Origin of the sequence: Xenophilus arseniciresistens, from assembly GCF_028023875.1 — a bacterium.
Lineage (GTDB): Bacteria > Pseudomonadota > Gammaproteobacteria > Burkholderiales > Burkholderiaceae_C > Xenophilus > Xenophilus arseniciresistens.
Window position 1 is genome coordinate 56,094 of the sequence record NZ_JAQIPB010000009.1, and the last position, 55,460, is coordinate 111,553.

The 55,460-nt window shown below is 68.7% G+C and carries 51 protein-coding genes (2 of these 51 cut by a window edge); 18 read left to right on the forward strand and 33 right to left on the reverse strand.

Features of this window, described 5'->3' with window-relative positions:
• The 3 genes in view from PGB34_RS18040 to PGB34_RS18050 are tightly spaced (at most 38 nt apart) and all read right to left on the reverse strand, a layout consistent with a single transcriptional unit that may run on beyond the window.
• Positions 1-698: the 5' portion of an SDR family NAD(P)-dependent oxidoreductase gene (locus PGB34_RS18040; RefSeq protein ID WP_271429490.1), read on the reverse strand. Its footprint begins 70 nt before the window's first position; 698 of the gene's 768 nt are visible here — the first part of the coding sequence; its start codon is at positions 696-698; its stop codon lies off the left edge, out of view.
• Between the two features lie 38 nt (positions 699-736).
• Positions 737-1,528, reverse strand: coding sequence for an enoyl-CoA hydratase (locus PGB34_RS18045; protein WP_271429491.1), 792 nt, complete (start codon positions 1,526-1,528; stop codon positions 737-739).
• A gap of 36 nt (positions 1,529-1,564) precedes the next feature.
• The gene (locus PGB34_RS18050) at positions 1,565-2,749 is read right to left on the reverse strand and encodes a CaiB/BaiF CoA transferase family protein (RefSeq protein WP_271429492.1); all 1,185 of its coding nucleotides are present in this window, start codon (positions 2,747-2,749) and stop codon (positions 1,565-1,567) included.
• A 95-nt stretch (positions 2,750-2,844) separates the two neighbouring features.
• Here PGB34_RS18050 and PGB34_RS18055 point away from each other — a divergent pair, with 95 nt between their 5' ends.
• Positions 2,845-3,672, forward strand: a complete 828-nt coding sequence (locus PGB34_RS18055) for a VOC family protein (RefSeq protein ID WP_271429493.1) — start codon at positions 2,845-2,847, stop codon at positions 3,670-3,672.
• 44 nt (positions 3,673-3,716) lie between these two features.
• A complete protein-coding gene (locus PGB34_RS18060; RefSeq protein ID WP_271429494.1) occupies positions 3,717-4,913 on the forward strand; it encodes an acyl-CoA dehydrogenase family protein in 1,197 nt (398 codons plus the stop codon).
• Positions 4,914-4,964: 51 nt separating this feature from the next.
• Here PGB34_RS18060 and PGB34_RS18065 read toward each other — a convergent pair whose 3' ends face one another.
• From PGB34_RS18065 to PGB34_RS18085, 5 genes are all read right to left on the reverse strand, one after another.
• Positions 4,965-6,125, reverse strand: a complete 1,161-nt coding sequence (locus PGB34_RS18065) for an ABC transporter substrate-binding protein (protein ID WP_271429495.1) — start codon at positions 6,123-6,125, stop codon at positions 4,965-4,967.
• 115 nt (positions 6,126-6,240) lie between these two features.
• Complete coding sequence (mrdA, locus tag PGB34_RS18070) at positions 6,241-8,211, reverse strand: penicillin-binding protein 2 (RefSeq protein ID WP_271429496.1); 1,971 nt, start codon at positions 8,209-8,211, stop codon at positions 6,241-6,243.
• A 7-nt stretch (positions 8,212-8,218) separates the two neighbouring features.
• Entirely contained in the window at positions 8,219-8,740 is a 522-nt protein-coding gene (gene mreD / locus PGB34_RS18075) for a rod shape-determining protein MreD (protein ID WP_271429497.1), read from the reverse strand.
• On the reverse strand, positions 8,737-9,699 hold the full coding sequence (gene mreC / locus PGB34_RS18080) for a rod shape-determining protein MreC (RefSeq protein WP_271429498.1): 963 nt from the start codon (positions 9,697-9,699) through the stop codon (positions 8,737-8,739). Before mreC ends, mreD begins: the two co-directional genes overlap by 4 nt.
• 77 nt (positions 9,700-9,776) lie before the next feature.
• On the reverse strand, positions 9,777-10,820 hold the full coding sequence (locus PGB34_RS18085) for a rod shape-determining protein (RefSeq protein WP_225785346.1): 1,044 nt from the start codon (positions 10,818-10,820) through the stop codon (positions 9,777-9,779).
• 262 nt (positions 10,821-11,082) lie between these two features.
• Between PGB34_RS18085 and gatC the strand changes: the two genes are divergently transcribed.
• Genes gatC through gatB form a run of 3 tightly spaced genes read left to right on the forward strand, consistent with a single transcriptional unit; the run spans position 11,083 to position 14,368 of the window.
• Complete coding sequence (gene gatC / locus PGB34_RS18090; protein WP_271429499.1) at positions 11,083-11,382, forward strand: Asp-tRNA(Asn)/Glu-tRNA(Gln) amidotransferase subunit GatC; 300 nt, start codon at positions 11,083-11,085, stop codon at positions 11,380-11,382.
• Positions 11,379-12,872 (forward strand): Asp-tRNA(Asn)/Glu-tRNA(Gln) amidotransferase subunit GatA, encoded by a 1,494-nt coding sequence (gene gatA / locus PGB34_RS18095; RefSeq protein ID WP_271429500.1) that lies wholly within the window; start codon positions 11,379-11,381, stop codon positions 12,870-12,872. The genes gatC and gatA overlap by 4 nt, the downstream gene beginning before the upstream one ends.
• Positions 12,873-12,874: 2 nt before the next feature.
• On the forward strand, positions 12,875-14,368 hold the full coding sequence (gatB, locus tag PGB34_RS18100) for an Asp-tRNA(Asn)/Glu-tRNA(Gln) amidotransferase subunit GatB (protein WP_271429501.1): 1,494 nt from the start codon (positions 12,875-12,877) through the stop codon (positions 14,366-14,368).
• Positions 14,369-14,421: 53 nt separating this feature from the next.
• On the opposite strand, the gene PGB34_RS18105 is transcribed toward gatB, so the two are convergent.
• The 4 genes from PGB34_RS18105 to PGB34_RS18120 all read right to left on the reverse strand — a co-directional run bounded on the left by PGB34_RS18105 (position 14,422) and on the right by PGB34_RS18120 (position 17,007).
• Positions 14,422-15,075, reverse strand: coding sequence for a DUF4124 domain-containing protein (locus PGB34_RS18105; protein WP_271429502.1), 654 nt, complete (start codon positions 15,073-15,075; stop codon positions 14,422-14,424).
• 36 nt (positions 15,076-15,111) lie between these two features.
• Positions 15,112-15,810 (reverse strand): orotate phosphoribosyltransferase, encoded by a 699-nt coding sequence (pyrE, locus tag PGB34_RS18110; protein ID WP_271429503.1) that lies wholly within the window; start codon positions 15,808-15,810, stop codon positions 15,112-15,114.
• A 79-nt stretch (positions 15,811-15,889) separates the two neighbouring features.
• A complete protein-coding gene (locus PGB34_RS18115; RefSeq protein ID WP_271429504.1) occupies positions 15,890-16,615 on the reverse strand; it encodes an LrgB family protein in 726 nt (241 codons plus the stop codon).
• Positions 16,615-17,007 (reverse strand): CidA/LrgA family protein, encoded by a 393-nt coding sequence (locus PGB34_RS18120; RefSeq protein ID WP_271429505.1) that lies wholly within the window; start codon positions 17,005-17,007, stop codon positions 16,615-16,617. Before PGB34_RS18120 ends, PGB34_RS18115 begins: the two co-directional genes overlap by 1 nt.
• A gap of 152 nt (positions 17,008-17,159) precedes the next feature.
• On the opposite strand from PGB34_RS18120, the gene PGB34_RS18125 reads away from it, so the two are divergent.
• Positions 17,160-17,978: an exodeoxyribonuclease III gene (locus tag PGB34_RS18125; protein WP_271429506.1), complete on the forward strand. Its 819-nt coding sequence runs from the start codon at positions 17,160-17,162 to the stop codon at positions 17,976-17,978.
• Positions 17,979-18,002: 24 nt separating this feature from the next.
• Positions 18,003-18,719, forward strand: coding sequence for a YebC/PmpR family DNA-binding transcriptional regulator (locus PGB34_RS18130; RefSeq protein WP_271429507.1), 717 nt, complete (start codon positions 18,003-18,005; stop codon positions 18,717-18,719).
• On the opposite strand, the gene PGB34_RS18135 is transcribed toward PGB34_RS18130, so the two are convergent.
• Genes PGB34_RS18135 through PGB34_RS18180 form a run of 10 tightly spaced genes read right to left on the reverse strand, consistent with a single transcriptional unit; the run spans position 18,720 to position 28,863 of the window.
• The gene (locus PGB34_RS18135) at positions 18,720-19,145 is read right to left on the reverse strand and encodes a DUF3830 family protein (RefSeq protein WP_271429508.1); all 426 of its coding nucleotides are present in this window, start codon (positions 19,143-19,145) and stop codon (positions 18,720-18,722) included. It abuts the gene before it with no gap.
• A 27-nt stretch (positions 19,146-19,172) separates the two neighbouring features.
• Complete coding sequence (locus PGB34_RS18140) at positions 19,173-20,639, reverse strand: amidohydrolase family protein (RefSeq protein ID WP_271429509.1); 1,467 nt, start codon at positions 20,637-20,639, stop codon at positions 19,173-19,175.
• The gene (locus PGB34_RS18145) at positions 20,636-21,676 is read right to left on the reverse strand and encodes an ABC transporter substrate-binding protein (RefSeq protein WP_271429510.1); all 1,041 of its coding nucleotides are present in this window, start codon (positions 21,674-21,676) and stop codon (positions 20,636-20,638) included. Before PGB34_RS18145 ends, PGB34_RS18140 begins: the two co-directional genes overlap by 4 nt.
• A 49-nt stretch (positions 21,677-21,725) precedes the next feature.
• Positions 21,726-22,517, reverse strand: coding sequence for an ABC transporter permease (locus PGB34_RS18150; protein ID WP_271429511.1), 792 nt, complete (start codon positions 22,515-22,517; stop codon positions 21,726-21,728).
• The gene (locus tag PGB34_RS18155; RefSeq protein WP_271429512.1) at positions 22,514-23,398 is read right to left on the reverse strand and encodes an ABC transporter ATP-binding protein; all 885 of its coding nucleotides are present in this window, start codon (positions 23,396-23,398) and stop codon (positions 22,514-22,516) included. Before PGB34_RS18155 ends, PGB34_RS18150 begins: the two co-directional genes overlap by 4 nt.
• A 38-nt stretch (positions 23,399-23,436) precedes the next feature.
• Positions 23,437-24,555 carry a cyanuric acid amidohydrolase gene (gene atzD / locus PGB34_RS18160; RefSeq protein WP_271429513.1) on the reverse strand — a complete coding sequence of 373 codons (1,119 nt, stop codon included), beginning with the start codon at positions 24,553-24,555 and terminating at the stop codon, positions 23,437-23,439.
• The gene (locus tag PGB34_RS18165) at positions 24,552-26,021 is read right to left on the reverse strand and encodes a dihydroorotase (protein ID WP_271429514.1); all 1,470 of its coding nucleotides are present in this window, start codon (positions 26,019-26,021) and stop codon (positions 24,552-24,554) included. Before PGB34_RS18165 ends, atzD begins: the two co-directional genes overlap by 4 nt.
• A 37-nt stretch (positions 26,022-26,058) precedes the next feature.
• Positions 26,059-26,850: an SDR family NAD(P)-dependent oxidoreductase gene (locus PGB34_RS18170; protein ID WP_271429515.1), complete on the reverse strand. Its 792-nt coding sequence runs from the start codon at positions 26,848-26,850 to the stop codon at positions 26,059-26,061.
• A gap of 29 nt (positions 26,851-26,879) precedes the next feature.
• Positions 26,880-27,959, reverse strand: a complete 1,080-nt coding sequence (locus PGB34_RS18175) for an ABC transporter substrate-binding protein (protein ID WP_271429516.1) — start codon at positions 27,957-27,959, stop codon at positions 26,880-26,882.
• A gap of 46 nt (positions 27,960-28,005) precedes the next feature.
• Entirely contained in the window at positions 28,006-28,863 is an 858-nt protein-coding gene (locus PGB34_RS18180) for a cysteine hydrolase family protein (protein ID WP_271429517.1), read from the reverse strand.
• Positions 28,864-29,003: 140 nt separating this feature from the next.
• On the opposite strand from PGB34_RS18180, the gene PGB34_RS18185 reads away from it, so the two are divergent.
• Positions 29,004-29,900 carry a LysR family transcriptional regulator gene (locus PGB34_RS18185; RefSeq protein WP_271429518.1) on the forward strand — a complete coding sequence of 299 codons (897 nt, stop codon included), beginning with the start codon at positions 29,004-29,006 and terminating at the stop codon, positions 29,898-29,900.
• Between the two features lie 40 nt (positions 29,901-29,940).
• Positions 29,941-30,579, forward strand: a complete 639-nt coding sequence (locus tag PGB34_RS18190; protein ID WP_271429519.1) for an MBL fold metallo-hydrolase — start codon at positions 29,941-29,943, stop codon at positions 30,577-30,579.
• Positions 30,580-30,697: 118 nt separating this feature from the next.
• On the opposite strand, the gene PGB34_RS18195 is transcribed toward PGB34_RS18190, so the two are convergent.
• From PGB34_RS18195 to PGB34_RS18215, 5 genes are all read right to left on the reverse strand, one after another.
• Positions 30,698-31,387: a M48 family metallopeptidase gene (locus tag PGB34_RS18195; RefSeq protein ID WP_271429520.1), complete on the reverse strand. Its 690-nt coding sequence runs from the start codon at positions 31,385-31,387 to the stop codon at positions 30,698-30,700.
• Positions 31,387-34,704, reverse strand: coding sequence for a type I restriction endonuclease subunit R (locus PGB34_RS18200; RefSeq protein ID WP_271429521.1), 3,318 nt, complete (start codon positions 34,702-34,704; stop codon positions 31,387-31,389). The genes PGB34_RS18195 and PGB34_RS18200 overlap by 1 nt, the downstream gene beginning before the upstream one ends.
• 118 nt (positions 34,705-34,822) lie before the next feature.
• On the reverse strand, positions 34,823-36,478 hold the full coding sequence (locus PGB34_RS18205; RefSeq protein WP_271429522.1) for an ATP-binding protein: 1,656 nt from the start codon (positions 36,476-36,478) through the stop codon (positions 34,823-34,825).
• Positions 36,475-37,800, reverse strand: a complete 1,326-nt coding sequence (locus PGB34_RS18210; protein WP_271429523.1) for a restriction endonuclease subunit S — start codon at positions 37,798-37,800, stop codon at positions 36,475-36,477. The genes PGB34_RS18205 and PGB34_RS18210 overlap by 4 nt, the downstream gene beginning before the upstream one ends.
• Positions 37,784-40,315, reverse strand: a complete 2,532-nt coding sequence (locus PGB34_RS18215) for a type I restriction-modification system subunit M (protein WP_271429524.1) — start codon at positions 40,313-40,315, stop codon at positions 37,784-37,786. The genes PGB34_RS18210 and PGB34_RS18215 overlap by 17 nt, the downstream gene beginning before the upstream one ends.
• 314 nt (positions 40,316-40,629) lie before the next feature.
• Between PGB34_RS18215 and PGB34_RS18220 the strand changes: the two genes are divergently transcribed.
• Positions 40,630-41,559 carry a CysB family HTH-type transcriptional regulator gene (locus PGB34_RS18220; RefSeq protein ID WP_271429525.1) on the forward strand — a complete coding sequence of 310 codons (930 nt, stop codon included), beginning with the start codon at positions 40,630-40,632 and terminating at the stop codon, positions 41,557-41,559.
• Between the two features lie 48 nt (positions 41,560-41,607).
• Here PGB34_RS18220 and PGB34_RS18225 read toward each other — a convergent pair whose 3' ends face one another.
• The 5 genes from PGB34_RS18225 to PGB34_RS18245 are packed head-to-tail and all read right to left on the reverse strand — an operon-like array spanning position 41,608 to position 46,808.
• Entirely contained in the window at positions 41,608-42,687 is a 1,080-nt protein-coding gene (locus PGB34_RS18225) for an ABC transporter ATP-binding protein (protein ID WP_271429526.1), read from the reverse strand.
• A 10-nt stretch (positions 42,688-42,697) separates the two neighbouring features.
• Positions 42,698-43,516 (reverse strand): carbohydrate ABC transporter permease, encoded by an 819-nt coding sequence (locus PGB34_RS18230; RefSeq protein WP_271429527.1) that lies wholly within the window; start codon positions 43,514-43,516, stop codon positions 42,698-42,700.
• Positions 43,500-44,462, reverse strand: a complete 963-nt coding sequence (locus tag PGB34_RS18235; RefSeq protein WP_271429528.1) for a carbohydrate ABC transporter permease — start codon at positions 44,460-44,462, stop codon at positions 43,500-43,502. The genes PGB34_RS18230 and PGB34_RS18235 overlap by 17 nt, the downstream gene beginning before the upstream one ends.
• Positions 44,462-45,808, reverse strand: a complete 1,347-nt coding sequence (locus PGB34_RS18240) for an ABC transporter substrate-binding protein (protein ID WP_271429529.1) — start codon at positions 45,806-45,808, stop codon at positions 44,462-44,464. Before PGB34_RS18240 ends, PGB34_RS18235 begins: the two co-directional genes overlap by 1 nt.
• 22 nt (positions 45,809-45,830) lie before the next feature.
• Positions 45,831-46,808, reverse strand: coding sequence for a TauD/TfdA dioxygenase family protein (locus PGB34_RS18245; protein WP_271429530.1), 978 nt, complete (start codon positions 46,806-46,808; stop codon positions 45,831-45,833).
• Between the two features lie 259 nt (positions 46,809-47,067).
• Between PGB34_RS18245 and PGB34_RS18250 the strand changes: the two genes are divergently transcribed.
• From PGB34_RS18250 to PGB34_RS18270, 5 genes are all read left to right on the forward strand, one after another.
• Positions 47,068-48,000 (forward strand): TauD/TfdA dioxygenase family protein, encoded by a 933-nt coding sequence (locus tag PGB34_RS18250; RefSeq protein WP_271429531.1) that lies wholly within the window; start codon positions 47,068-47,070, stop codon positions 47,998-48,000.
• Between the two features lie 53 nt (positions 48,001-48,053).
• Positions 48,054-49,067: an ABC transporter substrate-binding protein gene (locus PGB34_RS18255; protein WP_408647918.1), complete on the forward strand. Its 1,014-nt coding sequence runs from the start codon at positions 48,054-48,056 to the stop codon at positions 49,065-49,067.
• Positions 49,068-49,077: 10 nt separating this feature from the next.
• A complete protein-coding gene (locus PGB34_RS18260) occupies positions 49,078-49,980 on the forward strand; it encodes an ABC transporter ATP-binding protein (protein ID WP_271429532.1) in 903 nt (300 codons plus the stop codon).
• Positions 49,977-50,849 carry an ABC transporter permease gene (locus tag PGB34_RS18265; protein WP_271429533.1) on the forward strand — a complete coding sequence of 291 codons (873 nt, stop codon included), beginning with the start codon at positions 49,977-49,979 and terminating at the stop codon, positions 50,847-50,849. Before PGB34_RS18260 ends, PGB34_RS18265 begins: the two co-directional genes overlap by 4 nt.
• Before the next feature lie 97 nt (positions 50,850-50,946).
• Positions 50,947-51,204 (forward strand): hypothetical protein, encoded by a 258-nt coding sequence (locus PGB34_RS18270; protein ID WP_271429534.1) that lies wholly within the window; start codon positions 50,947-50,949, stop codon positions 51,202-51,204.
• 22 nt (positions 51,205-51,226) lie between these two features.
• On the opposite strand, the gene PGB34_RS18275 is transcribed toward PGB34_RS18270, so the two are convergent.
• Positions 51,227-52,075 carry a M48 family metallopeptidase gene (locus PGB34_RS18275; protein WP_271429535.1) on the reverse strand — a complete coding sequence of 283 codons (849 nt, stop codon included), beginning with the start codon at positions 52,073-52,075 and terminating at the stop codon, positions 51,227-51,229.
• Between the two features lie 108 nt (positions 52,076-52,183).
• Here PGB34_RS18275 and PGB34_RS18280 point away from each other — a divergent pair, with 108 nt between their 5' ends.
• The 3 genes from PGB34_RS18280 to PGB34_RS18290 form a co-directional block, all read left to right on the forward strand.
• The gene (locus tag PGB34_RS18280; protein WP_271429536.1) at positions 52,184-53,617 is read left to right on the forward strand and encodes an AmpG family muropeptide MFS transporter; all 1,434 of its coding nucleotides are present in this window, start codon (positions 52,184-52,186) and stop codon (positions 53,615-53,617) included.
• Between the two features lie 74 nt (positions 53,618-53,691).
• On the forward strand, positions 53,692-54,900 hold the full coding sequence (locus PGB34_RS18285; RefSeq protein WP_271429537.1) for a beta-ketoacyl-[acyl-carrier-protein] synthase family protein: 1,209 nt from the start codon (positions 53,692-53,694) through the stop codon (positions 54,898-54,900).
• Positions 54,897-55,460 carry the 5' portion of a beta-ketoacyl synthase chain length factor gene (locus tag PGB34_RS18290; protein WP_271429538.1) on the forward strand. The gene runs 252 nt beyond the window's last position, so the window shows 564 of its 816 coding nt (coding positions 1-564); it begins with the start codon at positions 54,897-54,899; its stop codon lies beyond the right edge, outside the window. The genes PGB34_RS18285 and PGB34_RS18290 overlap by 4 nt, the downstream gene beginning before the upstream one ends.

A 55,460-nucleotide genomic window follows, 5' to 3' on the forward strand; every position in this document is an offset into this window, starting at 1 on the left:
GAGCCCAGCAGCAGCGCCGCGCCCGCGATGTCCTCGGGCTCGCCGATCATGTTGAGCGGGCTGGCCTTGAGCGCGCCGGCCAGCGTCTCGGGGTTGTCCCACAGCGCCTTGGCGAAATCGGTCTTGATGAGGCCGGGCGCGATGCAGTTGGCACGGATGCCCTGCTTGCCCCATTCCAGCGCCAGGCTGCGCGCCAGCGACATGTCGGCCGCCTTCGAGATGCCGTAGGCGCCCAGCACGCGCGAACCCGTCAGCCCCGCGATGGAGCTGATGATGACCACCGAGCCGCCGCCCTTGGCCGCCATGCCCGGCGCCGTGCGGTTCACGAGCCAGAGGTTGGAGCGGATGTTGACGTCCATCACCTTCGAGAAGGCCTCGTCGCTGATGCCGGCCATGGGCCCGTAGTAGGGGTTGACGGCCGCGTTGCACACCAGCACGTCCACGGTGCCGTAGAGCTTCTCGGTCTGCTCGACCAGGCCCAGCACCTCGTCCTTGCGCGAGATGTTGCAGGCGATGGCCGTGGCTTCGAGCCCCTCGGACTTGAGCTGGTCGACCACGGCCGCGCAGGCGTCGGCCTTGCGGCTGGTGATGACCACGCGTGCGCCAGCGCGTGCGTAGGCCACGGCGATGGCGCGGCCGATGCCGCGCGAGGAGCCGGTGACGATGGCGGTCTTGTTCTTCAACGACAGGCTGTCCATGGGCGTCTCTTCTCTCTCTGGGGTGTGGGGGGGGTGATTCAGCGGTTGGCGAACACGGGCGCGCGCTTTTCGACGAAGGCGCGCGCGGCTTCGAGGTGGTCTTCGGTCTGCGCGCAGCGGATATGGCGCACGGCCTCGTGGTCCAGCGCCTGCGACAGCGTGGCGCCCTGCTCGGCCGCATTGAGGTTGGACTTGATGTGGCCCAGCGTGAGCGTCGGGCCCTGCGCCAGCTGCTGCGCGAGGGCGCGGCCTTCGTCCTCCAGCGCGGCGTCGGGCACCACGCGCGTGACCAGGCCCATCTGCAGCGCCTCGTCGGCCTTGAGCACCGGCGACAGCAGCGCGAAGGCCCGGGCGCGCGGGCCCAGCAGCTGCGTGAGGAAATACGTGCTGCCGAAGTCGCCCGAGAGCCCGACCTTGGCGAAGGCCGAGGTCATCTTCAGCGTCTCGCTGGCCACCAACAGATCGCAGGCCAGGGCCAGCGAAAGCCCGGCGCCGGCACAGGCACCGCGCACCACCGCCACCGTGGGCTTGGGCATCTCGCGCAGCAGGCGGGCGCATTCCATGTGCTCGCGCAGCTGCGCGGTGCGCGCCTCGGGCGTGGCGGCCGCGCCTTCGGCGGCGGCCATCGACTTCACGTCGCCGCCGGCGCAAAAGCCCCGGCCCGCGCCGGTCAGCACCACGGCGCGCACCTCGGGGTCGATGGCGGCACGCCGCAGCGCGGCCAGCAGCGCATCGGTCATGCCCGGCGTCAGGGCATTGAGGCTCTGCGGCCGGTTCAGCGTGATCGTCAGCAGGCCGCCGTCGCGGCTTTCGAGCAGTTCCTGGTCCATGCGGGAGGTCTCCAATGTGTTCGTGGGTCGTGAAGTTCAGAGGGCGCCAGCGGCCTGGAGCGCAGCCACGCGCTCGGGACCCGCACCCAGCCACTGCTGCAGCACCTCGGTGTTGTGTTCGCCCACGCGCGGCAGCGGGCGGCGGATCTGCAGCGGCGTGCCCGACAGATGGATGGTCACGCCCTGCATCGGCACCTTCTGGCCGCCGAACTCGATCTCGCGGATCGCGCCGCGATGCCGCAGCTGCGGGTTCTCGACCACCTCGTCGATGCGTGCGATCTTGGCGCAGGGCACACCCTCGGCCTCCAGCCAGGCCACGATCTGGTCGGCCTCGTGCGCCTGCATCCAGTCGGCGACGATGCCCTCCACCGCGTCGCGGTGCTCCAGGCGGCTGGCCATGGTGGCGAAGCGCGCGTCGTGAATCAGCTCGGGGCGCTTCATCGCGCGCAGCACGCGCGGGAACATGTTGTCGTCGCCGCCCACCATCAGCACATGGCGGCCGTCGCCGGCCTCGAAGGTGTTGGACGGCGCCACGTAGCGGTCGCGGCTGCCCACGCGGGTCATGGTCTGGCCCATGAGCTGCTGCTGCGGGATCGCGGTCATGAGCATGGACAGCGCGCTCTCGAGCAGCGACACGTCCACGAGCTGGCCCACGCCGCTGGCATGGCGCGCATTGAGCGCCGCCAGGATGCCCAGTGCGGCGTACATGCCGGTGGTGTAGTCGCACATGAAGGAGCCGATCATGGTCGGCGGGCCGTCCGGCTGGCCGGTCATGTCCATCAGGCCGCTCATGGCCTGGGCCACGCCGTCGAAGCACTGCTTGTGCGCCAGCGGGCCGTCCTGGCCGAAGCCGGTGATGCGCGCCATCACCAGCCGCGGGTTGAGCGCGTGCACCGCCTCCCAGCCCAGGCCCATCTGCTCCATGGTGCCGGCGCGGAAGTTCTCGACCAGCACGTCGGCTTCGCGGATCAGCGCCTTGAGCGTGGCCAGACCTTCGGGGTTTCGCAGGTCGATGGCCAGGCTCTTCTTGTTGCGGTTGACGATGAAGGTGTACAGGCTCTGGCCGTCCACCGCGGGCAGGGCGCGGCGCGCGTACTCCCCTTCGCCGGGCGGCTCGATCTTGACCACCTCGGCGCCCATGTCGCCCAGCATCATGGCGCAGTAGGGGCCGGCAATGAAGCGCGACAGATCGAGCACGCGCACGCCTTCGAGGGATGTCATCGGACCGGGTCTCCTGGTTCTGCGGCGCACGCCGGGTCAGCTTCGTGCGCTTTGGTTTTGTTAATTTGTTATATCATATTTTCAGGAGACAACCGATGACACCCAACAAGACCGATGGGGCACCAGGCGGCCCCGCCCAGGGCGCAGTTCCCGCGCCCTTTCTGCGCCTGCGCCAGATCTGCCTGGTGGCGCGCGAACTCGATGCGGTGGTTCAGGACCTGTGCGCCGTGTTCGGCGTGCAGGTCTGCCACCGCGACCCGGAGGTGGGCCAGTTCGGCCTGCACAACGCGCTGATGCCTTTCGGCCAGCAGTTCCTGGAGGTGGTGGCGCCCGTGCGCGAGGGCACCACGGCCGGCCGCTACCTGGAGCGCCGCGGCGGCGACGGGGGCTACATGGTGATCCTGGACAGCGAGGCGCTGCCGCGCTGGCGCACGCATGTGGCCGACATCGGCGTGCGCATCGCGGCGCCGCTGGCCCTTGGCGACTATGAAGGCATGCAGCTGCACCCGCGCGACACGGGCGGCGCGCTGCTGGAGATCAACACCACCTTGAACGGGAGCGACCTGGACGGCCCCTACTGGCCGGCCGGTGCGCACTGGCAGCAGCATGTGTCGACCGCGCGCGTGGCCGGCTTCGCGGGCGCCGTGCTGCAGTCGACCCAGCCGCAGGCCCTGGCCGAGCGCTGGAGCCGCATCCTGCAGCGGCCCGTGCGGCACTCTGGCAGGCAGTGGGAGACGGCCGTCGACAACGCCGTGCTGCGCTTCGCACCCGAGACCGACGGGCGCGGCGAAGGCCTGGCCGCCGTGGTGCTGCGCACGCACGATGCGGCGGCCATCCGCGCCACGGCACAGGCGCGCGGGCTACCGGTTGAGACCAACAGCGTCATGGTCTGCGGCGTGCGATTCGTGCTGGCCGAAGACTGAGCCCGGCGTCCCGACACACGAACCCGAACTGGAGACAAAACCCCATGGAACTCGCTTTCACCGCCGAGGAGCGCGCCTTTGCCGACGAAGTGCGCCAATTCATCGCCGAGAACCTGCCGAAGGACATCTCGCGCCGCGTCGAACACGACCTGCACATGGAGCGCGAGGATTCCATGCGCTGGCAGCAGATCCTCGGGCGGCGCGGCTGGCATGCCTACACCTGGCCGGTCTCGCAGGGCGGCCCGGGCTGGAGCGCGACGCAGCGCTACCTGTTCGAGGTCATCAGCGGCGAGATGAACTGCCCCACCATCCAGCCCTTCGGGCCGCGCATGGTGGGCCCGGTGATCTACAACTTCGGCACCGAGGCGCAGAAGGCGCAGCACCTGCCGGGCATCCGCGATTCGACGGTGTGGTGGTGCCAGGGCTATTCGGAGCCGCAGTCCGGCTCGGACCTGGCGTCGCTCGCCACACGGGCCGACGACCACGGCGACCACTACCTCGTGAACGGCCAGAAGATCTGGACTTCCTACGCCCACCATGCCGACTGGATGTTCTGCCTGGTGCGCACGGGGCGCGAGGGGCGCAAGCAGGAGGGCATTTCCTTCCTGCTGATCGACATGAAGACGCCGGGCATCGAGATCCAGCCCATCCCGATGCTGGAGGGCACGCATTCGTTCAACGCCGTGTTCTTCACCGACGTGAAGGTGCCCAAGGCCAACCTCGTCGGCGAGGAAGGCCGCGGCTGGAGCTACGCCAAGTTCCTGCTGGAGCACGAGCGCGTGGAGAACTCCAACATCGGCTTCTCCACCTTCGCGCTGCGGCGCCTGCACCGCATGGTGCGCGAACTGGAGGAAGGCGGCCGGCCGCTGATCGAGCGCCCGCTGCTGCGCGCGCGCATCGCCAAGGTGCAGGCCCAGCTCAAGGCGCTGGAGATGAACACGCTGCGCGCGCTCTCCAGCATGGGCAGCGGGAGTTCGCCGGGCGCGGGGCTGGCGTCGGCACTGAAGATCCGCGGCACCGAGATCGGCCAGCAACTGACCGAGCTGCTCGCGCAGGCCGCCGGTGCCCAGGGCCAGCGGCTGGACCCGGCACTGGCGCACGGCGAAGGCGACCTGGACCCCATCACGGCCAGCGTGCGCGGCGCACCGGCCAACTATTTCTGGCGGCGGGCCATGTCGATCTACGGCGGCAGCAACGAGATCCAGCGCAACATCATCGCCAAGCAGGTGCTGGGGCTTTGATGCGCACGGCGCGGCGGCCGCGCCCCGCGTCTTCGTTTTTGCGCCTGCCTGCTACTGGACGATGCGCCCGCCCGCGCCGAACATGGCGAAGTCCACGTAGCGCGAGGCGGTCTGGTCGCCCAGGCTGAAGTCCAGCGTGTAGCCGCCCACGTCCACGGCCTTGGCCGCGTTCAGGGCCGTGGCCACGCTGGCGGCCGTGGGGTTGCCAAGGCCTTCGATCACCTGGGTCAGCGCCCGCGCGGCGACGAAGCCTTCGATGGAGCGGGCCGAGAGGTCCGGGTCCTTGGCGGCGTTGCGCAGCGCCTGGTAGTCGCGCACCACCGCGCGGCCCTGGTCACTGGGCAGGGGCAGCACCACAGAGAAGGCATAGCCGCGTGCGCCGTCATCGCCCAGCGCCTTGCGCAGCGCGTCGGTGTCGATGATGGACATGCCGTAGAGCATGGCGCCGGCACCGCCCGCGGCACGGTACTGCTTGACGAACTCGATGCCCGCGGCCGTGGTCGCGCCGAGGAACACGGCCTGCGGCTGCGCCTTCACCATCTGCGCCACCGCCGGGCCCACCGCGGTGGTGTTGCGCGCATAGGTGGCGTTGGCCACCAGCTGGATGCCGAACTGCCTGGCCGCGGCCTCGGCGCCCACCAGCACGTCCTGGCCCAGCCCGTCGTCCTGGTTCACCAGGCCCACGCGCTGCACACCCATGGTCGACAGGTTGCGGAACAGCCGCGCCACCTCGTCGTGGTAGCTGGCCTTGACCACATGCATGCCCTGCGCGCGCGCGATGCTGCTGGCGCCCGACACCGCGCCCATCATGGCCACGCGCTGCTGCACCAGCACGCCGTACTTCGCCAGGGCCTCGAGGTTGGTGGTGCCCACGGTGCCCAGCAGCGCAATGGGCGCTTCCTGCGCGATCACCTCGCGCACCAGCTTGATGGTCTGATCGGCCTTTTGCGCATCGTCACGCGTGACGAACTTGATGGGCCGGCCCTTGATGCCGCCGCGCGCGTTCACGGCCTCGAAATGCAGCTTGGCCCCTGCATGCACCGCCCGGCCCGTGACGGCCTGCGGCCCGCTGAAGGGCGCGACCTGCGCGATCACCAGCGGATCGGCCGCCCGCGCCAGCGGCAGGCCCAGGCCTGACAGGGCCAGCCCGGCAACGAAGCGGCGACGCGTGCCGGCCGCGTCCAGGAGGGGAAAGTTGTTCGGAGAGGTCATCGCCGTGCTCTAGATGTAAGTTCAGCTGTGAAGATGCAATCAGCCGCACAGGATAGACGCGCTGGCGGCGCGCGGCCCTTTGCGCTTTCTCCGGGCGTGAAGCGGGCCGTTTCTGCTAGGGCGCCGCAGCGGCGCCTTCCGGTGCGGGCCAGGCCATTTCGCTGGCCACCAGCGGCTTGCCGATGGGCGCGGCGGCCTTGCCCACGCGCACGGCCGCCATGTCCTGCTCGTTCGGGTACTGGTTGGCGAGCCAGTAGTCGAAGACCCGGCGCACGATGGGGGCCGCATGGGCGGCACCGAAGCCCGCGTTCTCGACGATCACGGCCACGGCGATCTTCGGGTCTTCGGCCGGCGCAAAGGCCGCGAACAGCGAATGGTCGCGCTGGTGCTCCTCGAGCAGCTTGGGGTTGTACTTGACGTTGCGCCCCAGGCTCACGGCCTGCGCGGTGCCGGTCTTGCCGGCCGAGGTGTAGGCGGCGCCCGCAAACACGCGGGTGCCCGTGCCGCCCTTGTTCACGGCCACCAGGGCATTGCGGATCACGTCCACGTTCTTGGGCTTGTAGCCCAGGTTCTGGCCCGGCGGCTGCTCGATCAGGCGCACCTCGCCCGTCACGGTGTTCTTGATGGCGCGGGCCAGGTGCGGCCGGTGGTGGATGCCGCCGTTGGCCAGCGTGGCCTCGGCCAGCGCCAGCTGCAGCATGGTGAAGTTGTTGTAGCCCTGGCCGATGCCCAGCGACACGGTCTCGCCCGGGAACCAGCGCTGCTGCTCGGGCCGCCGGTAGGTGGCGCGCTTCCAGGCCATGCTGGGCAGCGTGCCGCGCACCTCGCCGTTGAGGTCGATGCCCGTGATCTGTCCGAAGCCCAGCGGCTTCATGAAGTCGTGGATGGCGTCCACGCCCATTTCGACGGCCAGCGAATAGAAGTAGGTGTTGCTCGAATGCTGGATGGCGCGGTGCATGTCCACCCCGCCCAGCCCGCCTTCGTGGCTGCGGAAGGTGTGGCCGCCGAAGGTGTAGAAGCCCGGGTCGTTCTGCACCACGTTGGCGGCGCGCTTGCCGGTTTCGAGCGCGGCCAGCCCCATGAAGGGCTTGTAGGTGGAGCCCGGCGGGTAGGTGCCGCGCAGCGCGCGGTTGAGCAGCGGCTTGTCGATGGATTCGTTGAGCGCCTGCCAGCTTTCGGTGTCGATGCCCTCCACAAAGAGGTTCGGGTCGAAGGTGGGCTTGGAGACGAAGGCCAGGATTTCGCCGGTGCGCGGATCGATGGCCACCAGCGCGCCGCGGCGCTCGCCGAACATCTCCTCCACCAGCCGCTGCAGCCGGATGTCCAGCGTGAGCATGACGGTGTCGCCCGGCGTGGCCGGGTGGCTGCCCAGGCGCCGCACGGCGCGCCCGCCGGCCGAGGTCTCCATCTGCTCCACGCCGGTCTGGCCGTGCAGCACCTTCTCGTAGCTCTGCTCGATGCCCAGCTTGCCGATGTAGTCGGTGCCCTTGTAGTTGGCCTGGTCCTCCTCGGGCCAGTCCTCCATCTGGGTCTTCTCGCGCTGGTTGATGCGGCCGATGTAGCCCAGCACATGCGCACCCACTTCGCCCAGCGGGTAGTTGCGAAACAGCCGGGCCTTGATCTCCACGCCCGGAAAACGGTAGCGCTGGGCCGCGAAGCGTGCCACTTCCTCGTCGGTCAGGCGCGTGCGCAGCGGCACCGAGTCGAAGCTGCGCGAGTCCTCGCGCAGGCGCTTGAAGCGGCGCCGGTCGCGCGGCTGCACGTCCACGATCTCGGCCAGCTGGTCGATCACCTCGTCCAGGTTGCGGCCAGCCTGCGAGGGCGTGATCTCGAGCGTGTAGGCCGAATAGTTGGAGGCCAGCACCACGCCGTTGCGGTCCAGGATCAGGCCCCGGTTGGGCACCACCGGCACCACGGCCGTGCGGTTGCGTTCGGCGCGCTCGGCCAGTTCCTCGTGCTGCATCACCTGCAGGTAGTACAGGCGCGCACCGATCAGCCCGAAGGCGAAGAACACCACCAGCGCGATCACCACCACGCGCAGTCGCAATCGCGCGGTGTCGGCGGCGGCGTTGCGGATCTCGGTCATCGGCGGCTCACAAGGGCCGGTTCTCGTCGGGCTCGGGCGCGCGGCGCTGGGGCGCCAGCAGCACCCAGGTGGCCAGCGGCCACAGCGCGCCCTCGGCCAGGGGCGCGACCAGCAGCATCCAGCCCGGGAAGGTGCCACCGGCCAGCATGCGGATGGCCAGCTCGATCAGGTGCGAGGCCACGAACATCGGCACCAGCTGCAGCCCCTGCGAAGGCACGCTGTACCACAGCAGCCGGCGGTGGACCATGATGGCGCAAAAGCTCAGCGTGGCGTAGCTCAGCGCATGCTGGCCCAGCAGGGCCGATTCATGCACGTCCATCACCAGTCCGAAGGCGAAGGCCGCGCCCAGGCCCACGCGCGCGGGCTGGTGCACGCTCCAGAACACGAGCACCAGCGCCAGCAGGTCGGGCATCCAGGCCGCACGGCCGAGCGGCACCATGTTCAGCAGCAGCGCCACCAGCAGGCTCACGCCGATGAACAGCGGGCTGACGGGCAGCAGCAGCTGCGCCTGGCCGGGACGCATGATCATGGCGAGCCTCCGCGGCCGGGCCGCACCCATGGCGGCGGCTTGTGCGGCGCAGGCATGGGCGCCTTGGCCGCGGCCGGCGGGTGGGCCGCGCCCGCGTCGGTCGGCGCGGGCTGGCCCACGGGCGCCAGCACCATCACGTAGCGCGGCGACACGGTCTGCGCCAGGGGCTCGCACCAGATGCGCGCGAAGGCCGATTCGGCCCGGCGCTCGATGCGCGCCACGCGCGCCACCGGCATGCCCGCCGGGTAGACGCCGTCGACGCCGCTGGTGGCCAGCAGATCGCCTTCCTGCACATCGGCATGGGCCGAGGTGAAGCGCAGCTCCATGCCGCTGCCGCTCGCATCGCCAAAGGCCAGGCCGCGCGCGCCAGTGCGCGTGTTCTGCACCGGGATCGACAGCTCGCGGTCGACCACCAGCGTGGCTTCGCTGGAGAAAGGTTGGACCTGCGTGACCTGCCCCAGCACGCCGCGTTCGTCGATCACGGGCGAGCCGGCCACGATGCCCTGCGTCAACCCCTGGTCGAGCACCACCTTGCGCGTGTAGGGGTCGGCCGCGTCGAACAGCACTTCGGCCGCGCGCCCCGGCACGGGGGTCTTCTGCCGCAGCTCCAGCATGGCGCGCAAGCGGGCGTTCTCGCGCGCCAGCTCGTCGGCCTGGTTCGCGCGCTGCGACTGCAGGGCCATGGCGCGGCGCGCCTCGTCCTCGGCGCGCTGGGCGCTGCCGAGGTCTGCCAGGTAGCGGCGGGCGCCGATCACGCCCTCCACCGGCTTCATGGCCAGCCATTGCACCGGATAGAGCACCGCGCCCACGGCGGTGCGCAGCGGCTTGACCACGTCGAAGCGCGCATCGGCCACCATCAGGAACAGCGACAGGGCGCTGAAGAAGATCAGCCGCGACAGCGCCGACGGCCCCTGGTTGAAGAGGGGCGGAGCGGTTCGGTCGAGCGTGCCAAGCGGCATGAAAGCGTGAAAGGCTGGCAGGTCAGATGGCAAAACGCCGGCGCTGGGGCCGGCGACTTGCGTAGGCTAGCGCGAACTTACTCGCTGGTGAAGATACTGCCCAGTCGGTCCATGCGTTCCAGGGCGATGCCGCAGCCGCGCACCACGCAGGTCAGCGGGTCTTCGGCCACCAGAACCGGCAGGCCGGTTTCCTCGGCCAGCAGGCGGTCGAGGTCGCGCAGCAGCGCGCCGCCACCGGTCAGCATCATGCCGCGCTCGGCAATGTCGGCACCCAGCTCGGGGGGCGTCATTTCGAGCGCGTTCTTCACGGCCGAGACGATGTTGTTGAGCGGATCGGTCAGCGCTTCCAGCACTTCGTTGGAGCTGATGGTGAAGCTGCGCGGCACGCCTTCGGAGAGGTTGCGGCCCTTGACCTCCATCTCCTTGACCTCGGAACCGGGGAAGGCCGAGCCGATGCTCTTCTTGATGATTTCGGCGGTGGGCTCGCCGATCAGCATGCCGTAGTTGCGGCGGATGTAGTTGATGATGGCGTCGTCGAAGCGGTCGCCGCCCACGCGCACCGAGCCCTTGTAGACCATGCCGCCCAGCGAGATCACGCCCACCTCGGTGGTGCCGCCGCCGATGTCGACCACCATCGAACCGCTGGCTTCGCTGACCGGCAGGCCGGCGCCGATGGCCGCGGCCATGGGCTCTTCGATCAGGTAGACGGAGGTGGCGCCGGCGGCCTCGGCCGCGTCCTTGATGGCGCGGCGCTCGACCTGGGTGGAGCCGCAGGGCACGCAGATGATGATGCGCGGGCTGGGCGTGAGCAGCGTGCGCGGGTGCACCATCTTGATGAACTGCTTGATCATCTGCTCGGTGATCACGAAGTCGGCGATCACGCCGTCCTTCATCGGGCGGATGGCCTCGATGTTGCCGGGCACCTTGCCCAGCATGGCCTTGGCTTCGGCGCCCACGGCCTGGATGACCTTCTTGCCGTGCGGGCCGCCTTCATGGCGGATGGCCACGACCGAAGGCTCGTCGAGCACGATGCCCTTGTTGCGGGCAAAGATCAGGGTGTTGGCGGTGCCGAGATCGATCGCGAGGTCGGTGGAAAAGTACCGACGGAAGGCTCCAAACATGGCGAGAGTCCTTGGGGCACGTCACGCGCTTCGGCCTGGCGTCGCCCTTGTTGTTGGATGGGAGGAATTTGACAGCAGATGCGGCACGACGGGCGCCGAACAAGCCTTAAGCGGGGCTCTGGCGACGTTCTTGGCGGCGTTTGGAGGCGCGTCGCGGCAAAGCCGGGATAATACCTGAATCCCCCTCATTTACCCTGCGTCCTTGCCCCTGGCAAAACGCCGGACACGCCTATTTTCTGGCCCCGCGCGGGCAAATTCCCCGATGGCTCTGAGCTCCTCCGACATCGCACGCATTGCCTCACTGGCAAGGTTGCAGCTGGCCCCTGAAGAAAGCGAGCGCATGCTTTCCCAGATCAACGGCTTTTTCGACCTCGCCCTGCGCCTGCAGGCCGTGGACACCACCGGCGTCGAGCCGCTGGCCCACCCCGTGGCGGCCATCGAGGACGTCACGCTGCGCCTGGCCCCCGACGTGGTGAGCGAGCGCGACAACCGCAGCGCCAACCAGAAAAGCGCCCCGGCCGTGGAAGCCGGCCTGTTCCTGGTGCCCAAGGTGATCGAATGAGCTCAAAGGAATTGCACGCACAAGGCGTGGCCGGATTGGCACGCGCGCTGGCAGCGCGCGAGGTGTCGGCCGTCGAGACGGCCCAGCACTTCCTGGCCCGCATGAAGACCCATGAAGCGCTGGGCGCCTTCGTGGCCGTGAACGAGGACGTGACCCTGGCCCAGGCCCGCGCGGCCGATGCGGCCCTGGCCGCCGGCACGGCCGGCCCGCTGGCCGGCGTGCCGCTGGCGCACAAGGACATCTTCGTCACCACCGACTTCCCGACCACGGCCGGCTCGAAGATGCTGGCCGGCTACCAGTCGCCTTTTGACGCGACGGTGGTGCGCAAGCTGGCCGAGGCCGGCGCCGTGACCCTGGGCAAGCTCAGCTGCGACGAGTTCGCCATGGGCTCGGCCAACGAGAACGTGGCCGTGCCGGCCGTGGGCCAAGGCAGCGCCACGCCCGTGCGCAACCCCTGGGACCGCACGCGCGTGCCCGGCGGCTCCTCGGGCGGCAGCGCCGCCGCCGTGGCCGCGGGCCTGGCGCCGGCCGCCACCGGCACCGACACCGGCGGCTCCATCCGCCAGCCCGCCAGCTTCTGCGGCATCACGGGCATCAAGCCCACCTACGGCCGCGCCTCGCGCTACGGCATGGTGGCCTTTGCCTCCAGCCTCGATCAGGCCGGCCCGATGGCCCGCTCGGCCGAGGACTGCGCGCTGCTGCTCTCGGCCCTGGCCGGCCCCGACCTGCAGCGCGACTCCACCTCGCTGGACCGCCCGGCCGAGGACTACAGCCGCGACCTGAACGCTTCGCTCGAAGGCCTGCGCATCGGCGTGCCCGAGGAATTCGTCGGCGAGGGCGTGGCGCCCGGCGTGCGCGCCGCACTCGAGGCTGCGCTGGCCGAATACGAGAAGCTCGGTGCCAAACGCGTGACGGTGAGCCTGCCGCGCACCGAGCTGTCGATCCCCGTGTACTACATCCTCGCGCCGGCCGAAGCCAGCTCCAACCTCAGCCGCTTCGACGGCGTGAAGTTCGGCCACCGCGCCAAGGACTACGGTGACCTGGCCGACATGTACGCGAAGACGCGCGCCGAAGGCTTCGGCGACGAGGTCAAGCGCCGCATCATGATCGGCACCTACGTGCTTTCCCACGGCTACTACGACGCCTACTACCTGCAGGCGCAGAAGGTGCGCCGCATGATTGCCGACGACTTCCAGCGCGCCTTCGCGCAGTGCGACCTGATCGCCGGCCCGGTGGCCCCCACCGTGGCCTGGAAGATCGGCGAGCATGGCGACGACCCCGTGGCCGATTACCTGGCCGACATCTTCACGCTGCCCGGCTCGCTGGCCGGCCTGCCCGGCATGAGCCTGCCCGTGGGCTTTGGCGAACACGGCATGCCCGTGGGCCTGCAGCTCATCGGCAACTATTTCGGCGAAGCGAAGCTGCTCAACGCGGCGCACCGCTTCCAGCAGGCCACCGACTGGCATCAGCGCAGGCCGGAGGGCTTCTGAACATGAGCGAGACGACCATCAACACCTTCGCCGCCGCCCAGGAAGGCCGCCCCACGGGTCCGCTGGTGCAGGGCTATGAAGTCATCATCGGCTTCGAGACGCACGCGCAGCTCTCCACCGCGAGCAAGATCTTCAGCCGCGCCAGCACGGCCTTCGGCGCCGAGCCCAACACGCAGGCCTGCGCGGTCGATCTGGCGCTGCCCGGCACGCTGCCCGTGATGAACGAGGGCGCCGTGGAGCGCGCGATCAAGCTGGGCCTGGCACTGGGCTCGCACATCGCGCCGCGCAGCGTCTTCGCGCGCAAGAACTACTTCTACCCCGACCTGCCCAAGGGCTACCAGATCAGCCAGTACGAGATCCCGGTGGTGCAGGGCGGCAGCGTGAGCTTCTATCTGGGCGACGAGTTCAAAACCGTGCGCCTGGTGCGCGCGCACCTCGAGGAAGACGCGGGCAAGTCGCTGCACGAGGACTTCATCGGCCAGTCGGGCATCGACCTGAACCGCGCCGGCACGCCGCTGCTTGAAATCGTGACCGAGCCCGACATCCGCTCCACCGCAGAGGCCGTGGCCTATGCGAAGGAGCTGCACAAGATCGTGACCTGGATCGGCATCTGCGACGGCAACATGCAGGAAGGGTCCTTCCGCTGCGACGCCAACGTCTCGGTGCGCAAGCCCGGCCAGCCGCTGGGCACGCGGCGCGAGATCAAGAACCTCAACAGCTTCCGCTTCATGCAGCAGGCGATCGACTACGAGATCCGCTGGCAGATCGAGCAGATCGAGGACGGGCACGAGATCCAGCAGGCCACCGTGCTGTTCGACCCCGACACGGGCGAGACGCGCGCCATGCGCACCAAGGAAGACGCAGCCGACTACCGCTACTTCCCCGACCCGGACCTGCCGCCGCTGGCCATTGCGGCGCAGTGGATCGAGCGCGTGAAGGCGCAGATGCCCGAGCTGCCGCGCGCGATGGCTGCGCGCTATGTGCGCGAGCATGGGCTGTCGGAATACGACGCGGCGCAGCTCACGCAGAGCCCCGCGCACGCGGCCTACTTCGAGGCCGCCGTGGCCGCGGGCGCCGCGCCCAAGCTGGCGAGCAACTGGCTGCAGGGCGAGATCTCCAAGCGCCTGAACGCGCAGGAGATGGCCATCGAGGCCGCACCGGTGTCGGCCGCGCAGCTGGCCGCGCTCATCGGCCGCATCGGCGACGGCACCATCTCCAATGCGGCCGCGCGCCAGGTCTTCGAGGCACTGTGGAGCGGCGAGGGCCAGGACGTGGACGCCGTCATCGAGGCCAAGGGCCTCAAGCAGATTCAAGATGCCGGCGCGATGGAAAAGATCATCGACGAGGTGCTGGCGAAGAACGAGAAGAACATCGCCGAGTACCGCGCGGGCAAGGACAAGGCCTTCAACGCCCTGGTCGGCCAGGTGATGAAGGCCAGCGCGGGCAAGGCCAACCCGGCGCAGGTCAATGCGCTGCTCAAGCAGAAGCTGGGCTGAAGAAGACGTCGAGGGCCGAGCGTCGGGCACGCGAGGCGCTCGACGCCGGGCGCTCAGCCTTTCCAGAGCCTGGTCAGCCGCGCGCGTTCCTCGTCGAAGCGCAGGTTCACGCGCCGCTTCTCGTCTTCCTGCTCGCGGATGAAGCGGGTCTGCACCGCCACTGCCTTGTCGTTGTCGTCGACGCGCCGGCGCAGCGAGCTGGGCGCCTTGCCCGGGTCCTTGACGTAGAACTCCATTTCGCCGTCGATCAGCTTGCGCGCCGCGCCCAGCTCCACCAGCCGGCTGCGCGCAGCCTTGATCAGCTCGTCGATCTGCGCCAGCGTGTCCTGGCGTTCACGATCGTGCGCTTCTGCGTTGGGATAGCGCACCAGCAGTGCGCGGTCGCGGCGCCGCTCTTCCTGGGCGCGCAGCGCGGCCTGCTGGGCTTCGCGCTGGCGCGCCTCGCGCGCGGCCTGCTCCTCGGCCGTCAGGGTGGGCTCGATGATGCGGCGCACGTTGCCGCCCGGGCTCAGCTCGCGCTGCTCGCGGTCGACGCAGGCCGCGATGGGCCGGTCGGAGGTGACGGTGCGGCCATTCGCGTCGACACAGACAAAGATGCTGCCGCTGTTGCTGCCGCCTGGCTGCTGCTGGGCCCACGCACCCAGCGCGGCCACCGCGCCGCCGCCCAGCAGCAGGGCCGATCGCAGCAGGAGGGCAGCAGGCAGCATGGGCGCGGACTCCTTGAGCGCGTGGGTGATCGTTCGTCAGGCCGCGCCGTAGCGCGTGCGGTAGGCCAGCACGCTGTCGCGGTGGGCCCGCAACGCATCCCCGGCGCGCTGTTCCAGATACTCTAGCAAGTCTGCCAGCGTGGCGATGGGCAGCACCTGCATGCCAAGCTGCTGGCGGACATATTGCACGGCGCTGTGCGGCACGTCCACGCCGTTCTCGGTCGCCATCTCCTGGCGGTCCAGCGCGATGGCCACGGCATGCGGCACTGCGCCGGCGGCGCGGATCAGCGCGATCGACTCGCGCACGGCGGTGCCGGCGGACATCACGTCATCGATGATGAGCACGCGCCCGGCCAGCGGCGCGCCCACCAGCGAGCCGCCCTCGCCATGGTCCTTGGCTTCCTTGCGGTTGTAGGCAAAGGGCACGTTGCGGCCGCGCCGCGCCAGCTCGGCCGCCACCGTCGCGCCCAGCGGAATGCCCTTGTAGGCGGGGCCGAAGATCATGTCGAACTCGAGGCCCGACTCCAGCAACCGCTGCGCATAGAAGCCGGCCAGGCGCAGGATGCTGGCGCCGTCGTTGAACAGGCCGGCATTGAAGAAGTAGGGGCTCATGCGCCCGGCCTTGGTCTTGAACTCGCCAAAGCGCAGCACCTGCGCGTCGATGGCGAACTGCACGAAGTCCTGGGCCAGGGAGCTGGCCGGGGCGGCCTTGGAGGAGGAAGCGGCGAGAGCCATGGGCGAAGAATCCTTGGGAACTGGCGCCGGCGGCCTGCGCCAGCGGCTGAAAAACGGCCCGGATTCTAGGTCGCCGGGCTCAGCCGCGCAGCGGCCACAGTGCCAGGATCAGCGGCACCAGCACCGTGGTGGCGATGCCGTTGAGCCCCATGGCAAGCGCCGCGAAGGCCCCGGCCGTGGGGCTGGCAGGCAGCTCGCGCGCCAGGCCGATGGCATGGGCCGTGAGGCCGGAGGCGAAGCCCCGCACCACCGGGTCGTGCACGCGCAAGAGCCGCATCACGGGCGGCGCGGCCACCGCGCCCACGATGCCCGTGATGGCCACCGCCACCGCCGTCAGCGAGGCCAGGCCGCCCGCCCGCTCGGCCACCGGCATGGCCACGGGCATGGTGGCCGACTTGGGCGCCAGCGAAGCCAGCGTCTCCCACGATCCGCCCAGCGCCCAGGCAATGCCCACGGCCGACACGATGGCCACCGAGCCGCCCACCAGCAGGGCCAGCAGCAGCGGCAGCCACAGCGCGCGCAGGCGGCCCCATTGCCGCACCAGCGGCACGGCCAGCGCCACGGTGGCCGGGCCGATCAGCAGGCTCAGCGGGCGCACGCCTTCGGCATAGCTGCGGTAGTCGGTGCCGCTGGCCAGCAGCACGGCCACCACCACGGCCGTGCCCGTGAGCACCGGCAGCAGCAGGGGGTTGGCGCCCGCGCGCCGGTACAGCGCCAGCGCCGCAAGGTAGGTGCACAGGGTCAGGCTCAGCCACAGCACGGAAGACGCGGCCAGCGCCTGGCCCAGCGCGTTCACGGCCTCCATCAGCGAGCCTCCTGCGGGGCAGTGGCCGCAGGCCCTTCGTGCGCCGCGGCATGGCCCATGCGCCGCAGCAGCCAGCGCAAGGTCAGCGCCGTGACGGCCAGCGTGATGACCGAGCCGGCCACGCTGGCGATCAGGAAGGGCTGCCACTCGCGCGCCACGCGCTCGAAGTGCAGCATCACGCCCGCCACCGACGGCATGAACAGCAGCATCATGTGCGGCAGCAGCTTGTCGGCGCACTCGCCCAGCGCCTGCGGCACGCGGCCCAGCGCCAGCAGGCCGAGCAGCAGGAAGATCAGGCCCAGCACGGCACCGGGCAGCGGCAGGCCGCAAAGGCGGGTCACCGCGTCGCCGGCCAGTTGGCACAGCAGCAGAAGGGCAAAGGCTTGGAGCATGGGCAAGGCGGGCCGGGCGCAGACGCGAAAGCGCCGCATGGTAGGCCGTCGGGCCGCGGCCTGCCGGCCTGGGTGTACTGCGCGGCGGCAGGCACCGGCAGGCACCGGCACAATGGGCGCCCTTCAGATTGCCGCCCGCCGCTTCTTCTTCGATGTCGACCTCCCGCCTCACCAAGATCACCAGCCTCAACCTCAACGGCCTGCGCTCGGCCAGCACCAAGGGCGTGGCCGACTGGGTGGCGCAGACCGCGCCCGACTGCATCTGCATGCAGGAAATCCGCGTGCAGGCCAGCGACGTGGTGGGCCGCTTCGAGGAAATGGCCGGCCTCAAGGGCCACTTCCACTTCGCAGAAAAGAAGGGCTATGCCGGCACCGCCATCTACACCCGCCACGAACCCAGCGAGGTGGTGGTGGGCTGGGGCGACACCGAGTTCGATGCCGAGGGCCGCTACCTGGAACTGCGCTTCGACCGGCCGGGCCGCAAGCTCTCCATCATCAGCAGCTACTTCCCCAGCGGCAGCTCGGGCGAGGAGCGCCAGGCCGCCAAGTTCCGTTTCCTGGCGGGCTTCTTCCCCTACCTGACCCGGCTCAAGCAGGAGCGCGAGTTCATCCTCTGCGGCGACCTGAACATCGCGCACAGGGAAGCCGACCTCAAGAACTGGAAGGGCAACCAGAAGAACAGCGGCTTCCTGCCCGAGGAACGCGCCTGGATGACGCGGCTGCTGGATGCGGGCGCGGACGGCGCCGGCCTGGTGGACGTGTACCGCCACCTCAAGCCCGACACCACCGACGCCTGCTACACCTGGTGGAGCAACCGCGGCCAGGCCTATGCAAAGAACGTGGGCTGGCGCCTGGACTACCACCTGGCCACGCCGGCCCTGGCGCAACTGGCGCGCAGCGAAGAGATCTACAAGACCGTGAAGTTCAGCGACCACGCGCCGATCACGGTGGAGTACGAGTTCGGCATCTGAGACGCACAGCACAAGGAGAAGGACATGGGCGCGCAATGGAAATCGAAGGGCAAGGAGCTGGTGGCCAACGCCAAGGGCAAGCTCTTCAGCAAACTCGCCAAGGAAATCATGATGGCGGCCCGCAACGGCGCCGACCCGGCCTCCAACGCCCGGCTGCGGCTGGTGGTGGAGCAGGCGCGCAAGGCGTCGATGCCCAAGGACACGCTGGACCGCGCCATCAAGAAGGGCGCGGGGCTCACGGGCGAAGCCGTGAACTTCGAGCATGTGATCTATGAAGGCTTCGCGCCGCACCGCGTGCCGCTGATGGTCGAGTGCCTGACCGACAACCTCAACCGCACCGCACCCGAAATGCGCGTGCTCTTTCGCAAGGGCCAGCTCGGCACCTCGGGCTCGGTGGCCTGGGACTTCGACCACCTGGGCATGATCGAGGCCGTGCCGGCCGCCGCGGGCGCCGACGCCGAGGTGGCGGCCATCGAGGCTGGCGCGCAGGACCTGGAGGCCGGCGAGGAAGAAGGCAGCACCCTGTTCCTCACGGCCCCGACCGACCTGGACCTGGTGAGCAAGGCCCTGCCCGAACAGGGCTTCACCGTGCTGTCGGCCAAGCTGGGCTACAAGCCCAAGAACCCGGTCGATGCGAGCACGCTGAGCGCCGAGCAGCTCGAAGAGGTGGAGGCCTTCCTGGCGGCCATCGACGGCAACGACGACGTGCAGAACGTCTATGTGGGCCTGACGACGGGCTGATCAGGCCAGCTCGAACAGCACGTCCTGCGCGCCCTCCCACAGCACCTGCGTGCCCAGCGCGCGCAGGTGCTCCCTGCCCTCGGTGACGGTCAGGAAGTGGTTGCCCGCCAGCGGTCCCATCTTGCTGGCGAAGCTGCAGGCGCCGTAGGCCAGGATGATCTCGGTCTCGCTGTAGCCGCCCGGGTAGAACAGGATGTCTCCCACCGAGGGGTGGCTGGTGTGGTTCTCGAAGCCCACGGGCCGGCCCTCGTGCAGCAGCCTGAATTCGCCCAGCGGCACCCAGCAGCCCTCGCCGCTCCAGCGCACATGGATCAGCTTCTGGCGGTAGGGCAGCAGGCCCAGGAAGGCCGCCACGGTCTGCGGCGCGTCGGGGTGGGTCTCGGCCACGAAAGTGTGCGGGCCGGCGGTGATCTTGATGCGTGTCATGGATCCGGAAGCTGGAGAGATGGGAAATCAGCCGCAGCAGGCGCCCCTGAGGCGGCCCGCGCGATAGAAGGGGCCGAGGTCTTCGGCCATCGCCTGCACGCTGCGGCGCCAGCCGGCCCAGGCCCCGTCGTCGGCCGCCAGCGCGGCGCGCATGCGCGCGCGCAGCTCGCCCAGCAGGGCCGGCTCGTCCACGCCGCACACCCTGCCGGCATCGACCACGCGCCGGCCGGCGGCGATGACACTGTGCACATGCCGGCCCTGGCCACGCGCGAGCAGCAGATCGAGCGGATCGATGTCGTCGAACAGGGCGTCGTCGTCCAGCGCGTCCCAGTCGAGCAGCACGATGTCGGCGTGCTCGCCCGGCGCCAGGCGCGCGCGCGAGGCAAAGCGCCACAGCTGTGCGGCGCTGAGCCTGTCCTCGTAGCCCCAGCCACGGTGCAGCGCATGGGCCAGGCGCGCTTCGCGCAGCGCATCGTCGTCTTCATCGAAAGCCATGCCGTCCAGGCCCATGGCCACCTTGCAGCCCTGCGCGAGCATCTCCGACAGCGGCGCGATGCCCGACTTCAGGCCCAGGTTGGAGCTGGTGTTGACGGCAATGGTCACGCCCCGCTCGGCGATCAGCGCCAGCTCCTGCGGCCGGGCCCAGGTGCAATGGGCCAGCGTGAGGCGCGGGCTCAGCAGGCCGATGTGGTCCAGGAAGTGCACGATGCCTTCGGGGTGCGCTTCATCGGCCCAGGCGCGCTGGTACTGCGTCTCCAGCAGGTGCATGTGCACGCGGCGGCCCGTGTCGGCCGAGGCCTGCGCAATGGCTTCGAGCAGCGGCGTGCTGCACCACTGCACGCCCGTGGGGCCGTACTGCACATCCACCTGCGCGCCGTGGCCCTCCTGCGCGATGCGCGCTGCCACCTCGTCGACGCCGCCGAGCTGCTGCGCGGGCGCCACGGGCTTCACGCCCAGGCGCCGCGCCACCTCGTCGCGGATGCCCGGACGCAGCGCGCCCAGCATGGCCGCATCGTCGGCATAGCCGATGCCATGGCGGTCGCGCAGCGCCACCGCAAAGCCAATGCGCACGCCCACGTCGCGCGCGGCCCGCGCCACCGCCGCCGCCTCGTCGGCATAGGGCATGCCGCCCTGCACGCGTGTGTAATGCACCATCAGTTCCACCACGCCGTTGCGCAGCGAGCGCGCAAAGGAGGTGGCGGCGCACAGGTACGGGTCCATGCCCGGCAGCACGCCCAGGAAGGGCAGCCAGCCTTCCAGCGGCTGCCCGAAGGCGCCCAGGGTGGCGCTGCGGAAGGTGCGCGCATGGTCGTGTGCGTTGGCCAGCGCGGGCAGCGCGAGCCGGCGTCGTCCGGCGGGGGCGGCCGGCAGCGGCGTGAGCCGCGCCACCTGCTCCCCTTCGAGCGCGATGCGCATGTTGCGCTGCGCGGGCGCCGTGCCGGGGTCGGCCAGCAGCCAGGCGCAGTCGATCTCCTGGCCCACGGGTTCGCTCATCGCGCCGAGACCTTGCGTTCGGCCGCAGGCGGCAGGAAACGGCGGTCGAAGACCTCCGCCGCAGTGGGCACCTGCGGCAGGTCGAAGGCCTCCTTGAGTTGCAGGAAGCCGCGCGCGAAGCGGGCATCGCTCACGTCGCCCAGGCCCTGGGCCGCCACTTCGGGCGTCAGCATGATGGTCTTGAGCGTGTACGCGAGGCGGCGCTTTTCCAGCGCCTTGTTCAGCAGCGGCTCGCGCCTGGCCAGCGCGGCAATGGCGGCGTCGGGGTCGGCGATGGTGTCGCGCACGGCCCGGTTGACCGCGCGCACCAGGCCGGCCACGGCCTCGGGTTTGTCCTTGATCAGTTGCTGCGACACCATCACGCCGTTGCCGTACAGCTCGACGCCGTAGTCGCCGTAGTGCATCCAGCGGATGTCCTTGTCGGGGTCGACGCCCTGCGCCACCAGGTTCATGTAGCTGGTGACCGAGAACACGGCCGAGCCATCGACATGGCCCTTGAGCAGCATCTGCTCCTGCAGGTTGGGCGCCACGTTGGTCCATTTCACTTTCGCGGCGTCGATGCCGGCGCGCGCCGCGATCACGGGGAACATGCGCGCCGCGGCGCCGCCGGCAGGCGTGCCCAGCGTGCGCCCTTCCAGGTCCCTGGGCTGGCGGACCGGGCTGTCGGACTTGAGGATCAGCGCGAAGGGCGCGCGGTTGTAGAGCATGTAGACCATCACCGGCGCCTGGCCCGGCCTGGCCACGGCGTTCTGCACGATGGCGTTGACGTCGCCAAAGCCGGCCTGGTAGGCGCCGGCCATGATCTTGGTCACCGTCGCGGCCGAGCCGTCGCCCTGGTCGATGGTCACGGCCAGCTTTTCCTGGTCGAAGTAGCCGCGGTCCTGCGCGAGGTAGTACCAGGCGTGGATGCCCTGCAGCTTCCAGTCGAGCACGAACTTGATGGGCGTCGCAGGCTGCGCGGCGACCGGCAATGCGCACAGGGCGCTCGAGGCCAGGAGCCCCAGGCTCAGGGCGCGGCGGGACAGACGAAGGGGCATGGCACTTCCTTGGAGGACGGAGGGAACAACAAAGGCGGCGGGCGGGCGCTCAGGCGCCGCTGGCCGCCAGATCGGTCTTGCGCTGGGCCCAGCCCGTCACGCGCCGCTCGGCCAGGGAGGAGATGGCGTACAGCATCACCCCCATGGCCGCGAGCAGGAACAGGCCGGCGAACACCATCGGCACGTCGAAGTTGCCGCTGGCGATCATCATCACGGTGCCTATGCCCTTGTTCGAGGCCACCGTCTCGGCCAGCACGGTGCCCACGAAGGACAGCGTGATCGCGATCTTCAGCGAGGCGAACAGGTAGGGCATGGTGCGCGGCAGCCCGACGTTCCAGAGGATGTCGCGCTTGCGCGCGCCCAGCACGCGCAGCACGTCCTCCAGCTCCGGCTCGGTGCTGGCCAGGCCGGTGGCCACGTTGACCACCACGGGGAAGATGCAGATCACCATCGAGGTGAGCACGGCCGGCACGGTGCCGGCGCCAAACCACACCACGAACAGCGGCACCACCGCGACCTTGGGGATGCTGGAGAAACCCACCATCAGCGGATAGGCCACGTCGTAGGCCATCCTGGACGAGCCGATGGCCACGCCGATGACCACGCCCGCCAGCACGCCGAGCGCGAAGCCCGCCAGCGTGGTGTAGAGCGTCTGGGCCGTGTGGGCCCACAGCAGCGGCATCTTCTCGAGCAGCACCGCGGCGATCTGGCTCGGCCGCGGCAGCACCAGGTCGGACACGCCGAAGGCCAGGCAGACCAGCTCCCACAGCACGAAGAAGCCGACCAGGGCCAGCGCGGAGAGCAGGCGCTGGCGCAGCACGGGGGACAGTGCGGCCTTCATGCGCCCAGCTCCTGCAGGCACGGCGCCGCCACGGGCGCCGGCGTCGGGGTGTCGCCTTCGCGGCGGGCCTGGGCGATGCGCATGCGCAGCTGCTGCACCAGCGCGGCGAATTCGGGCGCGTAGCTGCCTTCGAGCGTGCGCGGGCGCGCGAAGTCCACGGCGCGCGTTTCCAGGATGCGGCCCGGGCGCGAGCTCATCACGCAGATGCGGTTGGCCAGGTAGGCCGATTCACGCAGGTCGTGCGTCACCAGCAGCACCGTGGGGCGGCGCGCCATCCACAGGCCTTGCATGATGTCCCACAGCTCCTCGCGCGTGAACTGGTCCAGCGCGCCGAAGGGCTCGTCGAGCAGCAGCAGGCTGGGCTCGTGCACCAGCGCGCGGCACAGCGAGGCCCGCTGCAGCATGCCGCCCGACAGCTGCCACGGCCGCTTGTCGCCAAAGCCGCGCAGGCCCACCTGGGCCAGCAGCGCGTCGGCGCGCTCGGCGTATTCGCCGCGCTTCTTGCGCGCGTAGTCCTGACGGAAGGGCTCGACGATCTTCAGCGGGATCATCACGTTCTCGCGGATCGTGAGCCAGGGCATCATGGTCGGGTTCTGGAAGGCCAGGCCCACGCGCAGCCGCGGCCCGGCCGCCGCGTGTGCGCTGGCGGGCCTCACGGTGCCCGCGGCGCCCACTTCGCGGCCCCCGGCGATCACGGCGCCGGCCGTGGGCTTGAGCAGCCCCGCCACCAGCTTGAGGATGGTCGATTTGCCGCAGCCGCTGGGGCCGACCAGCGCCACGAAGTCGCCCTCGGCGATGCCCAGCGTGGTGTGGTCAAGCGCCACGGTGCCACCACCGTAGCGCAGCATCACGTCGGAAAGTTGAATGAAGCTCTGGGCCATGTGTGTTCCAGGAAGTAGGTGCTTGATGGGGGCGACGGTCAGGCCACCCGCATGAGGGCGGCCACCGGGCCGCCGCCTGGCGGGCCCTGGTGCTCGGCGCCGCCCGAGACGTACAGCGCCGTGCGCCCGGCCACCGAGGCCAGCACCGCGCCCACCGCTGCGCGCGCATGGCGCGTGGCGTTGATGTCGGAGTCGTTGAGCATGGTGTGGCGCGCGCCACGCACGCGGCCGTCGGGGCTGGCTTCGGCCTTGGCCAGCAGATTGACCAGCCGCGCCGCAATCACGGCGGCATCGCGCCGCGGGTCCAGGCCGAAGTGGGTCTGCAGCAGCTCGCACACGCCCGCGGTGTCCACCGCGTCCTGCATCACGGCATGGCCGATGCGCAGCGGCGATGCACTGCCCGGCGCCTCGCCCAGCACGATCACCACATTGCCTTCAAGCTCGATGCCGGCCGACACCGAGGCGCGCGCCGAATTCAGCGAGGCATCGCGCAGGATGGCCGCGTCGCTCAGGCGCTGCGCATCGACCTCGCCCAGCGCCAGCCCCACGCCCAGCGCCGAGGCGCCGCGCGAGTAGCCCATGGATTCGTAGGTGTCGCGCGTCGCGACCTCCACCCCGCGCGCCAGCGCCTCGTCGATCTTCGCGCTGGTCAGCAGCGGGCACTTGACCTGCACGAAATGCACGTCGGCCGCAGCGGCAATGCCGGCATCGCGCATGGCGGCCTGCACCGCTTCGGCCGTGGCCTGCACCTGGGCCATGCGGCCCATTTCCTCGGGTGCGAAGTCGCGCGTGTGCGCGATGCCGATGACCAGCCGCTTCCCGTCATGCACAGGCGGCGCCTGCACCCACTCGCGCGTGAAGACCGTGAAGTGCGGCGACAGCACGCCTTCGGTGCCGCCCGACATGACCAGCGCCACGCGCGCATGCACCTGCTGCGCATCGCAACCCAGGTGCGGCGCGAGGAAGTGGCACCAGGCCGTGGCGGCGAAGTCGCGCGTGTGGTCGTTGACGCAGCCGTTGCCCTCGGTCTTGCCCATCACGGCCACGATGTTTCGCGCATCGAGCCGGCCGGCCTCGATCAGCGCCTGCACGCCCGACAGGTCACCCGGCCCCTGGCAGGGCACCACATGCGCATCGACCCTTTGAAAGCGGCTCATGCCTGGCTCCAGTCCACCTCGCCCTGCGGCACGGCGGTGCGCGGCACGCCCGCGGGCGTCTGCAGAATCGCGCTGCTGTAGTGCTCGGTGTTGCGCGGGCGGGCCGCGGGCATCTTCTGCACCGGTTTGACCGAGCGGCCCCAGCCCACGGCTTCGTTCACCAGGCGGCCTTCGCGCATCACGAAGCGGCCGCGCAGCAGCGTGTGCAGCGGGTAGCCCTTCACGGGGCGGCCGTTCCAGGGCGAGATCTTGCTGATGCTCTGCAGCCTGTTCTGCGACAGCACGCCCGCGCGTTCCATGTCGACGATGGCGATGTCGGCATGCGCGCCGGGCGCGATCACGCCCTTGGTGCCGTACAGGCCCCAGGCCTTGGCCGGCGCCACGGCGCTCCAGCGCACGTAGTCCATCAGCGAGGCGCGGCCGCGGTTGACTTCGGTGAGCATCAGCGGCATCTGCGTTTCCACGCCAGGAAAGCCGCAATCGCAGTCCCAGATGCTCTCGCGCGTCTTTTCCTCCGGCGCATGCGGCGCATGGTCGGTGGCGATCATGTCCAGCGTGCCGTCCATCAGCGCCTCCCACAGCGGCAGGTTGTGGCGCGCTTCGCGGATCGGCGGGTTCAGCCGCATGATGCCGCCCAGCTTGAGCATGTGGTCGGTGTTCAGCAGCAGGTACTGCGGGCAGGTCTCGGCCGTCACGTCCACGCCGCGGCGCTTGGCCTCGCGCAGCAGGAACAGCGAATCGGCCGCGCTGTGGTGCGCGATGTGCACGCGCGCGCCGGTCCATTCGGCCAGCGTGAGCACGCGGCCGATGGCCTCGATTTCGGCCACGGCCGGGCGCGCGGCCAGATGCGCCAGCGCATCGATGCGGCCCGCGTCCTTGAGCTTCTGCTGGCGCCGGAACAGGATGGACGAGTTCTCGGCGTGCACCACGGTGCGGATGCCCAGCGGCGCCAGCGTCTCGAAGCCTTCCAGCAGTGCACCGTCGGTGGGCGCCGGCAGGTTGCCGAAGGTGTTGCCCACGAAGGCCTTGAAGCTGGTCACGCCGGCGTCCAGCAGTTCCTCCAGCCGGTCCACCGTGTCGTCGCCCAGCAGGCCGTGCAGGCCGAAGTCGCAGTAGGAAGCCTCGGCCGCCTTCTGCTTCAGGCGCAGCGCCTCGACCGTGCCCGTGGCGGGGTGGGTGTTGGGCATCTCGAACACCGTGGTCACGCCGCCCATCGCGGCCGCGGCCGAGCCCGTGCGCCAGGTTTCCTTGTGGGCATAGCCCGGGTCGCGGAAATGCACGTGGCTGTCGATGGCGCCGGGCAGCAGGTACAGGCCGTCGGCGCGCATCTCCTCGCGCGCGGGTGGCATGGTGTCGTCATGGCCCACGGCCACGATGTGCTCGCCCGCGATGGCCACGCTGGCGTCGATGATCTGCTCGGGCGACACCACGCGGGCGCCGCGGATCACGAGATCCACTTCTTTCATCGGAATCTTCCTGGATGCTTGTGCGCGTGCGCGGGATTCAGAGCGATGCCCAGCCGCCGTCCACCGGCAGGTCGGCGCCGGTGATCTGGCGCGAGACCTCGCTGGCCATGAACAGGCAGGCGTTGGCCACGTCCACGTCGGTGGAAACGCGGCGCAGCGCATAGTCGGCTGCGTGGCGGGTCATGGCTTCTTCGAGCGAGATGCCCAGCTTCTGCGCCATGTTGGCGCACACCTTCTCGCGAAAGCGGGGGCCATCGACCATGCCCGGCGCCACGTTGTTGACGTTGATGTTGTAGGGGCCGGCCTCGAGCGCGAAGCTCTTGGTGATGCCGCGCAGTCCCCACTTGGACGCCGAGTACGCCATGCGGCCCGCGCGGCCGCGCATGCCGAAGGTGCCGCCCACGTTGACCACCTTGCCGCTGCGCTGCTCGATCATGGCCGGCAGCACGGCGCGGATGGTGTTGAAGCAGCCCGTCATGTTCAGCTGCACGATCTCGTTGAACTCCTCGGCCGAGGTCTCCCAGCCGGTCTTGCCGATGGGGCCCGAGCCGCCGGCCACGTTGACCAGCACGTCGATGCGACCGAAGGCCTGCAGGGCCCGGGTGGCCAGCGCCTCGGTCTGCGCAGGCACGGTGAGGTCGCAGGCCACCACCAGCGCCTGCACGCCCAGCGCGCGCGCCTCTTGGGCCACGGGTTCGATGGCCGCGGTGTCGCGCCCGGCCAGCACCAGCCGGGCGCCTTCACGTGCGAAGGCCAATGTGATGGCAGCGCCCATGCCTTTGGCCGGGCCGGTGATGAGTGCGACCTTGTCGCGCAGTTGCAGATCCATGGTGTTCTTTCGTTGGAGGCGTTGGAAGTTCAGGGCGCGGTGGTGGCGGACAGGCGCTCGGCGCGCGCGGGCAGGAAGCTGCGGTCGAACACTTCGCGCACGCCGGGCGCGCGCGGCAGCTGGTTGGCCTCGGCCACGATCTCGATGTTTTTCCTCAGGCGCGCGTCGTCCACGTCGCCCAGTCCGATGCGGGCGATCTCGGGGTGGCTCATGTCGTTCTTGAGCGTGGCCAGCAGCTTGTCCTTCTCCACGTCGCGCTTGAGCAGCGGCTCGCGCTTCATCAGCGCATCGATGCCCGCGTCCGGGTTGGCGATGACTTCCTTGATCGCGCGGTTGAGCGCGCGCACGAAGCCCAGCACGGCCTTCGGGTTGTCTTTGACGAAGCTGCGCGAGAAGAAGATGGTGTTGGCGTACAGGTCCATGCCGTGGTCGCCATAGCGGATGAAGCGCAGGTCCCTGGCCGGGTCCAGCCCCATGCCGCGCGCGCTGAAGGACACGGTGGTCACGTAGCCGAAGCCTGCGTCGATCTGGCCGCGCGAGAGCATCTGCTCGCGCAGGTTCGGCGCCATGTTGGTGATCGTGACCTTGGAGGCATCGACCTTCGCGATGCGGGCAAAGGCCGGGAACAGCTTCAGCGCGCCATCGTTGGCCGGGCCGCCGACGGTCTTGCCCTCGAGGTCGGCCGGCACGCGGATGGGGCTGTCGGCCCTGACCACCAGCGCGAAGGGCGGCGTGTTGTAGAGCATGAACACGCCCACGGGCGCGTTGTCGGGGCGCTTGGAAGCCAGGTCGATCAGCGCGTTGATGTCGCCAAAGCCCGCCTGGTAGGCGCCGGCCGCCACCTTGGGCACGGAGGCGGCCGAGCCTTCGCCCTGGTCGAAGCTCACGTCCAGCCCCTCGGCCTTGAAGTAGCCCTTGTCCTGCGCCAGGAAGAACCAGGACTGCGCGCCCTCGTACTTCCAGTTGAGCACCATCTTGACCGGCGTCTGGGCCGCCGCGGGCAGGGCGGCCAGGCCCATCGCGAGGCCGCTGCCGCCCAGCGCCACGGCAGCGCCGGCACGGCGCGAGGCGCGAAGGCATGCGCGAAGAAGAAGGAGGAGGAAGTTCATGGTTCAGGCTCCGGGTTGGGTTCGGGGGATTGCGCGAAAGAGAAGATCAGGAGGCGGAGGAAGCAGAGGAAAGGGCGCTCACGCGGGCGGCCTCGAGCGCCGGCATCAGGTCGGCAGCCGAGGCCACGAAGCCGTGCAGCAGGCGCACGAGGTAGAGCACGCCATCGCTCACGTAGGTCGGCGATGAGGTTGCGCAGGCGTCCTCCAGCAGCACGCAGTCGTAGCCCAGGAAGGCCGCGTCCTGCAGCGTGGTGAACACGCAGCGGTCGGTGTTGATGCCGGCGAACAGCAGCGTGCTCACGCCCTGGTGGCGCAGCACGCTGTCGAGCTCGCTGTCCCAGAAGCCCGAGAGCCTGTGCTTGTGCACCGTGATGTCGGCAGGGTCGGCCTCCAGTTCATCGATGCGACGTGCGCCCCACTCGCCCTGCACCAGCGAAGGGCCGCGGTCCAGCGGCGAGCGCTCGCCGTAGCCCACGCCGTCGGCGCGGCCCTTGCCCTTGAACTGCACCGTGGGGCTCAGGTTCAGCCGATCCGCGCGAATGCCCCAGTTCAGCCAGAGCACCGTCGCGCCCGCAGCGCGCCAGGCCGGCAGCAGCGTCTGCAGCACCGCAATGGGGCGACGGGCGGCGCCGATGTCCAGGCCCTTCTGCGCGAACCATCCCTCGGGGTGGCAGAAGTCGTTCTGCATGTCCACCACCACCAGGGCGGTGCGCGCCAGGTCGATCTGCACGGGCTGCGGCGTGGCCGCCAGGCGCAAGGGCCGCGGCGGCGGTGCGTGGCGCACGAAGCTCACGCTGCCATCGGCCCCCAGCGTCCAGGCGCTGTGCGCCGACGGGCCGAAGCGGATCTCTGGCGGGCCGGGGTGCGCCAAATCGGGGCGCGAAGCGGGCAAGGGGGCGTTCATGCCCGAAGCGGACGCACCGACCGTGCCAGTGGCGCGCACTTTTCGCTGCTTTGTTGCGTCAGTTGCGTTGCCCAAACGGCAACGGTTTGCAGGCATGCCCATTGCATGGCCTGCGCGCTGCTCCCACCTCAGGCCCTGCCATGAACCACCTCAGACTGCTGCGCTACGTCGACGAGGTCGCCCGCGCCGGCTCCATCCGCCAGGCGGCCGAGCGCCTGCATGTGGCGCCCTCGGCCGTGAACCGCCGTATCCAGGATTTCGAGGAGGAACTGGGCACGCCGCTGTTCGAGCGACTGCCGCGCGGCATGCGCCTGACGGCCGCGGGCGAGCTGTTCGTGCGCTACATCCGCGACCGCGGCGCCGAACTCGAACGCGTGCGTTCCGAAATCGAGGAGCTGCAGGGCCTGCGCCGGGGCCGCGTGCGGATCGTGGCCAGCCAGGCCCTGGCGCCGCGCTTCCTGCCCGAGGCCATCGCCGCCTTCCGCGAGCAGCATCCGCTGGTGGCTTTTGATGCGCGCATCGGCGACCACGTGCAGGCCGCCAATGCGCTGCGCACCCTCGAGACCGAGCTGGTGCTGGTCTTCAACCTGCCTCCCGAGCCCGACATCGACCGCATCGAAGCCGTGGAGCAGCGCCTGATGGCCCTGATGCATGCGCAGCATCCGCTGGCCGCGGCGCACGCCCTGCGGCTGCGGCAATGCGCGGACTACCCCGTCGTGCTGCCCAACCGCGACACCGGCGGGCGCCAGTTGCTGGAGCGCTTCCTCGCGCGCAGCTCCGCGCGCTTTCATCCTATGGTGGAGAGCAACAGCTTCGAGTTCCTGCGGGGCTGCCTGGCCGACCGTCAGTCGATCTCCTTCCAGATGGCCGTGGGCGCCGTGGCCGATGGCTCCGAGATCATCGCGCGCGACATCGACGACCGCGGCTTCCCGCGCGGTGAACTGGTGCTGGCCAGCCTGCGCGGGCGCCAGTTGCCGGTGATCGCCTATGCCTTCGCCGAATCGCTGCGCGCGCGGCTGGCGGCGCTGCCGGCCTGAGGCCGGCATGCCTTCGCGGCCGCGCCACGACAATGCGCGCATGCTCCGCTACCAGACCCTGCCCGTCACCGCCTTCCAGCAGAACTGCTCGCTGCTGTGGTGCGACGCCACGCACAAAGCCGCCGTCATCGACCCCGGCGGCGAACTCGACCGGATCATTGCCGCCGCCCAGGCGCTGGGCCTGATGCTGGAGCAGATCTGGCTCACGCATGCGCACATCGACCACGCGGGCGGCACGGGCGAGCTGGCCCGGCGGCTGGGCCTGCCCATCGTCGGCCCGCACCCGGGTGACCAGTTCTGGATCGACGGCCTGCCGCAGCAAAGCGCCATGTTCGGCTTTCCGCCGGCCGAGCCCTTCACGCCCACGCGCTGGCTGCACGACGGCGACACCGTCACGCTGGGCCACGAAACCCTGGACGTGCGCCACTGCCCGGGCCACACGCCGGGCCATGTGGTCTTCCATTCGGCCAGCGCGCAGCGGGCCTTCGTGGGCGACGTGCTGTTCGCGGGCAGCATCGGCCGCACCGACTTTCCGGGCGGCAACCATGACGAGCTGATCGCCAGCATCACCGAGCGGCTGTGGCCGATGGGCGACGAAACCGTCTTCATCCCGGGCCACGGGCCCGAAAGCAGCTTCGGGCGCGAGCGGCGCAGCAATCCTTATGTGGCCGGGACCTGAGCTGCGAGCAGTCTTCGCACGACACAGCAGCCACGTGCTCGACTTTTCCTGAGATGTGCACAACGCACGCACACACCAGAAGCAGACTTGCTGGCAGTGCGTCTGGCACGGGACGCACTCACAACCCCTCCACCTCCATGCCGCGCTCTGCCAGCCAGCTCTTGCGCTGGACATAGTCCGGCATCGCGCGCTCCACGCGCAGCCAGAAGGCCGGCGTGTGGTGCGGCTCATGCAAGTGAGCGATCTCGTGCACCACCACGTACTCGGCAATGCACGCAGGCAGGAGGATGGCCTTCCAGTGGAAGTACAGCCAATCGCCTTTTCCGCATGACCCCCATCGGTAACCCAGGTCCTGCACTCGCACCCCAGCCGGCGCCACCTCCATGCGGCCCTGGTATTCGGCCACACGGCCCGAGAGCCAGGCCTTCGCGCGGCCGCTGTACCACCGGACGAAATGCTCGCGTGCATCCAGCAAGGCGCCAGCTGCCAGGCAGAAGCGGCCCGCGTTCAGCTTCAGCGGCACATCCTGCTCGTCCACCAGCTTCAGCCGATGGCTGCGACCCAGATAGAGAAACCCTTCACCGTCCACGAACTCCTTGCGAGGCACTTGCCGCTTCAGGCGATCTTTTTCGGCCAGTCGGGTGTAGATCCAGAAACGCTTTTCCTGCACGAAGGCACGCAACGCGTCCTCAGCGACCCGTGGCGGCGCAGACAGGATCAGCGCCCCATCACGTTCCACGGTGATCTGCATCGTCCGACGGCGCGCGCTGCGCTGCACGGCCAGCCGCAGGTCATCAACGACCAGCATCACACGCGCACCAGCTTGTCATGGTTGGCGCGAGCCTGCGCCATCAGCTTGTCTGCCAGCGCACCCGCCTTGTCCACGTCCACCAGAGGTGGCCGCAAGTTCATCAAAAGCTCGAACAGCTGGGCATTCAGGTGGTCCTGGTCCGCCCGTTTGCTGGGTGTCCAGATATTTGGATTGCTCTGCAGCTCCTGAACCAGCAGCTCGGCCAGCTCCACCGTCACATCCTTCAAGCGCTGCAGCTCAGCCGGCGCCGGTGGCTGCCCGGTACCGACCTCGTCCAGCACGGTCCGCAGAAATGGTGCGCAGTGCACCGGCAGATCATCCGTTGCATCCGAATCACCCGCTTGGCCGCCCGTCAGCTCGTTGATGAGCTTTTGCAACTGCGCGACAAGCTCGTCCCACTGCGCGTCCAGGGACTTCAGAATGTCGCTCAGCCGCTCCGAGAGCTTGCGGTACAGCACCGGGTCCTCATCAGTGTGCTTGCGGATATGGGAGCGAATCGCATGCTCCATCTCCGACGCTTTGGCCCGGTCGTTGGCGGCGCGGGCGATGTGCGTGTCGAAGTCCGCGTCGGTCAACTGAATCGGAGGAATCTTCGGATCGATGCCCAGTGAGATCACATGGTCGTCGATCAACTTGCGCACCTTGGCCCCCACGTCCTTGCCGAGCACCGGGGTGTCCTTGTAGCGGTTGCGCGCCCGCGCGTAGATGTAGGCCAATTGCTTCGCATCCGCCGAATACGGAAGGCCTTCGGGGCGCGGAAGCACCGTATCCAATGAGGCCAGAAAGGCCTTGAGCTTGACCGCGAACTCGGCTCGCAAGCGCTCGCTGCCGAGCGCATCCACACAGGCCTCCGCGTCCGCCAACGACTCGATGCCGCGCGACCGGAACAGATCGACCACCCGCAGGTGCCGATCCCGCAGCACCGGCACCTCGTCCTTCAAACAGGCCAAAGCACCTTCGATGTCTTCGTCGGCATAAGCCGCCAGCGCTTCCTTCAAATGCTGCGCGACGCCGTAGTAGTCCACGACGATGCCGCAGCGCTTGCCGAAGCCTGTGCGGTTGACGCGTGCGATGGCCTGAAACAGTTCGGCCTCGCGGATCGGCCGATCCAGGTACATCACCCCTTCGATGGGCGCGTCAAAGCCGGTCAGCAGCATCGATTTCACGATCAGAAAGGCCAGCGGGTCCGTCTTGGCGGGGTCTGCATGGAAAAGGGGCTTCTTGAACCGCTTGATCAGCGGGTCGTGCACGGCTCCCTCTGTCCAGGCCTTCCAGCCCGGATCGTCGTTGTTGCTGCCGGAGATGATGGGTGCGAACTCGATGCGCGCGAGCACCTCACGAAAGCGCCAGGCCTGCACCGCGGCCTGTACCTTGGACGGACGTTGGCACAGGGCCTCGTCGTCCAGAACTTTGTCCTGCACGCTCAGGGCCTGCGCCTCTTCCAGCAGCTCGTCGCGCGCCTTCTTGAACTCGCCGTAGTACCGAACGGCCGCCAGGCGGCTGTAGGCCACCACCTGCGCCTTGTAGCCGTTGGGCAGGATGTTCGTCACATAGTGGCGCAGGACGTCGCGCGCTTTGTCGGCAATCAACGCCGGCGCATCGAAGATGTGGCCCTTGGTGGCGTACTTCTGCTTGATCGCCTCCAGCTCCTCGGGGGTGAGCTGACGGAACAGGTCTTCAAACAACCCGTCCAGGCTCGCCCCCTCCTTGATCGCGCCCCGAGCGGTTCGCCCCTCGTACAGCACTGGCACCACCGCACCGTCGGCCTCGGCTTCCTTGATGGTGTAGCGGTCGATGAACTCGCCAAAGATCTCGTGCGTGCGCTTCTTGTCGCCCATGATGATCGGCGTGCCCGTGAAGCCGATGCGCGCGCAGTTGGGCAGCCCTGCCAGCAAGCTGGCGTGCAGGTCGCCGGCCTGGGTTCGATGGGCCTCGTCCACCAGCACCAGGATGCTCTCGTCCTCGTTCAGCACCTCGAAGTTGACGTTCACCTTGTAGCTGGGTGTTGCTTCTTCCGCCTTGGGCAGGTCATCGGCGGTCAATGCGGTCTCATCGGCCGCATCGCCGTCGCGGTATTTCTGAATGGTGGCAAACACCAGCCCCGGCCCCTTCTGCCGAGCCAGCGCTTTCACCTTCACCGTGCTGCCGGCCACCTCCACCGTTTCGCCAGTCAACGTTGCCGTGGCGGACAGCTGGGCCTGCAAGTCCTTGCGGTCGGTCACCACAATCACCTTGAAGCGGCGCAACTGCACGTCGGCGCGCATCTTGCGCACCAGAAACACCATGGTCAGCGACTTGCCCGAGCCTTGGGTGTGCCAGACGATGCCCCCACGCTGGTCGTGCTCGCCGTGCTGCAGGCGGGTCTGGCCGGTGCGCAGACGTGCGATGGCCTTGTTGACAGCCCGGTACTGCTGGTAGCGGCACACCGACTTGATGGTCTGCCCGCCGATCTGCATGAACAGCAGGAAGTTCTTCACCACGTCCAGCAGATGCGCAGGCGCCAGCAGCCCGGCGATCAAACGCTCCTGCGCGTTGAGTTTGCTCTTGCCCAGCGCCTGCGCAACTTCCGACTCGGCCCCGCCCCCCTCCGGCCCAACCACCGTCTTCCACTGCGCGAAGTGCTCGAAGCCCGCGCCAATGCAGCCCACGCGCGCCTCGTCCACACAACTGGCTATCAGCAGTTGGTTGGTGGCAAACAGCGGCTCATTGCCTTCGTTCTCATCCACCTCGAACGCCGCCTTGCGCTGGTTGCTGTAGCGGCGCAGCTGGTCCACGGCGTCGGCCAGCGGCTCGGGAATGGACGGGCTCTTGCACTCCGCCACCACCAGCGGCACCCCGTTCACCAGCAACACCAGGTCAGGCACGATGAAGGCTTTGGCGCTGTTGAAGCCCGGCAGGCAGTCCACGCGGTACTGGCTGGCGACCGTGAAGTGGTTGCGGCTGGGTGCCTCCCAATCGATGTAGCGCAGGGTCTGGCCGCGGCCCCCATCCCAGCCCGGCAGCCCTTCCACCGTCAACCCCTTGAGCAGCAGCTCGGTGGCCTTGGCGTTGGCCTCCATCAGTTTGTGCGTGCCCAGGCGCGTCAGCGCAGCCACAGCCTCCGACAGGCGGCTGTCGTCCAGCCAGGGCTGGCCATCCGGGCCGGGGTTCAGCGCACGCAACTGGGTGCGCAGCACCTGCTCCTGGATGACCTCGGAAAAGTGCATGCGGCCGGTGGCCTGCGGATGGTCCAGACTACCGGCCACGTGCACCCAGCCTAGCATCTGGAGCTGGGCCACAAAGGGTTGCTCCACATCCTCAAGTTCCCAGCCCATGCCTCAGCACCTCCTGAAACGATTGGAGGGCTGCATCCAAAGCCATCCAAAGCCATCCAAAGCCATCCAAAGCCATCCAAAGCCATCCAAAGCGCCCCGTGACACAGCCGCTGCCCGGTCACGTGGCGGCGGTGTAGTAAGCAGCCCGGCGCTCGCCATGCTGCACCAGCACGCCGCGTCCCTTGAGTTTCTTGATCAGGTCCTTGGCCTGGCCTTCGCTGAGGCGGCACAGCTCCATCACCTCGGCCCGTCGGATCTGGCCATGCTGGCGCGCATAGTTCAGCACCATCTGCTCGTGCTGGATCGGCGCGAAGCCCGCCTGACGGGTGTAGCCCGCCTTGTTGCCCGAAGCGCCGTAGACAGCGGCCGACAAGGTGTAGCTGCGGCCCCGCGCATTCCCGTGCGCTTCCACCAGCCCGGCCTCGGTCAGCGCTTCCAGCGTGCGCTTGGCACTGGCCGCATCGCGCTGGATGCGAGCCGCCAGCTCATCGGCCGACACCCGCTTCAGTTCGCGCAAGGCCGCCAGCGCAATCAGGCTGTCGATGGGCAGCTCGCTGCTGCGCCGACGCTCTTCTTCCACCACCAGCCGGCGAAACTCCAAATCAGCCGCCTCGGTCGGCAAACGCAGCACCACGTTGCTGGCGTCGGTGCGGCCATAGTCCGGAGCCGGGCGGCCAAACTTGAGCATGCCGCGGTAGATGGTGTCCACGCCGCGGCCCGAGCGCTCCACCAGGCCGATGCGCTTCATCGCGTCGGCCAGCGTGCGGTTGCGCGGGCGCGGCTCGGTGGTCAGCAGATTGGCCAAGGTCACGCCATCCACCAGGCCGCCGGGGTTGCTGACCGTCAGGCCCGCATCGTCCAGCCGCACGTGCACCGCGCCCAGCCGGTGGTAATCACGATGAATCAGCGCATTGGCCACGGCCTCGCGAAAAGAGGCCAAGTCCACCAGCGGCACCGGCACGCGGAACAGGCCCACCTGCAACTCCTCTTCCGGGTTGTAGGGGCGGAAGTTGGTTTCCAGCCAGTCGAGCGCCTTGAGCAGCGGGAAGCGACGGAACTCGTTGAAGCGCACGGCCTCACGCTCCAGCACCTGAAAGGCGAACTCGTGTGTGGGCACGAGTTCGCGCAGCGCTGCCTCACGACCGATCAGCAGCAGCCCGCAGAGCGTGGGCGTGCGCGTGCCATCGGGCTGCCGCGCGGTGAAGCCTAGCGCGCCGTCCAGGGCTTCGTCGTCCAGTTCCAGCAGCACCCGGTCGCCGCCGTACTGCTGCACCGCCTGACGCAGCCGCTCGCGCTCCAGCGGGTCGAAATCGGCCAGCATGGCGCCCGCCACCGCCTGGGCCGAGGTGTCCGTCAGGCCCAGGTGCGCCTGCCGGCTGGCCCGGTCATGCGGCAGCATGGGCGCGCATTCGGGCGTGCCGTCGTGCTTGATGCGGCGGCGCAGGTACACGCCCGAGGCGGTCGCGATTTCGGTCTGGCCCTTGGGCACCGCGATGCGGGCCACGCGCACGCCGCCGATGTCCACCGAATCCACCTGCACAGTCAGCGCGGGTGAGGTGCGCGCCAACACCAGACCGGGCAGACCGGCCAGCAGCGCATGCTCAAGGTGCAGACCCGTCACCGTGCCATCGTCTTCCACCCCCAGCCACAGCTCGCCGCCCTCGGCATTGGCCAGGCAGACCACCGCCTCGACCAACTCGGCATCGGGCAGGCGCTTGCGGTCGCTCTTGAATTCGACCGTCAGGGATTCGGCGGGTGGCAGGCGGTGGGTCATGCTGGGGTGGGATTCAGCAGCGGAGTGACGCGGACGCGGCCGGTAAGGAGGTCGTCCATGAGGCCTGACTTCTGCAAGCGCAATTTCTTTAGGGCCAACTCTTCATGTCTGATTTGAGTTTCAGAGGCTTCGAGCAACTTTATAAGCTGCTTCTGTTCAGCAACGCTAGGCACGGGAACCTCCATGCGACGCAGCGGTGCAATTGAAATCTCACCGCGAGTAGTGCCAACCTGCGCAGAAAAAAGCAGCCGCTGCCCTATGGACGATTGCAGCATCTTGGCGAGATATTGCGGCAGAACCGTTGGCGTCGGTCGGATCAAAGCGATGTCACGACTGATATTGCCAACGAAGTGGCTCGGCACAACACTCACCCGCCCAAGCGTTCCTTTGATTGATAGCAGAACGTCGCCTGGGCGCACACGACTGCGCGGATAGGCAGCATCAATACTCAATGCCGTTCTATGAATGCCTGTTGTGTAGTCTCCATGCAGATCCCGAATGGCCAATACGGGAACACCGTTGGAAACGAAGCCGAATACTTGAACAATGCCGTAGCAGATGGGTACTTCGGTGATTTGCTCTAGCGGTAGAACCGCCCACTCGTTCGGAATCCATCCTAAAGGCGAAAGATTGTAGAGATGCGGCGCTTCGGCCTGGGGCGGGCGCAGTTCGCCGTTGGCGTCGATGCCGCGCGTCAGCAGATCGTGCAGCAAGCCCTGCTTGACGGCCTTGAGCTTGGCGATGATCGCCTCGGTTTCGTGGATGGCGGTATCGAGGGTGTCGAGGATTCTGCTGATTTGCAGCTTCTCGCCTTGGCTGGGCGCGGGCACCTCGATTGAACCGAACTCGCTGCCGGAGATTTCTAGGAAAGTTGTGCCTGATGCTCGGCGTACGAGTTCAGGTCTGACCTTATCAAAGAGGTGCACGTAAAAGGCAGAGTCCGCCGCCTGCCTGAAAACGATGGACTTGAACCCCTGGTTGGTAGCCATCGGCACAGCATTGACGACACAAACGCCCAGCGTCGCGCGAGTCGTCACGAGCAGAGACCCTGCCGGCAGCAGGTTCGCTCCACTGCCCACCAAACCAGACGCACTGATGTGCTCGTTGGTTCCATGCAGGAGCTTGCCTGTCTTTCCACTCACCTCGCCAGGTGTGACCCAAGGGATCGTTCCACGCCAGAACGATGGAACGGTACGGGACGGGGTACTGCCACCAACAACCGAGCCGAGCTGTCGAACCTGCATGCGACCCCAGTCTTGTGGCAGCTGCTGGAGAAAACGCTGGTAGTGGTGCAACGGTTGATCTTCAGTTGGATTGGACATACCCCAACTCCTTCACAAACCCCTGTACCGCTCTCGCCGCCGCATCCCGCGTCCCTTCGATCTCCGTCAGCGTCACCCGATACTTGTCCCACCAGTTCTCAACCGCCGCCACGACGCGCTTGCGTTGGGCAGCGACGTAGCGCTCGACGATGGCACGCATGTCGTCGTGAAGAACGGTCAGCAGCAGGTCGGCGGCCTGCTCGGGCGACAGGCCATCCACTTGCTGGTGCAGTTGCGTGGTGAAGCTGTCCATCCGGGCCTTGAGCTGCTTCTTGGCGGTGGCCAGTTCCTTCTTCCAGGCCTTGAGCTGTTCTTCGCTCACGGCGCTCTCGTCGTTGGCTTCGGCTTCTGTTGCCTCTGCGGCCTCCCCCTCCTCGCCCTCGTCCTCCTTGGCCGCCTTGGGGTCGGTGGCCTTGATCTGGCTGTCCAGCTCGGCCTTCTTCGCCTCCAGTTCGCGAATGGCCTCGATGAAGTCACTCATCAGAAAGCGCACCAGCTTGTGTTCGAGCGGGTTCTCCTTGCTGGCCATATCTTCCAACGCCGTGACGATGCTGGTACGCCACGCATCGACCACGCCCGGTGCGCCCCGCGCCATCAGGGTGAGAAATTCATACTTGGTCTGAGTCCAGAAGCCGGCGACGATGCCGCGCACCTGAAAAGAGTCGAGCAAACCGATGGGTTCCAGGCTCCGGCTGAAGCCGGTCAGCAGCTCGGTGCGCAGGGCCACAAGGCTGGCACTGCTTGTGCTGCCGTTTTGTGGCGTCTTTCCGGCCAGCGCCACGATCTGGCCACTGTGCTGTTGCCACCATTGCTCGAAGGCGGTGCGAAGCGCAGCCTCCTTCGCCACCAGACCGGCATTGCCTTCGATGGCGGTCTTCAGATCCTGACGCTGGGTCAGCGCCGGACGGAAGTCGAAGTACTTCGCATCGCGTTCGACGAACAGGTCCAGCGGCTCCAGGCCTTGGGCGGCGAACAACGCGGCTTTGGCCTCGACCTCCGCCTTGGGCACGCCGCCCACCAGATGCGCGCGCACGTCGTGCGGCTCGGGCGGTGGCGCGTTGTCGGCGTAGCGGCGGATGTTGAGGTTGACGTCGTTGGCCAGCAGTGTGTCGTTGTCGACGATGGCTGAGAAGCCCGGGACGGCCTGGAAGGCGTCGAAGGTGCTGACGATCTTTTCGATGTGCTCGGGCAGCAGGTGGTTCTGTGCCCGGCCTTCGAAGAACTCGCGGTCGGCATTGATGAACAGCACCTTGCCCCGGCGCGCGGCCGGCTTGCTGCTGACGACTTTGGCACCCAGTACCGACCGTTGGCGCAGCACCAGAATGCAGGCCGGAATGCCGGTGCCATAGAACAGGTTGGGGGCCAGGCCAATGACGGCTTCGAGCAGGTCGTCTTCGATGATCCCCTTGCGAATGGCCCGCTCTTCGCCGCCGCGAAACAGCACGCCATGCGGCATCACGGTGGCCACCATGCCACCATCGCGTGTGACGGCCAGCATGTGCTGCAGGAACATCAGATCGGCCTTCTTCGCGCCGAGCGGCACCTGGCCATGGCTGAAGCGTTCGGGGAACTTGGGTGCCCAGGCCGGTGAGCCATCTGCGTTCTTGTCTGCCGTGCCCCAGTTGATGGAGAAGGGCGGGTTGGTCAGCACGCGGTCGAAGCGCCGCAGTTCACCACCTTCCACGTGCTGCGGCTCGGCCAGGGTGTCTTCATTGCGCAAGTCGGCGGTGCTGATGCCGTGCAGCAGCATGTTCATCTTGGCGATGGACCACACCGTGCCGTTGAACTCTTGGCCAAAGAGGTTGGCTTTGCGGCCATCGCCACCGTGCTCTTCGATGTATTCCTTCGACAGAATCAGCATGCCACCCGAACCTACACACGGGTCGTAGATGTCATGGTGCTGCTGTGGCTTGAGCAGTTGCACCATCATCCGCACCACGGAACGCGGGGTGTAGAACTCGCCGCCTTTTTTGCCCGCCGAGTCGGCGAACTCGCCGATCAGGTACTCGTAGGCAGCGCCCAGCAAATCGGGGAACTCAAAGTCCTCATTGCGCAGCCGGTGCTTGCCGAAGTGCGTGATGAGCTGGCGCAGCTTGATGTCGGGAATCTTGCTGGCGCCCACCTTGCGCGTGAAGTCGATGTGCTCCAGCACGTCGGCCAGGCTGGTGTTGCCGGTCTCTACACCGCTGAGCGCCTTGTTCAGGGCATCGCCCACGTTGTGATGCGCCTCGTTCAGCAGGTGGCTGTAGCGCGACTGCGGCGGCACCCAGAAGAAGCCGTCGATCTTGTACCAGCGGGTGTAGTCAGCGGTCAGTTGTGCCTGCTGCGGCGTTTCGCCAGCTGCGATGCGTTCGGCGATGACCTGCTCGCGCCGCTGGTCGAACACGTCGGAGCAGCGCTTGAGAAACAGCATTCCAAAGATGTACTCCTTGAACTCGGAGGCATCCATCTTGCCGCGCAGGATGTCGGCGGCCTTGAACAAATGACGTTCAAGCTGAGGCAGGGTGAGGGGCATGAAAAAACGAAGGCTTTCGGGCCAGAGAAACACACCCTTGCGGCGACGGGTGCCAAGGGCGCCGGGATTGTTTCACACACCCTTTGCGACCTGCCCTGGCGCTCAGCCTTGAGCCCTCACACCACGCATGGCGCACCAGTTGGCCGTCGCCGCAGTCAATACGTGCTGGCCGGCCGCGGGCAGCACGCTCAGCGCCTGCGCCAGTGGCGCGCGTTTAGATGTTTGCCTTATTTGGTAGCAACGATTCGGTCGTTCCCCGCGCCAGGCCCTTTGCGCAGAATCGGCGGCCCTGATCTCCCGAAGCGCGCCGCCCCATGAATTTCCAGCAACTGCGCTCGGTCCGCGAGGCCGTGCGTTGCAACTTCAACCTCACCGACGTGGCGCACACGCTTCACACCTCGCAGCCGGGTGTGAGCCGGCAGATCCGCGAGCTGGAGCAGGAGCTGGGCATCGAGCTGTTCGTGCGCTCGGGCAAGCGGCTGACGGGGCTGACCGGCCCCGGCGGCCACGTCCTGCCCATCATCGAGCGCATGCTGCGCGAGAGCGCCAACCTGCGCAGCGCGGGCGAGGAGTTCGCAGCCCAGCAGCGCGGCACGCTGTCCATCGCGGCCACGCATTCGCAGGCGCGCTATGCGCTGCCCGAAGCGGTGCAGGACTTTCGCGCGCAGTTCCCCGATGTGCGGCTGCACCTGCACCAGGGCTCGCCGCGGCAGATTGCGCAGATGCTGCTGGACGGCGAGGCCGACGTGGGCATCGCCACCGAGGCGCTGGCCGACTACCCGCAGCTGCTGGCGCTGCCCAGCTACCGCTGGACCCATTCGGTGGTCGCGCCGCAGGGCCATCCGGTGCTGCAGGCGCCGCTGACGCTGGCCTCGCTGGCGCGCTTCTCGCTCATCACCTACGACACCGGCTTCACGGGCCGCACGCGCATCGACGCGGCGTTCACCGCAGCGGGCATCGAGGCCGACATCGCGCTGGCCGCGATGGACGCCGACGTGATCAAGACCTATGTCTCACTGGGCATGGGCGTGGGCATCGTGGCGGGCGTGGCCTACGACCCCGAGCGCGACACCGCGCTGCGTGCGGTGGACGCGGGCAGCCTGTTCGGCGTGAACGAAACCAAGCTGGCCGTGCGCCGCGACAGCTACCTGCGCCGGTATGTCTATGCCTTCATCGAATCCTTCGCGCCCACGCTCACGCCGCAGGTGGTGACGCAGGCGCTGCGCGGCGCCCGCATCGCATGAAACGGTTGTCCAGCCGGCGAGCGCAGCCAAGCCTTCAGGGCGCCTCAATCAGTTCAACCGCGCGCCGCTGGCCGCGTCGAACAGGTGGGCCTGGGCCGCATCGGGCCGCAGGCCCAGCCGGTCGCCGCTGCGCAGGCCCACGCGATCGCGGAAGGCAGCCAGCACGTCGTGCCGGCCCACGCGCAGGGCCACCTGCGTTTCGGCGCCCGTGGGTTCCACCACGATGACCTCGGCCGGCAGGCCTTCGTGTGCGGCGGCCAGCTGCCAGTGCTCGGGTCGTGCGCCGTAGAGCACGCGCTGGCCATGCACGGCACCCGCAGGCGCTGCAGAAGCGGGCAGCGGCAGGCTCAGGCCGTCGTCGGTGCGCACGCGCGGCGCGCCGTCCAGTGCGAGCTGCCCCGGCAGCAGGTTCATCGCCGGCGAGCCGATGAAGCCGGCCACGAAGGCGTTGCGCGGCCGGTCGTACAGCGCCAGCGGCGCACCCACCTGCTCCACGCGGCCGTCCTTGAGCACCACGATCCGGTCGGCCATGGTCATGGCCTCCACCTGGTCGTGCGTGACGTAGACCGTGGTGGTGCCCAGGCGCTGGTGCAGCGCCTTGATCTCGGTGCGCATCTGCACGCGCAGCTTGGCGTCGAGGTTGGACAGCGGCTCGTCGAACAGGAAGGCCTCGGGGCGGCGCACGATGGCGCGGCCCATGGCCACGCGCTGGCGCTGCCCGCCCGAGAGCTGGCGCGGGTGGCGGCCCAGCAGCGGCGCCAGGCCCAGCACGTCGGCCACCTCCTGCACGCGGCGCGCGATCTGCGCCTTGCCCACGCCCTGCAGCCTGAGCGCGAAACCCAGGTTCTGCGCCACCGTCATGTGCGGGTAGAGCGCGTAGTTCTGGAACACCATCGCGATGTTGCGATCGCGCGGCGCCACGTCGTTGAGCACGCGCTCGCCCAGGCGGATCTCGCCGCCGCTGATAGGCTCCAGCCCCGCGATGGCGCGCAGCAGGGTGGACTTGCCGCAGCCCGAAGGGCCGACCAGCGCGACGAACTCGCCGTCGTGGATGTGGACGTCGATGCCGTGCAGAACCGGCTGCTCGCCGTAGTGCTTGACGATCTGATTCAGTGTGATGGAGGCCATAGGCAAGAACTCAATCCTTCACGCCGCCGGCCGTGAGCCCGCGCACGAGGTAGCGGCGCACCAGCACCGTGAAGATGACGACCGGCAGCATCACCAGCGTGCCGGCGGCCGCGATCTTGGTCCACTCCCAGCCTTCGTACTGCAGGAAGTTGACGATGGCCACGGGGGCCGTCATGGCCTGGGTGCGCGTGAGGATCAGCGCGTAGAAAAAATCGTTCCACGAGAAGATGAAGCACAGCACGGCCGTGGCCGCCAGGCCCGGTGCCGACAGCGGTAGCGTGATGCGCCAGAAAGCCTGCCAGACGCCGCAGCCGTCGATGTAGGCCGCCTCTTCCAGCGCGGGCGGCACGGCCTCGAAGAAGGTCTGCATCAGCCAGATCACGATGGCCAGGTTGAAGGTCAGATAGACCAGTGCCAGCCCCGCGATGGTGTCTTGCAGCCCCAGCCAGCGAAAGGCCAGAAAGAAGGGAATGGTGAAGGCGATGGGCGGCGCCATGCGCGTGACCAGGATCCACAGCGCCACGCTGTTGCGGCCTCTGAAGCGCCAGCGCGTGAGCGCATAGGCCGCGGGCACGCCGATCAGCAGCGACAGCGCGGTGGACAGCGTGCTCACGGCCAGGCTGTTCCAGAAGGACTTCAGGAAGTTGCCCTGCAGCAGGCTGCGAAAGCCTTCGAGCGTGGGCGTGAAGAGCAGCGCATCGTCGAAGAGTTCGGCCGCGGGCTTGAAGGCCAGCTGCACCAGCCACAGGAAGGGGAACATCACCACCGCCAGGATCAGCGCGGCCGCCAGCACCTGGCCGCGGGCGGCGGTCTCAATGCGCTGCGTCATGGCTGCTGCGGTTCCATCCAAGCCGGCCCACGCCCCAGCTCAGCACGAAGACGCCAGCCAGGATCACCATCGCGATCGCGCTGCCATAGCCCCAGTACGAGAAGTTGAAGGCCTGGATGAAGCCGTAGTAGTTGCTGACCTCGGTGACGGTGCCGGGCCCGCCGTCGGTCAGCACGTAGATCAGCGGAAAGGCCTTGAAGCTGTCGATGAGGCGGAACAGCCCGCACACCACCAGCACGGGCCGGATGTGCGCAAAGACGATGAAGCGCAGCAGCTGCCAGCGGTTGGCGCCGTCCAGCCGCGCGGCCTCGAGCGGCTCCTCGGGGATCATCTGCAGCGCCGCCAGCACCATCAGCATGGTGAAGGGGAACCACTGCCAGGTGTCGGCCAAGGCGATGGCCCACAGCGCCGTGTCGGGGTTGGCGATCAGCGAGCGCACGGGCGCGCCCACGGCCTCCAGCGCGCGGTGCAGCGGGCTCACGTCGGGCGTGAACATGATCTTCCAGATCAGCGCCACCACGATGGGTGGCAGCACCATGGGGATCAAGAACACGGTGCGCATCGCGCCCAGCGCTTTGGAGCGTCCGTTGAGCAGCAGCGCCAGGCCCAGGCCCACGCCCAGCTGCAGCGCCACGCTGGCGGCCGAGAGCTTGAGCTGCGTGCCCACCGAGTCGGTGAAGCGCTCGTCGCTGAGCAGCTGGCGGTAGTTGACCAGCGGATCGTCGAAGCGGAAGGTGCCCGCCGGGTCGGTGAGCGACAGCGGCGTGAGGCTGGCCGTGAACAGCGCCAGCGCCGGCAGCAGGGTGATCAGCAGCAGCACCACCAGCGAAGGCGCCAGCCCGCCGGCAAAAGCCAGCCGGCGTTCGCGCGCCCAGCCCGCCGGCCGCGCAAGCGGCGCGTGCAGGGCGGGATGCGCATGCGGCTGCGGTTGCAGGACGGCCGACATCAGACGTTCAGCCCCGCGCGCTGCAGCGCCGCGATGGACTGCGCCTGCGCCTGCTGCAGCGCCTGCTTGGCGCTGGCCTGGCCGCTGGCGATCAGCGCGATGGCCTTGTTGAGCTGCTGGTCCACCTGCGGGTACACGGCCACGGTGCGGTACTTCATGTGGCCGGTTTTGGAAGCCTGCTCGATGGCGTCCAGCGCCAGTTGCGCGAGGTCGCTGCCGTTGATGACCTGCCGCGCGCGATAGGCCTGCGAATCGATGTCGCTGCGCCGCGCGGGCGAGCCGTAGCCGGCGGCCACGGCACGGCGTGTGGTCTGCCTGGACAGCGCCCACTGGATGAAGGCCCAGGCGGCTTCCTTGTTCTTCGAGCCTGTGGGAATGCCCAGGCCATGAACGGCCGTGCCCGGGAACCGGCCCGCAGGCCCCTTGGGCACATGGCCGAACTTCAAGGTCTTGAGCGTGCGGCTGCTGGCCGCGTCGCCCAGTTGCGCCAGGTGCAGTTGCCCTGCGTCGGCAAAGTTCACCCGCCCCTGCTTGAGCGCCTGCGTGACCTGGTCGGGCTGGTAGGTGATGGCGCCATCGGGGCCGAACTCGCGGATCAGGCTGGCGTAGTACTCGGCCGCGGCAACGGCCTCGGGCGTGTCCAGGGTGGGGAACAGGTCATCGGGCGCCTTGCGGAACACGTCGCCGCCAAAGGCGTGCAGATAGGGCACGAAGGTCCAGCCGTAGTGGCTGTCGGAAACGAAGCCCGCCACGCGCTCTTTTTTGTTCACCGCGCGCAGCACCTTCACCAGGTCGTCGGTGGTGTCGGGGTAGGGCAGGCCCGCCTGCTGCACCAGGTCGAAGCGCGAAGACACGCTCAGCAGCGCCTCGGCCGTCCATGGAATGCCGTAGAGCTTGCCATCGCGCCCGGTCTCGGGTGCACGCGCGCCGGGGAGGAAGTCGTTGATGTCGAAGTCGGCCGGCGTGAGGTTGCGGTTGGCGATGAATTCGTCCAGCGGCGTGAGCCAGCCCGAGTTGATCCAGCGGCTGGAGTAGATGAAGGTGACGTTGACCACGTCATAGGCCGAGCCCTTGGTCGACAGCTCCAGATCGGCGCGCTGGTTGTAGACCGGAAAGCCCGGCGCGTCGAAGTTGACCTTGGCGCCCGTGAGCGCCTCGAACTCGGGCAGCCACTGCTGCAGCAGCTTCGGATACGCGGCGCTGAAGGTCGAGACGTTCAGGGTCACGCCCTGGTACTTCTTCGCGCCGCCCTGGGCCGGTGCGCGTGCGGGCAGCAATGCGCCCGCACCGATGGCGGCGCCGGTGGCGATGAGTTGGCGGCGGCGGGCGTCGTGCGATGTTTGCATGGTCGGGTTCGTGGAGCGATGTTCAGGCGGTGCGCGTGATCAGCGCATCGAGCTGCGAATCGTTGCTGGCTTCGGGCCGGCGGCGCGTTCGGCTGCGCTGGCCGTCCACGGCAATGGCCTGCTCGCCATGCACCGTCACGCGGCGCACCAGGCGCGGCTGGTCGCCGTAGTCATTGACGGCGTAGTGCTGCGTGGCGCGGTTGTCCCAGATGGCCACGTCGTCCTGCTGCCACGACCAGCGCACCGTGTTCTCCAGCCGGATCACGCGCGACTGGAACAGATCGAACAGGCGGGCCGATTCGGCGCTGCTGACGCCGATGAACTTCTTGATGAAGTGGCCCAGCAACAGCGCGCGTTCGCCGGTTTCCGGGTGCACATGCACGAGCGGGTGCTCGGCCTCATAAACGGCGGACACGAAGACCTCGCGGTGGTGGCGCACGCGGTCTGCCGAGGCCGCGTCGGTGCGGTCCGCGCCGTAGTCGTAGTCGTTGCTGTGAACGGCCCAGAGCTGTTCGGCCAGCTTCTTGAGCGACTCGGGCAGGCGCTCGTAGGCCTTGGCGGTGTTGGCCCACACGGTGTCGCCGCCATAGGCCGGAATCTTCACGCCGCGCAGGATCGAGATCTTCGGAAAGGCATCGACGAAGGTCACGTCGGTGTGCCATGAATCGGCCCGGCCGCCGCCCTTGGAGGCATCCAGTTCGAAGAGCTTTGTGCCGCTGGGCGCGGGCACCGTCGGGTGCGCCACCGTGCGGCCAAAGCGCGCGCCAAAAGCCTGGTGCGCCTCATCGTCCAGATGGCCCTGGCCGCGGAAGAACAGAACCTTGTGCGCCAGCAGCGCGGCCTGCACGGCAGCGAAGCGCTGCTCGCTCAGCTCGGCACCCAGCTTCAGGCCCAGCACCTCGCCGCCGATGTGGCCGGCCAGGCGGCGGATGCGCAGGTCGCCAAAGCGCGTGTCGATGCGCGCGGAATCATCGGTGGCGACGGAAGGGGCTTGGGACATCGGGGAACTCCTTGAAGGCGGTGTGCAGGTCAGCGGCCAATGATGCGCAGCGCGCCGCACGGCGCGAACGAAGGCTTGCGCATAAGCAAGTGCGCTTTGTGCGCGCGCCGCGGCAGCCATGCGCTTTAGATGTTTTGGTTGTTTGCAAGCAAGGAATGCGTCGTTCCCTTGCGGCGCAAGGCTCTCTAGAGTGCGGCTCACGGGCTGCTTCTTCTTTTCTTTGTGGCGGCCCTTGGGCCCGCCGTGGCCGCCGCACACGATGACCGCTTCCACCCTTCTTTCCCCCTCCCTGCTCGCCGAGGCGCAGCGCCTGCCAGGCCGCCATGCACCTGCACGCCAGCACTTCGAAGTGCGCCCCTTTTCGCATGCGCCCTTCGGCGCGGAGATCGTGGGCCTTCGGCTCGACCAGAGCCTGCATGCCGAAGACTTCGCGCGCGTGCATGAAGCCCATCTGAAGCACCATGTGGTGGTGTTTCGCGACCAGCGCATCACGCCCGCGCAGCATGTGAACTTCAGCCGGCGCTTCGGTCCGCTGCAGGTCCATGTGCAGAAGAAGTTCCAGCTTGCGGGCCATCCCGAGGTGCTGATCGTCTCCAACATCAAGGAGAACGGCGAACCCATCGGCCTGGGCGACGCGGGCCACTTCTGGCATTCGGACCTCTCTTACAAGGAGCGGCCCAGCCTCGGTTCACTGCTGCATGCGCAGGAGCTGCCCGCCGAAGGCGGCGACACGCTGTTCGCCGACCAGCATGCGGCCTACGACGCGCTGCCCGAAGCGCTGAAGAAGGCCATTGCGCCGCTGCGCGCCGAACACAGCTACCTGGCCAGGTACGAGGAGCTGCGAGCGCGCAGCCCATGGCGGCCCGCCCTCACGCAGGCCCAGCTCGACGAGGTCAGGCCCGTGGTCCACCCCGTGGTGCGCACGCACCCCGAAACCGGCCGCAAGGCGCTGTTCGTCAGCGAGCACTTCACGACCCGCATCGTGGGCCTGCCCGAGGACGAAAGCCGCGCCGTGCTGGAAGAGCTGTTTGCGCGCAGCACGCAGCCGGCGCTGACCCTGCGCCACCGCTGGCAGCCGCACGACATCGTGTTCTGGGACAACCGCTCGGTGCTGCACCTGGCGGCCGGCACGCCCGAGCACCTGCGCCGCAAGCTCTATCGCACCACCATCGAAGGCGATGCGCCCCGCTGACAGCCGCACCGCCTGCGCCTTTTTTCTTTTTTCTCCTCTCCCCACCGACATTCATGAACGCCTTCTCCCGCCGCGCCGCCCTTGTTTTTCTGACAGGCCTTTCCCTTCTTGCCGGCAGCATGGCCGCGCAGGCCGAAGGCCGGATCCGCATCGCGCAGCAGTTCGGCATCGTTTATTTGCTGCTGAACGTGGCGCAGGACCAGAAGCTGATCGAGAAACACGGCAAGGCCGCAGGCGTGGATGTGAAGGTGGAGTTCGTGCAGCTCTCGGGCGGCTCGGCCGTCAACGATGCGCTGCTGGCGGGCAACATCGACATCGCAGGTGCCGGCGTGGGCCCGCTGTTCACCATCTGGGACCGCACGCGCGGCCGGCAGAACGTCAAGGGCGTGGCCTCGCTGGGCAACTTCCCCTACTACCTGGTCAGCAACAACCCGGCCGTGAAGACCATCGCGGACTTCACCGACAAGGACCGCATCGCGCTGCCCGCCGTGGGCGTGTCGGTGCAGTCGCGCGTGCTGCAGCTGGCCTCGGCCCAGCTGTGGGGCGACAAGGACTACAACCGCCTCGACCGCCTGCAGGTGGCGCTGCCGCACCCCGACGCGACGGCCGCCATCATCAAGGGCGGCACCGAGATCACGGCCCACTTCGGCAACCCGCCCTTCCAGGAGCAGGGACTGGCCGGCAACCCCAACGCGCGCATCGTGCTCAAGTCCTATGACGTGCTGGGCGGCCCCTCGTCGGCCACGGTGCTGTACGCCACCGAGAAGTTCCGCAGCGAGAACCCCAAGACCTATCGCGCCTTCATCGCCGCGCTGGACGAAGCCGCGAAGTTCATCGCCGCCAACCCCGAAGCGGCCGCCGACACCTACCTGCGTGTGACTGGCGCCAGGACCGACCGCAACCTGCTGCTGCAGATCATCAGGAACCCCGAAGTGCAGTTCAAGACCGCGCCCGAGAACACGCGCGTGCTGGGCGAGTTCCTGCACCGCGTGGGCACGATCAAGGCCAGGCCCGAATCGGTGAAGGACTACTTCTTCCCCGAGGCGATTGCCGCATCGGGCAGCTGAGGCCAACGCGATGAGCCTTGAATCCACGCTCACGCTGCGCCGTGGCTTTGCACGCGCGCCGCTGCGGGAACCGGGCGAGGGCCATGCCCCCTTGCCAGAGTGTCTGCGCGGCGCACAGCCGGCTGGCGATGCGCCGCTGCTGCAGGTCGATGGCGTGAGCCTGGAATACCGCACGCCCGAACGCGTGGTGCGCGCCACGCACCGTGTGGGCTTCGACGTGCACGCAGCCGATCGCTTCGTGCTGCTGGGGCCCTCGGGCTGCGGCAAGTCCACCTTGCTCAAGGCCATTGCGGGCTTCATCGCACCGGTGGAGGGCGAGATCCGCCTCGATGGCCGGCGCGTCAACGCACCCGGCCCCGACCGCATCGTCGTGTTCCAGGAGTTCGACCAGCTGCCGCCCTGGAAGACCGTGCGCGAGAACGTGATGTTCCCGCTGCTGGCCTCGCGCAGCCTGGGCCGACGCGAAGCGGCCGAGCGCGCCGCGCACTACCTCGACAAGGTCGGCTTGAGCCCTTTTGCCGATGCGCATCCGCACCAGCTTTCGGGCGGCATGAAGCAGCGCGTGGCCATCGCGCGCGCACTGGCCATGCAGCCGCGCGTGCTGCTGATGGACGAGCCCTTCGCCGCGCTGGACGCCTTGACGCGCCGCAAGATGCAGGAAGAGCTGCTGGCCCTGTGGGAAGAAGTGCGCTTCACCCTGCTCTTCGTCACCCACTCCATCGAAGAGGCTTTGGTGGTGGGCAGCCGCATCGCGCTGCTCTCGCCGCACCCGGGCCGCATGCGCGCCGAGCTCAACAGCCACGACTTCGACCTGCACAGCCAGGGCAGCGCGCAGTTCCAGGCCGTGGCGCAGCGCATCCACGGCCTGCTGTTCGAACAAGAGGCGGCCAGTGGCCCGCAGCAGCGACCATGAGCGCCCTTCATCAGCCACCGACGCGGCCCGAGTACGAATTGGCGCTGCAGCCCTTCACCGCCGGCGCCGTCGAACGCGCCCTGCCCTGGCCCGCACGGCTGTGGCAGCAGGACTGGCTGCGCCGCGGCCTCATCCTGGGGGCGCTGGCGCTGCTGTGGGAACTGCTGGCGCGCTGGCAGGACAACGACCTGCTCCTGCCCACCTTCGGCGCCACCGCACGCGCGCTGATCGAGGGCCTGGCCAATGGCGAACTGCTCACGCGCACCGCCCTTTCACTCACGGTGCTGGTGCAGGGCTATGCGGCCGGCGTGGGGCTGGCCTTTGCGCTCACCACGCTGGCCGTGTCCACCCGCTTCGGGCGCGACCTGCTGAGCACGCTCACGTCGATGTTCAACCCGCTGCCGGCCATTGCGCTGCTGCCGCTGGCGCTGCTGTGGTTCGGCCTGGGCCAGGGCAGCCTGATCTTCGTGCTGATCCACTCGGTGCTGTGGCCGCTGGCGCTCAACACCTTTGCCGGCTTTCAGGGCGTGCCCGAAACGCTGCGCATGGCCGGGCGCAACTACGGCCTGACCGGCTTGCGCTATGTGCTGCAGATCCTGGTGCCGGCTGCGCTGCCGGCCATCCTCTCGGGCCTGAAGATCGCGTGGGCCTTCGCCTGGCGCACCTTGATCGCGGCCGAGCTGGTCTTCGGTGCCAGCAGCGGCAAGGGCGGCCTGGGCTGGTACATCTTCCAGAACCGCAACGAGCTCTACACCGACCGCGTCTTCGCCGGCCTGGCGCTGGTGGTGATCATCGGCCTGCTGGTCGAAAGCCTGGGCTTTGCCACGCTGGAGCGGCTGACGGTGCGCAAGTGGGGGCAGCAGCGCTAGCAGCGGCGCACCGTCAACACCACGCGCCGGCGGCCGACAGTCGGCGGGCAGGCGGCCTGCGCACACTGCCCTCGAATCGCTTGGACGGAGTGCCCGCATGAACAAGTCCCTGATCACCCTCGCCACCGCATTGAGCCTGCTCACGCTGGGCAGCGCTCACGCCCAGGTGGGCAAGGCGGCCTCGGAGGCCGCCGATTCGGTGGAACACAAGGTCGAGCAAAAGCGCGCGGACAACGAGGCGAAGAAGAGCGGCCCGGTCGGCAAGGCCGTCAACAAGGTCAAGTCGGGCTATCACAAGAACCGCGCCGAAGACTCGAAGGACAACGCCAAGAGGGCGTTGAAGAACGCGGCCTGAGCGCCATCAGGCCCGCCCGCGCTCAAACGCGCGCGCTTCGGTACAGCCCCTCCACCTTCGGCACATTGCTCTCCAGCACGCGGATGCGCTCCGGCCCGCTGGGGTGGGTGGAGAGGAAGCCGATGCCGCCCTGGCGGTTGGAGGCGGCGGCCATCTTCTCCCACAGGCTCACGGATGACTGCGGTCGGAAGCCCGCGCGGGCTGCGAGTTCCAGCCCGACCAGGTCGGCCTCGGTTTCGTCGTCGCGGCTGAACTTCAGGGACAGCAACTGCGTGCCGGCGCGCGCGCCCAGGTCGCCCAGCTCGCCCAGGCCCAGCAGTTGCGCGCCCAGCTGCAACGCCATGCCGGTGCCGGTGGTCTTGGCCAGGCGCTCGCGCGCATGCTCGCGCAGCGCATGCGCCATTTCGTGGCCCATGATCATCGCGATCTCGTCGTCGTCGAGCTTGAGCTGGTCGAGGATGCCCGTGTAGAAGGCGATCTTGCCGCCGGGCATGCAAAAAGCATTGATCTGCTTGCTGCCGATCAGGTTGACTTCCCACTTCCAGCTGCCGGCGCGCTCGTTCCACTTCTGCGTGAACGGGATCAGCCGCCGCGCGATGGTGCGCAGCTTCTGCAGCTGCGGATGCTCGTTGCCGGCCAGGGCGCGCTGGGCCTTGGCCTGCTGCAGCAGTTGGGCGTACTGCTGGTCGCCGGCCCGCTCCAGCGTGTCGGCCGGCACCAGGGTGCGCGTGCGCGAAGGCGGACCGACGTCCACCTGCGCCAGGGCCGGCGTGGCCGCCAGCGCCGCGCCGGCCAGCACGAAGGCGCGGCGCGAGGACCAGCGATGCGCGCCGGCTGTGTCGGCGGGAGGCGGAAGGCAGAGCAGGCACATGGCGGGTGTCGGCTGGAAGAAGAGGATGATGAAGTGGCAGCGATGGGCGCGCCCACGAAGGGCTGCGCGGATGCTAAGCCAAGCCCATGTCCTGTGGACAATGGCCCCATGCCTTCGCAACCCGGCCCTTCCTCCTCCTCCACCGCGTCCGCCGCGCCGGACCCAAACGGCGCAGACACGTCCAGGCGCCCCGGCTGGGGCGAGACGCTCAGGGTCTATGGCGAAGCGGCCACGCTGCGCATGTTCGCGCTGGGTTTTTCGGCCGGGCTGCCGCTGTTGCTGGTGCTGGGCACGCTGAGTTTTCGCCTGCGCGAGGCGGGCATCGACCGCGCCACCATCGGCTACCTGAGCTGGGTCGGCCTGGCCTACGGCTTCAAGTGGGTGTGGGCGCCGCTGGTGGACCGGCTGCCGCTGCCGCCGCTCACCTCGCTGCTCGGGCGCCGGCGCGGCTGGCTGCTGCTGTCGCAGGCGCTGGTGATCGCGGGGCTGGTGGGCATGGCCTTCAACGATCCGCGCGCGGGCCTCACGCCGCTGGTGTGGTGCGCGCTGCTGGTGGCCTTCGGCTCGGCCACGCAGGACATTGCGCTGGACGCCTTCCGCATCGAATCGGCCGAGGCGCGCAAGCAGGCGGCGCTGGCAGCGGCCTACCAGACGGGCTACCGGCTGGCCATGATCTGGGCCGGCGCGGGCGTGCTGTGGGTGGCGGCCTGGGCCGAGATGTCGGTGGCCGAAGCCGCCACCTCCGGCTACCAGAACGGCAGCTGGCAGATCGCCTACCTGGTGATGGCCGCTTCCATGGCGGTGGGCGTGGTGACGGTGCTGCTGTCGCCCGAGCCCGCGCGCCGCGCGCTGCCCCCGGCGCGCAACCCCACCGAGTGGCTGCAGGGCGCGCTGGTTGAGCCCTTTGCCGATTTCATCCGCCGCTACCGCTGGCAGGCCGTGCTGATCCTGTCGCTGATCGCCATCTACCGCATCAGCGACGTGGTGATGGGCATCATGGCCAACCCCTTTTATGTGGACATGGGCTTCACCAAGGAAGAGGTGGCCACCGTGAGCAAGGTGTACGGCGTGGTGATGACGCTGGTGGGCGCCTTCGTCGGCGGCGCGCTGGCGATGCGCCTGGGCGTGATGCGGGTGCTGATGCTGGGCGCCGTACTCAGCGCGGCCAGCAATCTGCTGTTCGCCTGGCTGGGCACGCGCGGGCACGACCTGACGGGCCTGGTCGTCGTGGTCTCGGCCGACAACCTGGCCGGCGGCATCGCCTCGGCCGCCTTCATCGCCTACCTCTCCAGCCTGACCAACGTGAGCTATTCGGCCACGCAATACGCGCTGTTCAGCTCGATGATGCTGCTGCTGCCGAAGTTCGTGGCCGGCTACTCGGGCGCCTTCGTGGACGCCCACGGCTACGGCAGCTTCTTCATCTGCACCGCCGCGCTGGGGCTGCCGGTGCTGGTGCTGGTGGCGCTGGCGGCGCGGCAGGCCAAGAAACACACGGCAGCGTCGGTGCCGCCAGCCGAGGCCGCACGCGACGCCCTCGGCTGACAGGCGCAAGCGCCGCGGCGCTGTTACGCTCGCTTCCGCGCCCCGTGCGTTGCAACCGCCAGACCTAGAAAAACGTGCCCACCCGCATTGCACCCCTTTCCATCCGCGCCTACACCGCCACCACGGCGCTGGGCACCGGCAAGGCCGCCCTGCTCCAGGGGCTGCGCGAGTCGCGCAGCGGCCTGCGCCCCAACGACTTCGGCGAACCCGCCGGGCAGCGCCTGGACACCTGGATCGGCCGCGTCGACGGCGTCGAGGCGCTGCAGCTGCCGCCCGAGCTGGCCACCTGGGACTGCCGCAACAACCGGCTGGCCTGGCTGGGCCTGACGGCCGACGGCTTCCTCGAAGCGGCGCTGGCGGCGCGCGAGCGCCATGGCGCGCACCGCGTGGCCGTGATCGTGGGCACCTCCACTTCCAGCATCGGCGACACCGAACTGGCCTACACCCAGATGGACGCCAACGGCCTGTTCCCGCCGCGCATGCGCCACAGCGAACTGCACACCGCCCATTCGCTGGGCCTGTTCGTGCAGCGCGCGCTGGGCCTCACGGGCCCGTGCGAGACGATCTCCACCGCCTGCTCTTCCAGCGCCAAGGTCTTTGCCTCGGCCGAGCGGCTGATGCGCCTGGGCCTGATCGACGCCGCCGTGGTGGGCGGCGTGGACACGCTGTGCGGCAGCGTGCTCTTCGGCTTCAACTCGCTGGAGCTGGTCTCGGGCGAGCCCTGCCGGCCCTTCGATGCGCAGCGCAAGGGCATCAGCCTGGGCGAGGCCGCCGGCTTTGCCTTGCTGGAAAGATCAGATGGCTCGGCCGACCCGCAACTCCTGGGTTACGGCGAAGCCAGCGACGCACACCACATGTCCACCCCGCACCCCGAAGGCGCGGGCGCCGAACGCGCGCTCAACGACGCGCTGGCGCGCGCCGGCCTGGGCTGCGAGGCCATCGACTACATCAACCTGCACGGCACGGCCAGCAGCAAGAACGACGAGGTCGAAGCCGCACTGGTGTCGCGCCGCTTCCCCGCCCACGTGCATGCCAGCAGCACCAAGGGTTTCACGGGCCACACGCTGGGCGCGGCCGGCATCGTGGAAGCCGTGGTCTGCCTGCTGGCGCTGGAGCATGGGCTGATGCCCGGCACCGTCAACAGCCGCACGCCCGATCCGGTCTGCGGCCCGCAGATCCGGCTGGCGCCCGCGCAGGGCGAGGTGCGGCATGCGCTGTCGAACTCCTTCGGCTTCGGCGGCAACAACTGCGCCCTCATCTTTGGCCGCGGAGCAGCGGCATGAGCGGCACGCCCACGCTCTACATCGAAGGCCCGGCCTTCTGGGCGCCCACCTTGCCGGGCTGGGACACGGCCCGCCTCGCGCTGCGCGACGCCGGCCCCGTGGCCGAGCCGCCGGCCAAACGCCCCTCGCCGCAGATGCTGGCCGCGGCCGAGCGCCGCCGCGCGCCCGACACCGTGGCCGTGGCGCTGGAAACGGCCAGCGCCAGCGTGGCGGCAGCCGGCCGCAATGCCGCCGAGCTGCCCTGCGTGTTCGCCTCGGCGCATGGCGACCTGGCCATCAACGACTACATGTGCGCCACGCTGGCCACCGCGCCCGCGCAGCTCTCGCCCATCAAGTTCCACAACTCCGTGCACAACGCGGCCGTGGGCTACTGGACCATCGGCACCGGCTGCCAGCGCGCCAGCAATTCGCTGGCGGCCTATGAATACAGCTTCGCCTCGGGCCTGATGGAAGCGGCCGCGCAATGCGCCTGCGACTCTGAGGCCGTGCTGCTGGTGGGCTTCGACGTCGAGGCCGTGGGGCCGCTCAAGCAGGTGCATCGCAGCGAAGGGCTGCTGTCG

Coding starts and splice junctions, on each gene's coding strand:
- PGB34_RS18045 (WP_271429491.1), bottom strand. CDS start 1,528: ATGGACCAGGAACTGCTCGAAAGCCGCGACGGCGGCCTGCTGACGATC.
- PGB34_RS18050 (WP_271429492.1), bottom strand. CDS start 2,749: ATGACATCCCTCGAAGGCGTGCGCGTGCTCGATCTGTCGCGCTTCATT.
- PGB34_RS18055 (WP_271429493.1), top strand. CDS start 2,845: ATGACACCCAACAAGACCGATGGGGCACCAGGCGGCCCCGCCCAGGGC.
- PGB34_RS18060 (WP_271429494.1), top strand. CDS start 3,717: ATGGAACTCGCTTTCACCGCCGAGGAGCGCGCCTTTGCCGACGAAGTG.
- PGB34_RS18065 (WP_271429495.1), bottom strand. CDS start 6,125: ATGACCTCTCCGAACAACTTTCCCCTCCTGGACGCGGCCGGCACGCGT.
- mrdA (WP_271429496.1), bottom strand. CDS start 8,211: ATGACCGAGATCCGCAACGCCGCCGCCGACACCGCGCGATTGCGACTG.
- mreD (WP_271429497.1), bottom strand. CDS start 8,740: ATGATCATGCGTCCCGGCCAGGCGCAGCTGCTGCTGCCCGTCAGCCCG.
- mreC (WP_271429498.1), bottom strand. CDS start 9,699: ATGCCGCTTGGCACGCTCGACCGAACCGCTCCGCCCCTCTTCAACCAG.
- PGB34_RS18085 (WP_225785346.1), bottom strand. CDS start 10,820: ATGTTTGGAGCCTTCCGTCGGTACTTTTCCACCGACCTCGCGATCGAT.
- gatC (WP_271429499.1), top strand. CDS start 11,083: ATGGCTCTGAGCTCCTCCGACATCGCACGCATTGCCTCACTGGCAAGG.
- gatA (WP_271429500.1), top strand. CDS start 11,379: ATGAGCTCAAAGGAATTGCACGCACAAGGCGTGGCCGGATTGGCACGC.
- gatB (WP_271429501.1), top strand. CDS start 12,875: ATGAGCGAGACGACCATCAACACCTTCGCCGCCGCCCAGGAAGGCCGC.
- PGB34_RS18105 (WP_271429502.1), bottom strand. CDS start 15,075: ATGCTGCCTGCTGCCCTCCTGCTGCGATCGGCCCTGCTGCTGGGCGGC.
- pyrE (WP_271429503.1), bottom strand. CDS start 15,810: ATGGCTCTCGCCGCTTCCTCCTCCAAGGCCGCCCCGGCCAGCTCCCTG.
- PGB34_RS18115 (WP_271429504.1), bottom strand. CDS start 16,615: ATGGAGGCCGTGAACGCGCTGGGCCAGGCGCTGGCCGCGTCTTCCGTG.
- PGB34_RS18120 (WP_271429505.1), bottom strand. CDS start 17,007: ATGCTCCAAGCCTTTGCCCTTCTGCTGCTGTGCCAACTGGCCGGCGAC.
- PGB34_RS18125 (WP_271429506.1), top strand. CDS start 17,160: ATGTCGACCTCCCGCCTCACCAAGATCACCAGCCTCAACCTCAACGGC.
- PGB34_RS18130 (WP_271429507.1), top strand. CDS start 18,003: ATGGGCGCGCAATGGAAATCGAAGGGCAAGGAGCTGGTGGCCAACGCC.
- PGB34_RS18135 (WP_271429508.1), bottom strand. CDS start 19,145: ATGACACGCATCAAGATCACCGCCGGCCCGCACACTTTCGTGGCCGAG.
- PGB34_RS18140 (WP_271429509.1), bottom strand. CDS start 20,639: ATGAGCGAACCCGTGGGCCAGGAGATCGACTGCGCCTGGCTGCTGGCC.
- PGB34_RS18145 (WP_271429510.1), bottom strand. CDS start 21,676: ATGCCCCTTCGTCTGTCCCGCCGCGCCCTGAGCCTGGGGCTCCTGGCC.
- PGB34_RS18150 (WP_271429511.1), bottom strand. CDS start 22,517: ATGAAGGCCGCACTGTCCCCCGTGCTGCGCCAGCGCCTGCTCTCCGCG.
- PGB34_RS18155 (WP_271429512.1), bottom strand. CDS start 23,398: ATGGCCCAGAGCTTCATTCAACTTTCCGACGTGATGCTGCGCTACGGT.
- atzD (WP_271429513.1), bottom strand. CDS start 24,555: ATGAGCCGCTTTCAAAGGGTCGATGCGCATGTGGTGCCCTGCCAGGGG.
- PGB34_RS18165 (WP_271429514.1), bottom strand. CDS start 26,021: ATGAAAGAAGTGGATCTCGTGATCCGCGGCGCCCGCGTGGTGTCGCCC.
- PGB34_RS18170 (WP_271429515.1), bottom strand. CDS start 26,850: ATGGATCTGCAACTGCGCGACAAGGTCGCACTCATCACCGGCCCGGCC.
- PGB34_RS18175 (WP_271429516.1), bottom strand. CDS start 27,959: ATGAACTTCCTCCTCCTTCTTCTTCGCGCATGCCTTCGCGCCTCGCGC.
- PGB34_RS18180 (WP_271429517.1), bottom strand. CDS start 28,863: ATGAACGCCCCCTTGCCCGCTTCGCGCCCCGATTTGGCGCACCCCGGC.
- PGB34_RS18185 (WP_271429518.1), top strand. CDS start 29,004: ATGAACCACCTCAGACTGCTGCGCTACGTCGACGAGGTCGCCCGCGCC.
- PGB34_RS18190 (WP_271429519.1), top strand. CDS start 29,941: ATGCTCCGCTACCAGACCCTGCCCGTCACCGCCTTCCAGCAGAACTGC.
- PGB34_RS18195 (WP_271429520.1), bottom strand. CDS start 31,387: ATGCTGGTCGTTGATGACCTGCGGCTGGCCGTGCAGCGCAGCGCGCGC.
- PGB34_RS18200 (WP_271429521.1), bottom strand. CDS start 34,704: ATGGGCTGGGAACTTGAGGATGTGGAGCAACCCTTTGTGGCCCAGCTC.
- PGB34_RS18205 (WP_271429522.1), bottom strand. CDS start 36,478: ATGACCCACCGCCTGCCACCCGCCGAATCCCTGACGGTCGAATTCAAG.
- PGB34_RS18210 (WP_271429523.1), bottom strand. CDS start 37,800: ATGTCCAATCCAACTGAAGATCAACCGTTGCACCACTACCAGCGTTTT.
- PGB34_RS18215 (WP_271429524.1), bottom strand. CDS start 40,315: ATGCCCCTCACCCTGCCTCAGCTTGAACGTCATTTGTTCAAGGCCGCC.
- PGB34_RS18220 (WP_271429525.1), top strand. CDS start 40,630: ATGAATTTCCAGCAACTGCGCTCGGTCCGCGAGGCCGTGCGTTGCAAC.
- PGB34_RS18225 (WP_271429526.1), bottom strand. CDS start 42,687: ATGGCCTCCATCACACTGAATCAGATCGTCAAGCACTACGGCGAGCAG.
- PGB34_RS18230 (WP_271429527.1), bottom strand. CDS start 43,516: ATGACGCAGCGCATTGAGACCGCCGCCCGCGGCCAGGTGCTGGCGGCC.
- PGB34_RS18235 (WP_271429528.1), bottom strand. CDS start 44,462: ATGTCGGCCGTCCTGCAACCGCAGCCGCATGCGCATCCCGCCCTGCAC.
- PGB34_RS18240 (WP_271429529.1), bottom strand. CDS start 45,808: ATGCAAACATCGCACGACGCCCGCCGCCGCCAACTCATCGCCACCGGC.
- PGB34_RS18245 (WP_271429530.1), bottom strand. CDS start 46,808: ATGTCCCAAGCCCCTTCCGTCGCCACCGATGATTCCGCGCGCATCGAC.
- PGB34_RS18250 (WP_271429531.1), top strand. CDS start 47,068: ATGACCGCTTCCACCCTTCTTTCCCCCTCCCTGCTCGCCGAGGCGCAG.
- PGB34_RS18255 (WP_408647918.1), top strand. CDS start 48,054: ATGAACGCCTTCTCCCGCCGCGCCGCCCTTGTTTTTCTGACAGGCCTT.
- PGB34_RS18260 (WP_271429532.1), top strand. CDS start 49,078: ATGAGCCTTGAATCCACGCTCACGCTGCGCCGTGGCTTTGCACGCGCG.
- PGB34_RS18265 (WP_271429533.1), top strand. CDS start 49,977: ATGAGCGCCCTTCATCAGCCACCGACGCGGCCCGAGTACGAATTGGCG.
- PGB34_RS18270 (WP_271429534.1), top strand. CDS start 50,947: ATGAACAAGTCCCTGATCACCCTCGCCACCGCATTGAGCCTGCTCACG.
- PGB34_RS18275 (WP_271429535.1), bottom strand. CDS start 52,075: ATGTGCCTGCTCTGCCTTCCGCCTCCCGCCGACACAGCCGGCGCGCAT.
- PGB34_RS18280 (WP_271429536.1), top strand. CDS start 52,184: ATGCCTTCGCAACCCGGCCCTTCCTCCTCCTCCACCGCGTCCGCCGCG.